Consider the following 55334-nt stretch of genomic DNA (forward strand, 5'->3'; position numbering starts at 1 on the left):
GGTGTGGAAGCGCTGCAAGGCGTTGAGCTAACGTGTACTAATGGCCCGTGAGGCTTGACCCTATAACACCCAAGGGGTCTGGTCGCCGTGATAACGATGAGTGTGAAAACACTCGGATAACCGGATACGTGTACTGAGCCGATCAAACGGCTTGGTAAGAGACGCACACAAAACACAGCATGGTATGCATTTACAGTTACGCCTGACGACCATAGCAAGCGTGAACCACCTGATCCCATGCCGAACTCAGCAGTGAAACCGCTTAGCGCCGATGGTAGTGTGGGGTCTCCCCATGCGAGAGTAGGTCATCGTCAGGCACTTATACCGCAAAAAACCCAGCCAATAGGCTGGGTTTTTTGTTGCGCGCTCGATAAGCGTGCCATGACCCAAGCCCCGAGCACAACAGCGTGCACGGGGCTTTTTGCTTTCTCTAATGTATACAGCGATATGCACAAAGCTTCCTTGAAACGATCGTTTTAAGAAATTAAATAACAAGGAGTTACTAGGCTGTGGTGGCGGTAGGCGTGGTGAGCAACTAGTATGAGTGGGTACCTATTATTGAAGCACCATCTCAGGAGGAGAGGCGATATGAGTACCCCACTAATGAAGAAGCTTGCACTCGCATTACTAATGGCCATGATGATGGGCGGTTTGGCCGCTTGTGATAATCAAGGCCCAGCGGAAGAAGCTGGTGAGAATATCGATGAGAGCATGGAAGACGCTGGCGATAGCCTAGAAGAGATGGGTGAGAATATTGAAGAGTTCGCCGAGGACTAAGCGAGCCTGTCGCTTATCATGAGCTATCGAGTAGCTTGAAATTATATCGATACAAAAACAGCCGCTAAGAAGCGGCTGTTTTGTGTTTTAGGGCTTATTAACCTATGTAGCTAGGTTTATGCGCCTGGGTTTTGCTCAATACCTTGCAAATACCAAGGTGCTTGATCGCGCATGGCACGGGTCAAATGCCACGTTTCGTTAAACTCAGTTTGCTCACCATTCTCTTCCAAAATGCCGTGGAAAATGACGGTGGCTTCGGCGTGGCCGTCGTACTCATTAATATCGCCAAGCTCCGCAAACAGACGCACTACCTCTGTACGGTTATTGGCAGGCTGCTCGGCACGCTCTTGACGCAGCAGGTTGTAAAGCTCTGGCGTAACGTACTCTTGAATTTGGCTGAAATCGTTATTATCCCAAGCGCGCTGAAGCGTCATAAAATGCTCTTTTGCACCGCCGAGAAAACGCTCTTTATCAAACCAGTCCGGCGTGCTCTGCAAACCGCTTGCAAGGCTGCCAGGCGCTGCTGTGAAGTTACTGGCAGGTGTGTGCTGTGTCTCCTGGCGTTCACGCTGATAGCCAGCAGCGTTGGCAGGTGCAGGACGTCGCTGCCGAATAAAGGCCCGGAAAGCGAAGATGGCAAGCGCTGCGATGCCAGCCATCAGCAGGAGATCCATTATGCGCAGTTCATCGAACGCGCCTCCAAAGAAAAGCGCCGCTAGCAGGCCGCCTGCCAGTAATCCACCCATCATACCGCCCATACCACCACGGCGAGCGGTGGCAGCACCTGCTCCCTGTTGCTGAGTGCCCTGAGCCTGTTGCTGTGCGGGTGTACTGGCCGGGCGGTCAGCGGAGCGCGAGACGCTGCCCATACTGCTACCGCCGCCTAAACGGCGTGCTTCAGCGTGCTCAATTGCGGCGCTAAAGCCCATGACGCTCACCAGTAGCATGACAAAGAATTGCCTTAACATGTTGATTCTCCAATAAGGATGCAGGTAATGCCCAACGCCTCTGAATGAAGCGCATAGAAAATAGTCAATCGCCAGTTTACCGTGTAACGCACCGCGTGGGTTATGGTGGGATTCACTATAAAGACAAAAGTAGGAGCAAAAAGTGCGTTTAGATCAGACTCAAAGTGTATTGCTCATGGTCGATTTTCAGGCTGGATTGCTACCGGTGATAGAAGGAGGTAACAACGCTATCCAAGAGGCGGCTTGGCTGGCAGGCATTGCCAACCATTTGCAGGTACCGGTATGGCTTACCGAACAGTATCCCGAGCGTCTGGGCGGAACCGATGCCCGACTATTGAGTTGTTTAGGGGCGTACCAGACGTGGCAAAAGCTACACTTTAGTGTGACCGAGGAGCCTGCGTTTACACAGGCGCTGGCAGCCCTTGGCCGCAAACAAGTGGTGATATGCGGAACCGAAGCGCACATTTGTGTGCTGCAGAGCGCGCTTGGCCTATTAGAAGCGGGATATAAAGTGTTCTGGCTCAGTGAGGCGGCCGCCAGCCGCCGCCCAGAAGAGGCGCGCCTTGCAAGAGAGCGTGCCTGTGCAAATGGCGCGACGGCGGTCTCCGCCGATATGGTGGCCTATGAGTGGCTCTACCGCTGCGATACAGCCACTTTTAAAGATGTGCACAGGCGGTTTCTTAAGCCGCGAGCCGCCCAAAAAGTAAGGCTTTTCTGACCTTACCGATCGGTTTCCCGGCGTGTGAAGACGAGGGTATCGCCTTCCGAGGCCGCAGCATCAAAACGGTAACCCGCTACATCGAAGCCCGTGAGCGCTTCGGGCTCGTTGATTTGCTGGCGGATTATCCAGGCGCTCATTAAGCCGCGGGCTTTTTTGGCGTAGAAACTGATGATTTTGAAGGTACCGTTCTTTTCATCCTTAAAGACTGGCGTTATTACTTGAGCATCCAGCTTTTTTACATCTACGGCTTTGAAGTACTCGTTGGAGGCTAAGTTCACCAGCACTTTCGAGCCGCTCTCAGCGATGGCGCTGTTCAGTGCATGCGTGAGCGTCGGCTTCCAGTAAGCGTAGAGGTCCTTACCTGCGTCATTAGGCAGTTTGGTGCCCATCTCCAGCCGGTAGGCCTGGATGAGATCCAGAGGCCGTAGTAAGCCATATAGGCCCGATAAAATACGTAAATGCTGCTGGGCGAACTGGTTATCCGCTTCGCTAAAGGTGTCGGCTTTAAGGCCGGTGTACACGTCCCCCTGAAAAGCCTGCACGGCGGGTTTCGCGTTGTCGAGAGAAAAAGGGGGCTGCCAATCAGCAAAGCGAGCCGCATTCAGTCCGGCCAGCTTATCGCTAATCCCCATGAGATCGCTTAGCTGCTGTGGTGAGTAGTCGCGCAAGATGTCGATCAACGGCTGGCTATAGTCGAGGAAGTCCGGTTGGGTGACGTTCTGAGTGGTGGAGGGTGTTTCAAAGTCCAGCGTTTTGGCGGGGGAAATAACGCTCAGCATGGCGTGCTCCTTGTGCCGTGGCAAAAGAGAGTCGCTACCCGAAATGAGTAACGAAAAAAGAGTAAGTCGAAAGATTATACCAAGCCTCGGCGGTGGCCGAGGCTATCGGCACGATAGGAGCCGTTAAGGGCAAGGATTGGGCATACGACGATGGATGTCGTCGATGGCGGTTAACACTTCCTCATCCAGCTTCAAGCTCTCGCTGGCCAAGTTGCTTTCCAACTGATCCATGGTGGTAGCACCAATAATATTGCTGGTAAGAAAGCTGCGCGAGTTAATAAACGCCAGTGCCATCTGCGCTGGATCGAGCCCGTGCTCTTTGGCTAGGTTGACGTAAGCCTGCGTAGCGGCCTCTGCCTCGGGCGAGGTATAGCGTTTAAAGCGCTCATAGAGAGTCAAACGGCCTTTTGGCGGCTGGGCACCATTAAGATACTTGCCTGACAGCACGCCGAACCCCAGCGGTGAGTAAGCCAGCAGGCCCACATCTTCACGATGTACAACTTCTGCTAAGCCCACTTCAAATGAACGGTTCAGCAGATTGTAGGGGTTTTGGATGGAGGCAACACGAGGCAGTCCTAGTTGATCAGAGAGCTGTAACATCCGCATGACGCCCCAAGGGGTATCATTTGAGAGCCCTACAGCGCGAATTTTACCTGCATCGACCAGCTCTTTAAGTGCGGAGAGCGTCTCTTCCAACGGAGTGGCGTCTTCCTGCTCAGCGTGGGTGTAGCCAAGTTTGCCGAAAAAGTTGGTGTTACGATCAGGCCAGTGCAACTGATACAGATCGACGTAATCCGTTTGCAGACGCTCAAGGCTGGTATCAATGGCTTGATGAAGGTGGTCCCGGCTCATTTTGGGGCCGCCGCGGATATGCTCCAAACCTGGGCCTGCCGCTTTGGTAGCGATGATGACATCGTCGCGAGCGCCTCGTGCTTTTAGCCAACTACCGATATAAATCTCTGTTAACCCTTGTGTCTCTGCTTTTGGGGGAACTGGATACATCTCCGCCGTGTCGATAAAGTTAATACCGAACGCCACCGCGCGGTCGAGCTGTTCATGAGCCTCAGTTTCGCTGTTTTGCTCACCAAAGGTCATGGTGCCTAGACAGAGTCGGCTGACCTCAATTCCGGTTCTACCCAGTGGGCGCGTTTGCATGATTGTCTCCTCGCTAAGGCGAAAATGTGTCTGGAAAGGTGGCGATCCATATCGCCGATACCAGCCTGTGGGAGGCATGTTAGCGAGGGTCTACAAAAGCAGCAAATCAATAGGGTTGAGTCATGGCGAAGGCAGGCGTATGCTTGCCAGCCCATCGACCGGCCAAGCGCCGGTTTATCGTATGGTTAGCCGTCGCGGAAGGTGAGATGGTTAGCCGAAGATCTCAACAGATAGGCAGGGTGGTTGGCCATGCCGCAGGCATCATCGTTGTTTACCCGGTTGGAATTTCGTCTAGCCGAGCAGCTCTTTCATACTCGTTGGTTACTACCGCGCTCACCGCGTACGCAGCGTCTCACTATGCGACTGTTTAAACGGTGTGCAGAAGCGGGGCACCCAGATGCACAATCCATTTATGGCCATATGCTGTTCCACCGCAGCCTGTCTCCCCAAGACAAAGCCCGTGGAGCACGTTATGTACTGGAAGCTGCCCAAGCGGGCGATGTAAAGTCGCAGTACCAGCTCGCGCAAATTCACGAGCACGGCTGCGTGCAGTATCCGCGTCGTGAAGATTATGCAGTCACCTGGTATGCCCGTGCTGCGCAGGCGGGGCACTATTTAGCCGCTGAGCGCTTAGCGCGTGCCTACCGCTTAGGTGAGCTAGGCTTAGCGGTAGATACTGAGCAGGCCGATTACTGGCAGCGTGTAGCAGAGCGCCAGCCTGCAGTGGAAATGGCGGTTGCTTAAAGCGCATGCCAGGTTGCGATTCATAAAAGAGGAAGTCAGTGTCCGAGACGCTACCCACAGTGCTAGATATTGAAGCGTCCGGATTCGGGCGCGGCAGCTACCCGATTGAAGTTGGCATTGCGCGTGCTGACGGTAGCTGCTGCGCGTTTCTTATTCAGCCATTAGATGAGTGGACCCATTGGGATCCAAAAGCCGAGCTACTGCACGGTATTTCTCGTGATCGGCTGATGAAAGAGGGCTACCCGGTGCGCCAAGTTGCCCAGTGGCTTAATGATGAACTGCGGGAGCTAGGTAAGGCTTATAGCGATAGTTGGGGCTACGATAATACCTGGCTGTCGTTACTGTTCCACCATGCTGGTATGCTGCCGCGCTTTCGCCTGGAAGCGCTACGCATCCTGCTCAGCGAAGAGCAACAGGCGCTGTGGAGCGATACCAAAGAGGCGGTAGTGGCTGAGCGTGGCATCCACCGCCACCGTGCTGGGGAAGATGCTCGCTTGCTCCAGCTCACCTATCAGCGTACGCGCACGCTGACTGCCAACGTATAAATTTCCGCTCTACTCTGCTCGTACTCAGCTTAGTTCTGCTTCTAAAGCGTCTAATAGCTGGCTGGGCGTCGGTGCATCGAGCAGCATGTCTCGTGTAGCTTGCGCCAGAAAACCGTGGCTGACCGTGCTGTCTAAAAACGCCAGCAGTGGGGCGTAAAATCCATCGGTATCTAGCAGGCCCATCGGCTTGTCGTGTAGCCCCAAATAGCCCCAGGTCCAGATCTCAAACAACTCCTCAAACGTGCCAATGCCACCGGGCAAGGCGATAAAGGCGTCAGCGTTCGCCGCCATGGTGGCTTTACGTTCATGCATATTAGGCACGCGAATCAGCTCGGTTAAGCCGAAATGAGCCTGTTCACGCTCAACGAGATGGTCGGGCATAACGCCGATGACGCTGCCGCCCGCGTTTAGTGCCGCATTGGCCAGTTCCCCCATCAGCCCGACGCGTGCGCCGCCGTATACCAAGGTGTGCCCGCGTTGCCCAAGAGCCGTGCCAAGCGTATGGGCGGCTTGGCGGAATGCTGGGCTGTTGCCCTCTCTTGAGCCGAGGTAAACACAGATGCGTGACATAGTCGGGGCGTCCTTATCGCAGAGGAGTTAAGGGTGAATCAGTGGGAGGCATTGCAGGACATCTAGCCTAGGCAGCGCTGTACGTCGTAGTGTTCGTCCATCCACTGTCCAATCACATTGTTACCGCACAGATGATGGGCGTATTGAGTATGTAGGCAGCGCACCTGCTGCCAGTTGCTGATGCCGCCTACACCGCGTTCGGTGAGAACATCGGTGTAGCCCAGGCGTGCCACTTCTTCGCGCTGAGCCTCGCTCATAAAGCGCCAGCGGGCATCAACGTAATCGCGATGGCTCTGTTGGTAAGCGGCTAAGAAGTCAGGTTCGTCCTGCAGACGCTGTTCTAGCGACTTGATCACGCCGACGGCTTCAATGCGCGAAATCTCGATTTTAAGCAGGTCGGAGCAGAGCCAGTAAAGCGTGGGGAAAGGCTTGCCATCCACAATCGGCGACATGCGCAGCACTAAAGGGGTGCCCTGTGTATCCGTGGCTGCAACGGCTTCGATACCGCGAGGCGCTCGCCCGAGCTGTTGGGTAATAATCGCCAGCTGGCGCTCGTCGGGTGCTTGGTCGGTACGAATTACCATTGCGTAGAACTCTCACTTTCGGTCGTCTTGAACAAATTTATTTGAGCGGCCAACGGCACGGAAAAAGCAGCGGTTAAGCTGCTCTGGAGAAGCGACATAGCGCCATTTCTCCTCGCAATACTCAGCTGCGCGGGCCATTAGCACGTCGTAAAGTCGATTGAATGGGGCATCATAATCGTAGGGGTCTGCGCCGAACAAGCGGATATGCGGGTAATCAGCGAAGCGCTCCATGAAGTAGCGTTCAAGGTCGGCTTCCACGGCGCGATGCTGCGCCGTGTTGTCAGGATCAATCCAGAGATTATAGCGAATAGCCATGGTGACTCCTGGAAGGCCCCACCATACATGGCAGGGGGAATTAAGCGGAGGCGGGCGCGGTATCCAAATGTGCTGTCAGCGCCTCGCGCAGCTCACCCTCAATAGGAACGGCGCGCTTCTCTTGATGGTCGTACTGCACCATTACCGTATGCCCTAAGTTGGTCAGCGTACCATGCTGCCGCGCTTCCTGGGTGACGGTAAACGAGCTGTTGCCCAAACGGGTTAGATAGGTACGGATTTCGATGTCATGGCCGTAAAACAGTTCAGCGCGGTAATCCACTTCCATGCGCGCCATGATTAATCGCCACTGTTTAGGGTTCAGGTCGGGCGTAAACAGTTTGAACAGGTCGTTGCGTGCCAGCTCAAACCAAGCGGGGAGCCGCGTGTTATTAATATGGCCGAGGGCATCCGTATCGTAAAAAGCGGGCTCAATGGTGCGAGTGAACATAGCGCTATCCTTATTATTAGAGGGAACGAGGGAGGTAAGAACCCTCCCAGAATTAACCCAAGCGAGCGCTTGGTCAAGCGTTACGGCGCTGTTGCCAAGCAGTGAACTGCATCCAGCCAAGCAGCCATAGGGTCGCGGCGAGAAATCCTGCCAGCGTTCCCCAGAAAAGCCCCAGCGTGCTGTAAGTGTACGAAACGCATAGGGTATAGCTCAGCAGCGAGCCAAGGCCCATGGGATAATGCTTAATGACTGTGGCGACGGGGGCATACCCATGCCCCACGTGCAGGATCAGCAAAAATGGCAGCATGGTGACGGGAAATGCAGCCAGCGTGCCTGCCCACTCTGGGGGGAGCCAGTGGGCGATACGGGTGATAGCAAAAATAATAACAGTGGCAAGCCCCGCGCGTGCCGCTAGCGCGGGCCAAGAAAAGGCGCTGCTCGCGGTACTCTTCACATCGGGAATGGAGCGGAACAGCCAACTGAAGACGCCAATGGCACAAAGCGTCACCAGCGTGCCGCTGAAGCGGGTGAAGCTGAACTGCGCGAGCAGGGTACTCATGACCAGCCACGCGGCAAAGCCTCCCAGCACACCGCTAATAACGCCCTTGATGCCAGGCTGGCGGCCTGTGATCACATAACCTGCCCCCAATGCCATTGTCGCGGTAAACCCGGCCAGCGTATGCACGGCGCTCTGGGTAGCGAAGGTGGGCGAGATCTCTAAACCGATAAAAAACAGCGCTAGTGCGGTGCCTAAAGGATAACCTGAGAGTAGCCCTGCAATGCGTGGGCTTGCACGGACAGCGATAGCGCTTAAGCCCAAAACCATGCTGACGGAGAGCCCCAGCTTTGCTAACTGCCAAGTGAGTGGTACTTCTAGCATGCGGCGTTTTCCTTACGTTTATTATGTGGTTGCTATTATTATGTCGCTGATTTTTAGCACATTAGGTGTTATTAACCGTTAAGACGTTGCTAGCGTGCGAGGCTGTTTACCGTGCCCCTTTCACCGGATTCCGGCACCCACGTGCTCTCTCCGCCGCCTAAACCCAGTGGCTGCGAACTGTGCCAGCGTGCATCGCCGCTCACCAAGCACCATCTCATTCCAAGGACGCTGCATAACAAGCCGCGTTATCAAAAGCGCCATAGCCGTGAAGAGCGGCTAACGGCCATTGTGTGGCTGTGTCATCCCTGCCATAAGCACATTCTCCGTCTCTACAGCGAGCGCGAACTGGCCGACCGCTTGGCTAGTTTGGAAGCGTTGATGAACGATGCCGATATTCGCGCTTTTGTCGATTGGCTTGCCACCAAGCCTGCGGGCTTTAAACCGAAATCACCGGGGCGCAAACGGCACTAAGCTATACCAGCCTCAGCCCCTGTTGGTCGCTCCAGGCAGCTGCCAGAGCCTCGTCCAGCGGTTCGGCTAAGTGGGCAGGCAGGGCGGCGCGGGCTGCATCCAGCGAATCAAACGAGCGGTTACGCAGCCAGCAGTACGCCCAGGCGCAGGCTTCTTCATCGCTTTGCGGGGTGGGCCGAGCGGGCATCTGGTTGAGCAGAAACACCGCCGTGCGTGGCGCCCACAGCGGTATCTCGCCCTGCTGGTCTTGGCTCCACTGCTCTAGCGTGGCGCCACTTGGCGTAGCATCGGGGGTGCCTAGTTTAGCGACCCTAGCGGTTTCCGCCAGGATGAGTGCCAGCTGGTCGGCATCTGCCTGACCCAGCGAGCGCCACTGCCGCAACAGCGCCGATAGGCCAGCGCGCATCTTGGTATAAAAGTCATCTTGCGGCATGCTCAGTGTTTACTCCCGTGGAAATAAGTGAGATTTGTTATGGCGTTCGATTTTGCCACGCCCGTCGAGCGACGCGCTCCCGAAGGAAATTACGCCTCGCAGAAATGGCACCGCTATGCGCAGGATGTGCTGCCGCTATGGGTCGCCGATATGGACTTTCATTCGCCGCCTGCGGTAATCGACGCGCTCCAACGGCGGGTGGCCCACGGCGTTTACGGCTATGGCGAAGTGCCCGCCACGCTCACCGCGGCCCTTTGCCAGTGGAGCGCTCACCACTATGCGTGGACCATTGAGCCCGAATGGCAGCAGTGGCTACCTGGTGTAGTGCCCGCGCTGCACTTTGCTGCCATGGCATTGACCCAGCCAGGGGAGGGCGTGCTGACCATTGCACCTATTTACCCGCCCTTCCTGGCCGTGGCTGAACGCACTGGGCGGCTAGCGCAACAGGCGATGTTAGCGGAGCCAGCCGCCCCTGGCGAGCCTTGGCAGCTGGATATCGCAGCGCTGGAAGCGGCCATTACCCCGCAAACCCGACTACTGCTCTGGTGCCACCCTCATAACCCGACCGGGCGCGTATGGATGCTGAGCGAGCTTGAGCAGTTAGCCGCCTTGGTCGAGCGCCATGATTTCTGGGTAGTCTCCGATGAGCTGCACTGTGATTTGCTGCTGGATGAAGGAGCACGCCATCGCCCTCTGGCGGCGCTGTTCCCTTAGCTGGCCAAACGCACGATTACTCTATGGGCGCCCTCAAAAACATTCAACGTGGCCGGGTTAACCAGCGCCTGCGCGGTCATTCCCGACGCCACGCTACGAAAGCACTTTGCCGCGGCCACAAAAGGTTTTTTACCGGATGGTAACGTGCTGGGCTTGGTGGCCGCCGAGGCAGCGTATCGAGAGGGCGAGCCTTGGCGACAAGCACTGCTGGACGTTCTACGCAGCCATCGAGCTGCGTTGGAAGCACGTGTGGCAACGTGGTCTGGGGTGTCGCTGAGCGCGCCAGAATCGACTTATTTGGCGTGGCTAGATATGCGTGAAACGGGCCTGGGGGCATCTCCCGCACAAGCGCTGTTGGAGCAGGCGGGTGTGGCGCTGTCAGACGGCGCGGCTTTTGGCTGCCCAGGGTTTGTACGGCTTAACTTTGGAACCACCGCTTCCCAATTGGAAGCGGCGTTATCGCGGATGGATACGCTGTTAAAAGCGTAACGTTGCCTTCGTCAGGCGCTATCAATAGAGCAGGGCGAACAGCTTGCGGCGGTAGGTGACCGTTAGAGGGTGGTCGGCTCCCAGCGCGTCAAAGACCTGTAGCAGCGTTTTGCGGGCCGCGTCGTCGTTATAGGCGCGGTCCTGCTTCATCAGCGCCAGCAGAGCTTCCAGGCCTGCGTCGTACTGGCCATCGGCCACTTGGCGTAGCGCCCGCTGGTACTGCGCTTCGCTGTCAGTGCGATCACCCAGCGCGGCGATCTCTTCTGTTGAGAGTGCCTGTTCGCTGAACTCGATGCTGGCGCGAACGCCACGGGCGGGTGCTGCATCGCGCTCCTCTGGCGGCAGGTTATCCAGCACGCTACGGGCTTCTTCACCACGCCCTTCCGCCACCAGCGCTTTGGCAAGGCCAATTTGGTAGGCGTAATGTTCCGGGTATTGGCCAATCAGCGTTTGGTAAATCTCCCGCGCGCCTGCGGCATCGCCAGCGCTCAAGGCTTCTTCCGCCTGCTCTTCGGGGCTGGGCGGTGCGTCGCCGGGGGCAGGGAAGTAGCGGTTCAACCACTCGCGCACTTCTTTTTCAGGCAGTGCCCCTTGGAAGCTGTCTACTAAGCCGCCTTGGCTAATGAGCTTCACGTCAGGCACCGAGCGCACGCCCAATTGCCCAGCGATCTCTGGATTGGCTTCCACATCCAGCGTTGCCAGCAAGAAGGCACCGGCGTACTCCACCGCCAGTTTCTCAAGCACCGGCATCAGGTTCTTGCACGGCTCGCACCAAGGAGCCCAGCAGTCCATCAGCACCGGCACCTGCATAGAGGCTTCCAGTACCTGCTGAATGTTGCCTGCGTTGAGCTCAATGATGACCTCTTCGCGAGTCACGCTAGGGCGCTCGCCACTGGTGGGCGCATTATTGCTCGCGACAGGGTCGGCAGTCATCGGGTTGCCGGTACGGGGATCAATAATCGACATGGGTAAACTCTGCATCGCATAAAAAAGGTTACTTCATGATATGCAGGCAGCCGCCCAGGGATTCAAGGAAGTGAAGGGAAATAAAGCGCTGAGCCGGAAGAGCGCACACAAAAAAGCCGATCCCCTAAAGAATCGGCTTTTTCTATGTTTGGTAGCGGGGACGGTTATGAGCCGGATTGATTTGATTTTCTTAGCGCTGCTTTATTTGTTGTTATTTGTCTAAATAGCCTGCTATATAAGGGTTTCCGTCGGTTTTTGAAATGCTGTCTAGGTAATTTAAGGTCAATCTAGCACGCTAAAGAGTGTCACAAAATAAAATGTAAAATTTACAGCATAAATGACCGTTAGGCTGCTGCTGAGGTCGGCAGCGGGTTAGCCGGACTCTGAAACCGGCGAGACTGGCATCATAGGTTTTGTCAGAACGGATTGTTTGGTATGCCAGTTCCCGTGAGATGGCGCTGGGCGGATGTTCCAATTGTCGGGCGATGGTTCGGATTTAGTAGTGAACCCGCATCTGCATGATGGCGGCTCGGTCTTCAGTAGAGAGGTCGCAATAGCAATGAGTCGTGGCAAAACCATACCGGAGGGTCAGATATTGCATTTGGTCATTGAGACCGCCAACCCAAGTGCGAATAGTCAACGGCATCTTATTGGTGATACGGCTACAGTGGAAGCCGCTTGAAGCATTCGATTGATGAGTTTATTATATCTGAACTGATATAAATTTATGGCAGTCAAGGAGCCAGCGTGGCGCGCAAGAAACCTGTTGCATTCGTTGGAGACTCGAAGGATCGGCTGCGCGACTTCTCTCTGGACGCCAAGCGAGAAGCGGGGTTTCAGATAGACAAGATTCAGGCTGGAGGCCAGCCGGACGATTTCCGCCCAATGCCAAGCGTTGGCCCTGGTGTCATGGAAATCCGCATTCGGGAACACAACGGCGCCTTTCGGGTCTTCTACGTGGCCAACCGGGGCGACGCGGTATTTGTGCTCCACTGCTTCCAGAAGAAAACCCAGCAGACCGCCAAAAAAGACATCGACTTGGGCAAGCAGCGATACAAGGAGCTGCCCTGAGCCCAACCACCAAGCGAGGTTAGAAAATGGCCATCGAGTATTACGACAGTGTGTGGGACGCCATCGAGGACACTCCTGAAGAGGCGCTGAACATGCGGCTGCGCTCCGAGCTCATGGCGAGGATTGCTGGCCGTGTAAGGGAGTGGGATATTACTCAGAAAGAGGCTGCACATCGTCTGGGAATCACCCAACCCCGCCTCAACGACTTGCTGAACGGCCAGATTAATAAGTTCAGTCTCGATGCTTTGGTCAACCTGACGGGGCCAGCTAACTTCCATCTCGAACTGGAGATTGAAGACGAGAAGGAAGTAGCCGCCTGAGAGTGACCAGATAAACTGGGTTCAGCTAGACAAGTGAAGAAATTCTTGGCCTCAGTTCACTTGATGAGCTTTTAACGACTGACTGCCTCTCAAAGGCTAAAGCAATCTGGTTTGCCCGGAAGCGATAAACTTATACCCCATAGCCTTATAGCCTTTCTCACGCTTTCGGAACATTCGCTCAAGCATAGGCAGGCCAGTATCCAAGTAATCATAGACAGTGACTTCTAGTTTGCCTTCGGTGTCTCGATGGAGTCTGCCTGCATACTGTGACAGCGTTCCTTTCCATGCGATGGGCAGAGCTAAAAACAGGGTGTCCAGTCGAGGCAAGTCAAAGCCTTCTCCAATGTATTTCCCAGTTGCAACGATGACTTGAACCCTATGCAACTCTTTTTCTGCCAACTGGCGCTCTTTGACGCGCATCCCACCACGTAAGATAACTGACGATATGGATTCAGCATCCAGCAGTGTCGCCAAGGTCTCGGCATGTTCTCGTCGTTCCGTCAGCACAAGGCAATTTGCTTGGTTGTGCGCACAGCTTGCAACATCCTGAACAATGGCCTCATTTCGGGCGCTGCTCTGGGCAAGCCAATGGTAAACCGATGCGATATGGGGCCGCACGCTAGGCTGGCAGATGTGGGTGGGTGGCGTTTCGTGATGCTCTCGAACAATGACGTGTTGAATAAATCGGTTACTGTGGTGCGCCTGGGCTTTGTGACGAATGGGCCCTGCAACCATCAACATGATTTTTTGGTGGCCATCCTGACGATCAGGCGTTGCTGTCAAACCAATGACGTATCGGGCGCTGACCTCATTAAGCAACATCTCGTAACGTGGCGCTGAGATATGATGGCATTCATCGATGATGACTTGCCCGTACTCCTTGACCTGCTTCGAGACTGTATTGTCTTTCTTATTGATCAAGCTTTGGTAAGTGGCAACGTCGACCTGCCCAGTAGGTTTCTTTTTACCGCCGCCAATTACACCGATGAGCGCACCCTCAAGGAAGGTGTCGAGTCGCTCCTTCCATTGATCAAGTAGCTGACGACTGTGCGTGAGGATCAGTGTGTTGACTTGCCGCCTGGTTATCACGCCAATAGCCGTTACGGTTTTACCGAAAGCGGTCGGTGCATGAAGTATTCCGGTATCGTGTTGGACAAGTGCCTGCACCGCCTTGTCCTGGTCGCCACGCAGCGTTGCTTTTAGGCTGACTCCAGGTAAAAACTGGCCTGATATTCTACGGTCATCAATGTCCACCGTGATTCCCTGTTTCAGCAGCAGATCTTGAAGCTCATCCAAGCAGCCTCTGGGAATAGAAAGATAACCTTGCTCAATATGGGCGCATGATATGTAGCGAGGGATGCCATGCGTCGAGAAACGAAGCGACTGTGTTTTGAAAAATACAGGATTAGCAAAGCTGGCCATTCGCTTTATTCGTGTCGCCAATGTTCCTGGAATGCCTGATAACTTTATATAAATGTGACTGGTCAGGATGAGCGTGATGCTTTCAGGACATCCAGAAATCTTCCCTGTATCAACCGGTAACGTTGACTCCCACGGCAACACAGTATCTACAGTCACACCGGAATTAGCCTCCTTGCCGATCAGCTCTTCAAGCTGAGCTGATGAAAGTGTCTGTTGCTGACTGAGCAGTGCCCATTGATCCGGGTATGGCGTAAAGTTGTCGTCGACGAAGACGGTGCATCCGCGACTTCGCGCCTCGTGTTGAAGCGGCAGGGCAATCAGATTGCCAAACCCACCATCAGGCATGGTGTCTTGGTTAGGAAATAGCCGGTCATAGGAGTCGAAGGATAAGCCTGGATGAAGCTCCATGGCCTTATCCAACAATTTGAATCCCAACCTCCTCGCTGACGAAGCTTGAACTGCTTCTGAAAAGAAAACCCATAGATGGGCACCCGCACCGGACCGAGAAACCTCCACAAGATAGGGTACGCCTTCACCACGACAGACCTGGGCTAGTGCACGAACATCCGCTTTCCAGTCCCCCTTATCAAAATCCGCCGCCAGCAAGTAACAAGAGCTATCCGGCAGTAAAGGGTAAAGGCCGGTCACATGTTTGCCAGACAGGTGGTCATAAACTGCATCAAAATCGAGGGGCTTGAAATTTTTGTGTCGACATTCTCCGCACTTGATCCGTGGTTTCTGACAGATGACCGGCATCCACTCGTTCGCACAAGCGACAGCATAGCCGGAACGACCGCCGGAACTCTGCCAGCGAACCGCATAAACATCCTGCCTGCCTCGAAAGAGTTTTCGGTATACTTCAACTTTCTGGCCAGGGGTGAGTAGCGGTAAATCATGTCGGTTTGCAGAGCGATACAGCTCTTGCTTTCGAGAAAGGAGAGCAGCCTTTTCTTGTTCAAGCTCTGATAGTCTCAGCTCAATAGTGACGAGTTCTTGATCTGTGCGGATACCTACCTCGTGCCCAGTAAAGCTATAGGGGTCTACGGTTTAACAGGTTAGAGACGCTTATTTGTAGTCTAGCTTATCGTCAGCACTCGGCTGACAGACCACACTCGTCACCATAAAAATTTACGGCGATCTATTTTGATATAATAGTAATGCATTGGACTGACAACACTGAGGCATGGTGTGACAAAGTTGGTAATATCGAAGATCAAACCCCCTTCCGGAGCGCTCGCTGAGATCGAGCGAGTCAACATTAACATTGCCAATCAATTGCCAGTATATAAACGATGTCGTATGAAATCATGTTAAAGCGTATATATGCGCCGATAGAGGATCACGACGGCACGCGCGTGCTGGTTGATCGGGTACGTCCTAGCGGGCTGTTTCCCAATTTATTGGCACTGAATGAGTGGTATCCAGAGATAGCGCCTGCCTCTCAATTATGCAGTCAGTATCGACAGAAAAAAATCAGTCAATCACTCTTTCTTGAGCGCTACAAGCGTGAGCTGAAGGCATGTCCTGACAAGCTACTGCCTTTAATGAGATTCGCACGAGCGGGGCGGGTTACCCTACTAACCGCCGCTCGTGAAATTGAAGATTCCCACCTTCCAGTAATCAAAGAGCTGGTGCTATCAGCGCTCGAAGAGGAAGACGCCAGTGATCGTGAATTTTGCTCATCGCCCTGCCTGGCGCACACATTACCCACTTCTCAACGTTAGACCGTTTGCTTCACGCGTCATCATTGGGCTTGACGATGAATGGGTTGGTGCCAGTGCGCCTAATATTCATGGCTTAATAAGCCCAGATAACAGCAAACAAAATACCCCACCCCAGAGCACTGGCAGCCATGATTGTGTAAGTGGCTGAGATCGTAGCAACATCAAATTCTTGATGGGTACAGAGTGCTTGTAAGCCGTGGTAAATCAAGCTGCAAGAGATGCCCAGCCCGCTAAGTATAACCACTACGTTGAAAAGTAAGCTGGGTACCAATAGTGCCAATGAAGCGACGAATAACGGTAGTGGTGCAAGTGTGGCAAGTAAATAGGCATCTTGATAGCTGATAGATAGCTCTTCAGTTCCATTGACTACAGCGTAGATTACCCAGCCAATAACGAAAAAACTCAATATCTCTGCTAGGAAAATAATTGTCGTGATAAAACGCCACTCTCGGTCAGCAAAGCCCGCCATAAATGCATCGCCGTAATGGGTGCCCGCATAATAGAGCATTACTGGCGGCAAGAGGGACATGGGTAACACCACCAGCCAAGCTAGTAAAGGAATGGAGGGGGAGGAAGCCTGTAGCTCTTTCCAGCCTTCACGATGGTTGAATGGTAATTTGAGAAAAGTGAGTGCTCTCATTTCAGATACCCCCTGCAGGTGTAATCTCAATGGTTATTTGTATCATAGTGTGATATTGTATTTTTCTAAAGCGCTCTAAATTGGCGAGTCAGCAATAGCCGAGTATGTGGTAAAGAGAATTGGAAAAATGAATAACCCTCAGACACTTGATAAAAGCGACTTTGAGCGGCTGTCGCAATTTCGTTACCGGTTGCGTTGCTTTCTTCGCCATAGTGAAGATATCTGTCGCCGCTATGGGCTGACGCCCTTGCAGTATCAACTATTGCTACATCTTCGTGGTTTCCATGGAAGAGACTGGGCGACGGTGGGGGAGCTAGCGGAACGGCTTCAATCAAAACATCATGGGGTGGTGGCGCTAGTTGATCGCTGTGAGCAGCTATCATTGGTTGTGCGGCGGCAAGGGCGTGAGGATCGCCGCCAAATAGAAGTGCATTTATTGGAAGAGGGCGTGAATCGGGTAACGCAAATCGCTGAAGCTCATCAACCTGAGTTGCGTCATTTGCAGGAAGAGACGCCATTTCCGGGTTGGCATAAGTCCACTTAATGCAGAGCTTAAGACGTTGGATATAGCCAATATACATCGAATGTCCTCATTAATAATGCTTGGTTCGATTGCTGTGTTTAGCTCTTAAGTGTGGTGTGTGGCATTTAGTTGCTGTACTTCTATACTGTGAACTTCAATTTATCGTTAAGGTATTGCACTATGACAAAGCATGATTTGCCTTCTGGAGCTGGAGATGTCGCAAACCAGTATCCTGAGATATGGGAAGCTTATGCCGCTTTGGGCAAAGCCTGTGCTAAAGCTGGGCCGCTTGATGAACGTAGCCGACGCTTGATAAAACTCTCGCTGGCCATAGGGGCACGCTCCGAAGGGGCCGTTCACTCCCATGTGCGTCGTGCCTTGGAGGAGGGAGTGAGTGCCGAGGAACTGAAACAAGTAGCCATGTTAGCGATTCCTACCACCGGATTTCCGACTGCTGTGGCGGCCTTAACCTGGATTGAGGACATCACGGATCCTGATTAAGAGCGCTCTGAGGGCGCTCTTTTTATTCTAGAGGCACTGTCCGGATCCAATCGACGCGAACAGTGCCGTGACGCTACAGATGTGCCGACCGTTCAGTGCTTGGCACTCTGTAGTGCCTGCTCTTCGATATCTCTATCGACCGAAGAAACATAGTACTCGTCGTCAAAAGCGCCCTCTGGCTCCTTGAGCCACACTAGGCAGATAACCCAACTGATGAAGGCGCCGGTCGCGATGATGTAGAAGAACTGCGACGGTGTGACAAACGTGAAGATGGTGAGGTAAACCACCGCGCCAACATTACCGTAGGCGCCGGCCATGCCCGAGATTTGCCCAGTGATGCGGCGCTTGATGGAGGGAATGATGCCGAAAGTCGCTCCCTCAGCCCCTTGTACGAAAATCGAGGTGCCGATGGTCACCGCAATGGCCAGAATGAGTGGCCAACTCGAATTGAGCATGGCCATTAGCAAGAACCCAACGCTAATGCCAAACATGTAGCACAGCATCACAAAGCGCCGGTTACCCATGCGGTCGGAAACCATGCCGCCCATGGGGCGCGCCACCAGATTGACGAACGCGAATGACGCAGCGATCAGGCCGGCCGTAGCGGCATTCAGGCCCCAGGTCTCCTCAAAGAACATGGGCAGCATCGATACCACTGCGAGTTCAGCGCCGAAGTTGGCAAAGTAAGTACTGTTAAGCGCAGCCACACTGTTGAACGAGTACTTGTCATCCTCAGGCACCCCCTTGCGCAGAATCGGCAGGTTGACCCGCAGGATCTGTATGATCTGATAAATAACGATCGCCACGATGGTGAGATAAGCGATGACCGCCCCGGTGATGGATAAATAGCCCATGTACTGGATGCGCCAGACCAGGATGGCGAGTACGCCGACCAGCGGGATCGTCCAGATGATCAGCTTGATCATATCGCCCCAGGAGCTCACTTCCATGGCGGCGGTCTTACGTGGTTTGCGGTGGGCCTGGGCATCTGGGCCATCAGTGATCGCGAACCAGTAGTAAACACCGTAAGCGGCCATAACAAGGGCACTCTGCGCGATGGCCCAGCGCCATCCATCCGGGCCGCCATACATGCTCAGGGCGATAGTCGGCAGCGACATGGCCGCTACGGCGGAACCGAAGTTACCCCAGCCAGCGTAAAAGCCTTCGGCGAAGCCGATGTCCTTGGGCTTGAACCACAGCGCCGTCATGTGAATACCCACCACGAAGCTGGCACCAATCGAACTCAGTACTAAGCGCGCCACCAACAGCTGCGTCATGCTGTTACCGAAAGCAAACGCCAGTGCCGGTAGTGACATAGTTACCATAAGCACCGAGAACACCCGTCGCGGGCCGAATCGATCCAGCGCCATGCCAACGATGATGCGCGCGGGAATGGTCAAGGCGACGTTGCAGATGGCGAATAGTTTGAGATCATCCGTGGTCAGCCAGTCGACGCTCTTGAGCATGCTCGACGCGAGCGGTGCCATGTTGAACCACACGTAAAAGGTAATAAAGAAAGCAATCCAGGTCAGGTGCAAGGCCCGGATTTCAGGGCTGCGAAACTTGAATACAGCGGAAACTTTCATGGTCGTATCGTCCCGTGTCCCAAATGTGGTTAGAGGCTGCTTAAGGGCTGGGTAGGATCAACAAGGGACACTCGGCGCGTCGGGCCAGGAATGAGCTGACGCTGCCGAAAGTCATGTAGTCGAGTTCATCAACAAAATAAGTCAACGATTTGGCGATGATGCCGCCGTCCGGTTGATGGCTATGGCGAGCAATCACCAGTAGGTCTGGCGAGAGTTTGCGAGTGGCCTGAAGCAGCATCTTGCGCGCGTCTCCCTCGGCGAGAAGCTGCTCGGCCTGGAAGCCCTCGCCGATAGCGAATGCCACACCCTCTTGAAGGTGCTGCTTAACCTCATCGTGTTCCTGCTGAAAAAGCGCCTCGTTGTTATCGGTAGCGTCGAGTGGGTTCTCCACCACGCCAACCAGTACCAGCAGGGGTTGGTTACAGCGGAACATATTGACGACCTGAGCGAGTGCCAGCTTGGCGTTTCGCGAACCGTCATAGGCGATCATGATTTTCATGGTGTCCTCCCGCATTGGGGTAGGGGGTGAAGACCCGGAGCTTGGCTCCGGGCGTAAAGACGCAAGCCCTATTTAGGGGTTCTTAACGTAGGCACCTTTGCGTAGGTAGAACCACCAGTTGATGACCAGACAGATGGCGTAGAAGACCGCAAAGCCGTACATGGCAAGCTCCGGTGTGCCGGCCTGGATTTGCTCGCCCATTACCCGCGGGGCGATGAAGGCGCCATAGGCCGCGACGGCTGAGGTCCAGCCAAGAACAGGGCCTTTCTGCTGCTGGTCGAAAATCACGCCGATGCTGCGGAAGGTAGAGCCGTTGCCGATACCACTGGCAGCGAATAACACGATGAAAAGCAACAGGAATAGCCAAAAGAATTGATTAGGATCAGTGGTGTTATAGGCCTGCATCATTACGTAGCCAGTGGCGACAGAGGCGACCACCATGATCGCAGAGATTATTTGGGTAACGATGGAGCCGCCCACTTTGTCGGAGATCCATCCGCCCAGCGGACGGATCAGAGCGCCCACGAAGGGGCCTATCCAGGCCCAGGTTAAAGCGCTGGGCGCCTCTGGGTTGGCCACGCGAATCAGCGTGCCATCGGCAGTGGCTTCCATCATATTGCCGAAGATGACGTTGATAGAGAGCGGCAGGGCCGCAGAGAAGCCGATAAAGGAGCCGAAGGTCAGAATATAGAGGATGGTCATTGACCAGGTGTGCTTATTGGAAAATATCGCGAATTGCTTCTGGATATTGGGCTTGATATCGCCAGGAATCAGGCGCAACAACACCAGGGTTAGAACAATGGTTAGCGGCAGGGCAATCCACATATTAAGCCAGCTGAGAGCCAACATGCCGATAATCGCGGTCACCATGCCGACGCCGTAGAGGCCTAATATTTTGCTGAAAGCCGCCAGCGGCGAACCAGGGTTGGGCGTAATAGTGCGGAGATTGTTCATGCCGAACCAACCGGCGAACGCTAATGGGATCAGGAATACGAGCCAGATAAAGCCAGCATTCTGGATCCAGGTGTCGGTCCCTGCTTCGATCCGACCAATCAACGTACCGCTAGCGCTTTGCAATTCCATTGGCGAACCGGCCATAGCGCCAAAAATGCCGACGGTCATTACCAGTGGGATGACAATCTGCATGGTAGTGACGCCGAAATTACCAAGGCCTGCATTCATGCCCAGGGCGTAACCTTGCTGTTTGCTGGGATAAAAAGTGGAAATGTTGCTCATTGAACAAGCGAAGTTACCGCCACCGATACCGGAAAGTAGCGCCAACGCCTGGAATACCCAAAACGGCGTGCCTGGGTTCATCAAGGCGATACCAGTGCCGGCAGCGGGGATCATCAATAGCGCGGTGGTCAGGAAGATAGTGTTACGCCCGCCAGCGATGCGGATCATGAACGATGCTGGGATGCGCAGTGTGGCACCTGCTAGACCGGCAAGCGCTGTTAGTGAAAATAGCTGGTTAACCGTGAACGAAAAACCCAGGTTCTGCATCTGGGTGGTAATCATTCCCCACATCATCCAGACAGCGAATCCCATCAGCAGGCTGGGAATGGATATCCATAGGTTGCGGTTGGCAATGTGCTTGCCTTCCTGTTCCCAGAATTGGGCGTCTTCGACATTCCATTTCTCAATGTCGGCATTTCTCTTGCTCATGGCGATTTCCCCTTGGCATCGAACCTTTCTGCATCTAGCAGTTAGAAAGCAAGATACGCTGGAGGAAGACATTGGGAAATGGGTGAAAATGACATGAAAAACAGCGACATACCTCTTGAGAGGTAGTCGCTGAAAAGCCTGGATTCGTTGATTTTAAAGAGAAAAAATCGACAGGGGGTAAAGGCGGGTCAGGGCAGAAGTACTCTGTGAGTCTTTGGAGGTAACCACACAGAATCGACTAGTGATCGATACCTTCCTGGACTGCCCAGACGGCGGCTTCGACACGGGACCGTAAGTTGAGCTTTTTGAGCAGATGCTTGACGTGAACCTTGACCGTGCCTTCGGTAATATCCAGCTTGCGCGCGATGAGCTTGTTGGAGAGTCCGCTAGCAAGCTGTTGTAGAATTTCGCGTTCACGCTGCGTCAGACTATGAATATCCGGAGTGGTGGGGGCATTGCGCTGATTACGCAGCGCTTCAGCGAGTAGGGCGGTTAGACTTTCGCTGATGACCATGCGTCCCAAAGCAGCTTGACGCAGCTGGCGCACCATGTCTTCAGGCTCCATATCCTTTAGCAGATAACCGTCGGCACCGTTGCGTAGCGCCGCGACCACATCATCCTCATGGTCGGAAACAGTGAACATCACCACACGGCCGCTATAGTTGGCTTCCCGTAGGCGGCGCAAGGCTTCTAAACCATTGACGCCTGGCATGTTTAAATCCAGTAAAACCAAGTCAGGCTCCAGTTTGAGAGCCAGTGCAATGCCCTCTTCAGGGTCGCCCGTCTCGCCAACCAGTTCAAGATCGTCCTCTAGTTCAAGCAACTGGGCGACGCCACGCCTCAGTAGCGGGTGGTCATCAATAATCATTAGAGTGGCGGGTGTATCGTTGGCAGTGGTCAGCGTCATTAAGAAGCCCCTGTACCTAAGTGAGAGTCTGAGGCAGCCGTAACAGGCTGCTGCTGAATTAAGCGAGCGGTCAACGGGGTGAAGACTATCTCAATGCTGGCTCCCCCTGCGGGGCGATTGGTGATACTTAGCTCCCCGTTCAGGGTAGTGGTTCGGTCGCGAATAATCACCAAACCGTAGTGCATAGGCGGCGAGCTATCGTCTTCCAGGCCGATACCATCATCCTCAATACGCACTAACAGGCGAGCATCGGCGAAATGCACAGTGACCCCAGCCCAGTGGGCTTGGGCGTGCTTGTGGGTATTAGCCAGCGCCTCGCGAATGATCTGCAGCACGTGAATTTCTTCATTGGGATTAAGTAGGTAAGGCGGCACATCGTAGTCAAGCTCGACCGTTATCTCCATGCGCTGGCTAAACTCTTCGATGGTTTGGCGTAAGGCAAATTGCAGCCCAGGCCCCTCTAGTTTGAGCCGGAAGGTAGTAAGCAGTTCACGCAGTTGACGATAGGCGCTGTTTAAACCGGTACGCAGCTCGTCGAATACCGCAGACTGCATCTCTCGAGAGGCTTCTTTTTGCTGCATACGTTCGAGTCGCGCCACCTGCATCTTTAGATAAGAGAGCGATTGGGCTAGCGAGTCGTGAAGTTCGCGGGCAATGATGGTCCGCTCGTTGATCAGCGTGACGTGCTGCTGCTCCTCGATACGCCGCTGCAGGTACACCGCCGTGGCCAACTGGTCGGCTAACATGGTGAGCAACCGACGGGTGCTATCGTTGAGCCGCTCCTGGTGATACCACACTTCCAGGGTGCCAAGCAGCGTGTCGCCGACGCTGATAGGTAGCAGTAAACATTGGGACTGGTTATTGGACACCATCTCCAAGGGGCGGGGATCAATCAGGCAGGCGTGGCACTCCTGGTCACGGCAATACTCTGGCCGGGTACGTGAGTGGGTTTCCAAAACCGGCATTTCCCGTTGGTCGAAAGGATCGTTGAGGGAAAGCCGAATCGGCCCGATATCCAGCAGGTTTTCCAGTTCGCGCAGCATAGGTGCTGCGCTAGAGCAAAGGTCGTTACCGCCGCCATACAGTGAACGGCTGGCATCATGCATTACTCGCAGCGCCTGATTGCTGCGCTCAAGCTCCTGTTTCTTGCGCGATATCTTGTCTTCCAATGCGGCGTAGCTGGTTGCCAGCTCGGCAGACATCTTATTAAAGGTGTGGCCCAGCAAAGCCAGCTCATCACTGCCGCGTAGCTCTGAGCGTGGCTTGAAATTACGTTGCGCCGCCTCGCGGGCAAGCACCATCAGCTGGCGCAGCGGCACTACCAGGTTATGGCGAACATCGTAAAGGGCTATCGAAACCACGATAGCGATCAGCACCAGAAAAAGCAGTTGCATCATCCCCAGTAGCCGCACCTTAGCCTCGGTGCTCTGCTCCAGATAGGTCACTAGCACTTCAATGTCACTGACCATCTCAACGATCATCATTTCTAGCGTAGCGAGGTCTAGCGCCGTGGCAGCGGCCGGAGCCTCTAGTGCCGGGCGAAGCGAGTGTTGCCAGTAGCTCTGAAGTTTTTCCAGTTGACGGCGGCGCTCATGACGATCATCAATGGGGATCGTTTGTTGAAGCGTTGTGCCATACAAGCGTTGATCGAAGCTCGAAATCAGTCCTTCGAGCTGTTCTGCGCTTGTCTCCTCTGGAGCATACTCCAGGCGTTGCAAGGCTCCCATAATCTGATAGGCATTCATGCGTAATGAGCCAGCGACATTAATCGCGGCAGCATCGCCACGGCTGCTGTTAGACATTGTCATGGTCAGGGTGATACTGATGAGCGCCATCCCGCTAATGGCAAGCAAGGACGCAATGATGCGAGCAACCAGGGAGCGCTGAAGTAATTTCATGGCATTTCCGATAGCGCGAAAGAGGTAAGCGAGTGTGGCACTGTCTGCATTTCGATACGAGGGCTATTCCTTTGGGGTTAGCCAGCCTACCTCCGATGCCTTTTTGACCTAAGCCCAGTATTTACCGACAATTCTGGCATGTCTTCCGATGTCTTTATACCCTCGCTGGGAAACGCCATGCCATCATCTGTGCCGCCTCCCACGTTGGAGACATCAATAAAGCCAGTGAATGGTTATCAGTTGCTGGTAGCCATGCTGCTAATGCCGCTAGCAAGCGCTTTAGCGGTGGCTAGCTGGACACTTTATGCCCTGCTTGCAAAGCAGCCTGTCTATGTGTTGGTACCATTGATGAGTGGTGTACTGTTGGCGTGGCCGGCCTGGTATATCGCCAAACTGGGCGACACCTGCCGCTTGATGCAATGGCTATTACTGGGGCTAGCGTTGGCGCTGGGAGGATTTGGGATGGCTAGCCAGCCGTGGGATTTTTTGTTGGTAGGGGCTGGGCTTGGGCTGGGAGGAGCGGTGATTACCACCGGCATCGCCCACGCCAAAGGCTGGATGCCTGGCCGTTGGGTGTGTCTTTGTATCGCCCTTTGTGTGGCTTTAGCGGCAGGTGTCGGGCTTTCCCTGCGAATAGCACCGCTGGTCGTCCAAGCCTATGGTTGGCGCGCGGCGCCACTTAGCCTGTTGATCCCTCTGTTCATGGTAATGCTGCTGCTGTGGCTTTTCGTAGAGTCACCCGAGTAACGCCGTCTATGAGTCTCACCTGTTCATTCTTAACTACTCTCTCTCACCTTCTGATTCTTAACTACTAGCGATAAGGCTCACTTTATGACCACAGTTGTTATGACCACCGATTTTATGAATATAGCGACGTTTGCCGATTTACTGCAGGAAGCACGTAAACAACCTAATCCCCAGCGCCTGCTGTTTGTGTTCGTTCGCGCAGAGCTGCCCGATTTCCCCGATGCTGAACAGCGCCGTCGCTTCGAACAGGGTGAAGGGGGTGTGTTGGTGCCGGTGGTCTGCGTAGATAAGTCGACGGAGGAATTGACCAGTATGGCGGCGTTGGTCGAGGAGTCACGCCGCACCGAGATCGAATGGGATCTAGTTTTCACCGCTGCCATGGACGACCCACAAGATGACGCCGAGGTTGAACGCCAGCTTCAGCGTATGATGGAGTCGCTGCAAATGGGTAATATCACCACCTATCTTGCCTTCGATCATCACGGCAATGCGCTTAACGTCGGCTAGGGACGGTTACCATGGAGCACTATTTCCTCATCAAGCATTTGCACATGACGGCCGCTGCGCTGAGCATCACGTTATTCGTAGTGCGCGCCTGGTGGTCGGTGCAGGAAAGCCCGCGACTCAACGCCCGTTGGGTCAAGGTATTGCCTCATCTTATTGATACGGCTCTGTTGGGGCTGGGGGTGACTTTGATGGTATTGCTTTCCGTATGGCCCTGGCAGCTTCCCTGGCTTGGCGCCAAGCTATTAGCACTGCTGGCCTATATCGGTATTGGTACCATTGCGATTAAACGTGGGGCCACGCCAGCGGTGCGAGCCCTAGCCGCGGTAGTGGCAGTGTCCATCTTTGCCTATATGGTGGGGGCCGCTGTTCATCACAGCCCTCTCTCCTGGCTGGCCTGAGGGGTGATTGCCTTCAGCACTTACTCCATACTTTAGAGCAAGTTGATGTGCCATTGATTGAGACGATTATTTTAGCATTTTCAAGTACTGGCGCAGCACTTCGGCATTGTTATGTCGCTCTTCTTTAGAGGCAAATACTAAAGTGACACGCTCTTTCCTGGCACGTTGTGCAAGGCCACGAAGGGCCTCGCGATAGGGAGTTAACTCTTTGAGATAGCGTCGGCGGAAGTCATTCCAGCCGAGTGAGCCGTTATGAAATGCTTTGCGAAGTTCGCTGCTCGGTGCGACTTCCTTACGCCACTCATCAATTTTGGCTGCTTCCTTGGATACCCCACGCGGCCAGATTCCGTCGACTAAGACACGATAACCATCCTTATTGTGAGGAGAGTCGTAGGCACGTTTCAATTCGATACTCATCGTTACCTCGTTTGCACTGGGTTGCCCTATAAACTTAGCGAGTGATTAGCTCCCATCACTACCTAAACTTTAGTAAGCCCAAACAATAGCCATCAACAAGCCCCATGCCAGCAACCCTGCGGCCATAACGGTGTAAGTAACAGACATCGTTGTTACGTCATTCGTTGAGCGCTCACATAGAGCCTGAAGGCCGTGATAGACCAAGCTACAAGAGGTACCCAATGCCACCATAACAACCATGGCATTGAAGAGCAGGCTGGGTACCAGCAGAGCGATCGTAGCAAACCATAATGGCAGTGGTGCTAAGGCCGCCACCAGATAAGCGTCGTGGTAGCTCATTGAGAGTTCGCGATTGCTATTGACTACTGCATGAATCAGCCAGCCCATCAAGAAGAAGGTAAGCAGCTCGGCCAAGAACAAGATAGTAGTGATGAAGCGCCACTGGCGGTCAGCGAAGCCCGGAGCGAAGCTATCTCCGTAGTGGGTAGCCGCGTAATAGAGCAGTACAGGAGGTAGCAACGACATGGGCAGCACGACGCACCAGGCCAGAGTGGCGATTGAAGGGTGGCGTTGTTGGATGTGTTTCCATCTCTTCAAGTGGGAAAAGGGTAGCTGAATAATACTGAGGAGAGTCATTATCTAGCCTCGAGGTTAGTGGAGGTCGTGGTTTATTTTTTAAATATCATACTATGATATTATGTTTAAGATTTAGGACTTAATGAAGGTTCTGTCAAGCGAGCCTGGCTCTCATATGGCTAAAGGAGCACAGCAAACTGGGTAGCTCTGCAAACGTCACTAGCCGGAATTAAGTTATCTACTGAAAGAGTCCGGTCTTATTGGATCGTCGAAAATGACCTGAAGGATGGGTTTTTCTTAACGTGCAGGGTGGTTTGGTTTGGTTTGGTTTGGCTTGCTGACGCTTCTAGCTTCTTAACTGCTTCATTGAGCTAATACAAGGCGGCCCCAGTTATACTACTGGGGCCATCCATTATCAGGTTGCGTTGAGGGGGCGCGAGGGGCCAAAGTGCTCAAAGTGTCGGCGATCCTCATCAACACCCAGCTCCGACAGGGCTCTGTTAATCGCTGTCATGAATCCTTGAGGTCCGACGAAATAGCAGCGTGTCTTAAGGTCTGACAGGTAGTGAGCTAATAAGCTGCGGTCGATACGGCCAATATGTTCGGCTTCGTTACCGCGCTCATGAATACGGACAGCTTTAAGATGTTGAGGATACTCGCTCTTCAGCTCCTCTAATTCGCCTTTAAAGGCCTGGTGGTCGGCATCCAGGGCAGCGTGTAGATAGATGACTTGCCGCCCAAGAGATAAGGCATGGCGCGCCATGGGGAGCAAGGGAGTTTGACCAACGCCGCCGCTGGCAAGCAGTAGAGGCTCATCACCTTCAATCAGCGTCAGATCACCTGCTGGCGGTAACAGCTCCAAGATATCGCCTGGTTTTAAAACATCGTGGAAATGACAGCTGACTTGGCCCTGTTCTTCGCGCTTGATCGAAATACGGTAGCTTCGACCGTTCGGTGTGTCCGAAAGGCTGTAATGCCGATAGACCAATTCGTCGTTAATAGTCAAACGTACGCCGATATACTGCCCGGGCTCGTGGTTAGCCACGCGGCCCCCATCTTCGGGCTCAAGGATAAACGAGCGAATTAAAGTACTTTCCTGCTGGGTACTGGCAATCTTGAAACGGCGTGTGCCGCGCCATCCGCCCGGGCGCTGCTCAAACTCACGATAGCGCTGGTCTTCGAGGTCAATTAACAGGGCGGCAAGCTCGTTATATAGAGCGCCCCATGCATCGGCGATTTCCGGGGTGACAGCTTCACCCAGCACTTCGCCAATCGCTGCCAGCAGGCATTCGCCAACAATAGGGTACTGCTCGGGAAGAATGCCTAGAGAGACGTGTTTGCTGACCACAACATCCAGAGTAGCCCGCGCCTGAGCTGGATTACTGCGTAGTTGCACATAGGCCAACACGGCGTTGGCCAGGGCACGGGGCTGACCACCGCTTTGCTGATGAACCTCATTAAAGAGGGGCTTGACCTCTGGGTAACGGGTAAACATCAGCGGATAGAAGCGCTGTGTAATCGCATTCAGGTGTTCGGCCACGACGGGAGCTGTCGCGTTGATCAGCTTTTCCTGCTCATGTGTTAGCACTGTTAATCCCTCGGTATATTAAGAAGTATTTAAAATGAATCTTAATGCGACGAGTCTGTAAATGCTAGCCATAAGATGTATTTTTGATGCATGTCATGGTCTTTGTTGATAGCTAGGCGCACAATCATATTTCCAAGTAATTTAGTCGGGATTAAACCATGCCAACGACCACCTCATCCCAGCCTGCTTCTAAGCTTGAGAATCTGCCATTAATGCGCCTGGCTTTTCGGCCCTTCTTTCTATTGGCCGCGCTGTTTAGTGTGGCCTCCCTATTGGTGTGGTTGGGCTTCTGGCATGGCAGTATTTTGCTGCGCCCTTATGGCGGCCTGGTGTTCTGGCATCAGCATGAAATGTTGTTTGGTTTTGCTGCGTCTGTGGTAGCGGGATTTTTACTGACTGCTGTGCGCAACTGGACCGGATTGCCGAGCTTAAGCGGCGCGCCGCTAATGGGTCTGGTGGTGTTATGGCTATTGGGCAGGGTGCTGATGGCTTTCCCCTTGGATTTGCCGGGGTGGCTGCTGCTGGCGGTTGATCTTGCGTTTCTGCCGGTGGTCGCCATTGTGATGGCGCGTCTGGTCATCACTGCAAAGCGGTGGCGCAACTTGATCTTTATACCCGTGCTGCTGCTGTTTGCCACGGCTAATCTGGCGATGCACTTAGGGGTGATTCAGGGTGACGCCGAGCTTATCCGCCAAGCCGCCTACTTAGCCGTGCTGTTAATCACACTGATGATGACAGTCGTTGGCGGACGCGTGATTGGCATGTTTACTGCGAACCGTTTGGGACGCACCAAACCTGAACCTATTGCTTTACTTGAAGGAGTGACGCTGGCTAGCACGGCTGGGGTTGTCGTGCTGCAGTTGATTATCATGCTGGATGTTGCCATTCCTGCGTCATTAATCGGCGGGGTGATGCTCTTAGCGGCGTTGGCCAATACTGTTCGCATGGCGCGCTGGGGTGGGCTGCACAGCTGGCGCGAACCTTTACTTTGGGGACTCCACGGTAGCTACGTCTGCATCCCGTTAGGGCTAATCATGTGGGTCTTGGCACTAATGGGGCTGATACGCACAGAACTAGCTATACATGCCCTGACCATTGGTGGCATGGGTGCCATGATGCTGGCCATGATGGCCAGGGTTTCGCTAGGTCATACAGGCCGCCCCATACGCACCTTGCCCGGTATGGGTGTGGCGCTGGGCTTAATGCTAATAGCCGCCCTGGTGCGCTCACCCGTCTTGGCGATATTTCCCCAGATTACCCACTGGACCTACACGCTAAGCATTATCTTCTGGTGTGTAGCCTACGCAATATTCCTAGTGCATTACACTTGGCCGTTAATGCAGGCGCGAGTCGACGGACAGGATGGCTAGTGAGTGCTAAGCGCTGACAGTAGGAATGCGCATAAGTTGCGCCAGTTGAGAGCGTTGATTGCCCAGGAGGTCGGCCAACGTATAGTGGTCGAGCACACCTAGAAATGCTGACAGTGCATCATTAAGAATCGGTTGAAGGCGACATGCCGGTGTAATGATGCAGGCGTTGTCGCTATGAAAGCACTCCACTAACGCCATGTCGTTTTCCATCTCGCGTACCAGCTCGCCTAACCCAATGGTTGCAGGATCACGTGTCAGCAGTAAGCCGCCATTCTTGCCACGAATAGCGGTAACGTAGTTCTTTTGACTCAGCTCCTGCACGATTTTCATCAAATGATTGCGTGAGATATTAAACGTCTCGGCAATTTCATTAATCGTAGAGCGCTCCTCCCCCTTGGTAGCAAGAAATATCAATACGCGTATCGAATAATCGGTGAATCGGGTGAGATGCATGGAGTGCGTTTTGCTCCGAGAGTAATTCAGCTATAAAAAGTATGTTGTATGAATGTTCAGTGAGTTGCAATGTAAACGTGATTGAAGGCCTGCGAGCCTATCCAGCCTTGCTACAGCAAGCATTCGCGCACGGTGTAATTTCAACAGTGCCAACCGTCTATTCCTTTACGTTGGCCGCTCTATCACCTTGGGGGTAGATAGGGTGTATATGGAGGTAATCACGCAGTAATTCGCTTGTCGATCACGCAGAATCCACTCCATGGAACCCGCACTGTCGGGTATGCAAATTTCCGAGGAGCCTGGAGATCGACCATGAGTCACTTCATAGATCGGCTGAATTTCTTCCGCAAGTCCCGCGAGCCTTTTGCCAACGAACACGGTGAACTACGCAGCGAATCCCGCCAGTGGGAAGATAGTTATCGTGCCCGCTGGCAGCACGACAAAGTGGTACGCAGCACCCACGGGGTGAACTGCACCGGTTCATGTAGCTGGAAAATCTACGTTAAGAACGGTTTGGTTACCTGGGAAACCCAGCAGACCGACTATCCGCGCACCCGTCCTGATCTGCCTAACCATGAACCGCGTGGCTGCCCACGCGGTGCCAGCTACTCCTGGTATCTGTACAGCGCCAACCGACTCAAGTACCCCTTAGTGCGCAAGCCGCTGCTGGCGCTATGGCGCGAAGCACTCAAGGCGAATCCCGACCCGGTGGATGCCTGGGCGTCGATTGTCGAAGACCCCGCCAAGACCAAGCAGTACAAGCGTGCCCGCGGTATGGGCGGCTTCGTGCGCGGTAATTGGGACGAGCTCAATGAGCTGGTCGCGGCCTCGAACGTCTACACCGCCAAGCAGTATGGCCCCGACCGGATCATTGGCTTTTCGCCGATTCCCGCCATGTCGATGGTCAGCTACGCGGCGGGTAGCCGTTATTTGTCGCTGATTGGCGGCGTCTGCATGAGCTTCTACGACTGGTACTGCGACTTGCCGCCAGCCTCACCAATGACCTGGGGCGAGCAGACCGACGTACCTGAGTCCGCTGACTGGTACAACTCCGGCTACATTATCGCCTGGGGCTCCAACGTGCCCCAGACGCGTACCCCGGACGCCCACTTCTTTACCGAAGTGCGCTACAAGGGCACCAAGACGGTCTCGATCACCCCGGATTACGCCGAAGTCTCCAAACTCACCGACGAGTGGCTGTCCGCCAAACAGGGCACCGATGCCGCCCTGGCCATGGCCATGGGCCATGTCATCCTCAAAGAGTTCCACCTTGAGAACCCCAGTGCTTACTTCACCGACTATGTGCGCCGCTATACCGACATGCCATTCCTGGTGGAGCTGGAAGTGCGTGAAGATGGCAGCTTCGCACCAGGCCGCCAACTGCGTGCCAGTGATTTTGATGCTGCCCTGGGCCAGGAAAACAATCCCGAGTGGAAAACCGTTGCCTGGGACGAAACCCGTGACCAGCTGGTGGTACCACGCGGTTCCATCGGTTTCCGTTGGGGGGAAACCGGTGACGAAGTGGGCAAGTGGAACCTGGAATCGCTGGACGCCGCTGGCACTGAAATCAAGCCGTTGCTAAGCCTGGCCAACCACCACGATAGCGTTGCGCGCGTGGCGTTCCCTTACTTCGGCGGTATCGAGCACGAGCACTTTGAGCACGTTAAAGGGGCGGGTGTCGGCGCGGCTGACGACCTACTGTTCCACAATTTGCCCGCCAAACGCTTAAAGAGAGCCGATGGCAGCGAAATGCTGGCGGTCACCGTTTTTGATCTGATGTGTGCCAACTACGGTATCGACCGTGGCTTTGCCGGCGACGGCGAAGATGATGGCGCGACCTCGTTTGATCAGATTCGCCCCTATACCCCCGCGTGGCAGGAGAAAATCACCGGTGTCCCAGCAGAGCAGTGCACCCGCATTGCCCGTGAATTTGCCGACAACGCCCATAAAACCAACGGTCGTAGCATGATCATCGTCGGTGCCGGTATGAACCACTGGTACCACATGGACATGAACTACCGCGGCCTGATCAACATGCTGGTCATGTGCGGCTGCATCGGTCAGAGCGGTGGCGGCTGGGCTCACTATGTGGGTCAGGAAAAACTGCGCCCGCAGACGGGCTGGACGCCGTTAGCCTTTGGCCTTGATTGGCAGCGTCCGCCGCGTCATATGAACTCCACCTCGTTCTTCTATAACCACTCCTCCCAGTGGCGCTACGAGAAGCTTGAGATTAAAGAAATTCTTTCGCCGTTGGCCAAGGCCGAGGATTACCCCGGTAGCCTGATCGACTTTAACGTGCGCGCTGAGCGTATGGGCTGGCTGCCGTCAGCACCTCAACTGGACGCTAACCCGCTGCGCCTGGCGAAAAAAGCTGAAGCCGCGGGTATGTCTACCGCCGACTATGCGGTTCAGCAGCTCAAGAGCGGCGAACTGCGCTTTGCCGCAGAAGACCCGGACGCGCCAGAGAACTTCCCGCGCAATATGTTCATCTGGCGCTCCAACCTGCTGGGCAGTTCCGGTAAGGGCCATGAGTATATGCTCAAGTACCTGCTGGGTACTCGTCACGGTATTCAGGGTAAAGACCTGGGCGACTTCGGTGGCCAGAAGCCCGAAGAAGTGGTATGGCGTGACGAGGCGCCGGAAGGCAAGATCGACCTGCTGGTGACGCTGGATTTCCGCATGTCCACCACCTGCCTCTACTCGGATATCGTGCTGCCCACGGCGACCTGGTATGAGAAGGACGACCTTAACACTTCTGACATGCACCCCTTTATTCACCCCTTGACTGCCGCCACCGACCCGGCCTGGGAATCGCGCAGCGACTGGGATATTTACAAGGGTATTGCCAAGGCGTTTTCCAAGGTGTGTGTAGGCCACCTGGGCGAAGAGACCGACCTGGTCACGCTACCGATGCAGCACGACTCGCCAGGAGAGTTGGCCCAGCCGGCGGTGATGGATTGGAAGAAGGGCGAATGCGCGCCGATTCCCGGCAAGACCATGCCGTCGCTGATTGAAGTCAAGCGTAACTATCCCGAAACCTATGAGCGCTTCACCTCAGTAGGGCCGTTGCTGGAAAGCATCGGTAACGGTGGCAAGGGCATCGCCTGGAATACCGATGCTGAAGTCGAGCTGCTGGGCAAACTCAACCATCGCAAGTTGGATGGCCCACATAAAGGCCGCCCATTGATCGACAGCGCTATCGATGCCGCTGAGATGATTCTGACCCTGGCACCGGAAACCAACGGCGCCGTGGCAGTAAAAGCGTGGGATGCACTCTCCAAAATTACCGGGCGTGATCACACGCATTTGGCTAGGCCCAAACACGAAGAGAAAATTCGCTTTCGCGATATCGTCGCTCAGCCGCGCAAGATCATTTCCAGCCCGACCTGGTCCGGCCTAGAGGATGAGCACGTCTCCTATAACGCCGGTTACACCAATGTTCACGAGCTGATTCCCTGGCGCACCGTGAGTGGACGTCAGCAGTTCTATCAGGATCATGCCTGGATGCGCGCTTTCGGCGAAAGCCTGCTGGTCTATCGCCCGCCCATCGATACCAAGGCAGCCAAAGGCTTCACGCTGCCCGCCGACAATGGTTTCAAGAGCAAGGCGCTGAACTTCCTCACGCCGCACCAGAAGTGGGGCATTCACTCCACTTACTCCGACAATCTGCTGATGTTGACGCTCAACCGCGGCGGCCCGGTGGTGTGGCTCTCCGAGGCGGATGCAGCCGAGATCGATATCGAGGACAACGACTGGATCGAGGTCTACAACGCCAACGGCTCGATTGCCGCGCGGGCAGTGGTCAGCCAGCGGGTCAAGGCGGGTATGGTGATGATGTACCATGCCCAGGAACGCAACGTAAACGTTCCTGGCTCTGAGATAACCGGTACACGGGGCGGTATCCACAACTCGGTCACCCGTGTTTGCCCCAAGCCCACCCATATGATCGGCGGCTACGCGCAGCTCTCTTACAGTTTTAATTACTACGGCACCGTCGGCTCAAACCGCGATGAGTTCGTGTTAGTGCGCAAGATGAAACACGTTGACTGGCTGGATGGTGAAGGCAATGACAGCGTTCAGGAGGCCGTGAAATGAAAATTCGTTCTCAGGTAGGCATGGTTCTCAACCTTGATAAGTGTATCGGTTGCCACACCTGTTCGGTGACCTGCAAAAATGTCTGGACCAGTCGCGAAGGTATGGAGTACGCCTGGTTCAACAATGTCGAGACTAAGCCCGGTATCGGCTATCCCAAAGAGTGGGAGAACCAGGCCAAGTGGAAGGGCGGCTGGATGCGCCGTACCGATGGCCGGATTGAACCGCGTATTGGTGGCAAATGGCGGGTGCTGGCGAATATCTTCGCCAACCCCGACCTGCCCGAAATGGACGACTACTATGAGCCGTTCACTTTCGACTACCAACACCTGCATACCGCCAAGATCGGCGAGCACCAGCCGGTGGCACGCCCACGCTCGCTGATTTCCGGTCAGCGCATGAAAAAGATCGAATGGGGCCCGAACTGGGAAGAGATCCTGGGCACCGAGTTCGCCAAGCGGCGCAAAGACGCCAACTTCGACAAGGTGCAGGCAGATATCTATGGCCAGTTTGAAAACACCTTCATGATGTACCTGCCGCGACTGTGCGAGCACTGCTTGAACCCCACCTGCGTAGCCAGCTGCCCGAGCGGTGCCATCTACAAGCGGGAAGAGGACGGCATCGTTCTAATTGACCAGGACAAGTGCCGTGGCTGGCGGATGTGTATCTCCGGCTGCCCCTACAAAAAGATCTACTACAACTGGAAAAGCGGTAAGTCCGAAAAATGCATCTTCTGCTACCCGCGTATCGAGGCCGGTCAGCCGACTATTTGCTCCGAGACCTGTGTGGGCCGCATTCGCTATCTCGGTGTTCTGCTCTATGACGCTGACCGCATTGAAGAAGTGGCAAGCTCGCCGGATGAGCGTGATCTCTACCATCGCCAGTGCGAGATCTTCCTTGATCCCAATGATCCGGAAGTGATTGCCCAGGCCCGGCGGGATGGTATCCAGGAGAACGTCATCAAGGCGGCCCAAGCCTCACCGGTCTATAAGATGGCCATCGACTGGGGATTGGCGCTGCCGCTGCACCCGGAATACCGCACGCTGCCGATGGTGTGGTACGTGCCGCCGCTGTCGCCGATTCAGTCCGCCGCCGAGGCAGGCCATGTGGAGTTCGACGGCATCCTGCCCAAGATCGAATCACTGCGTATCCCGGTGAAGTACCTGGCTAACCTGTTGACAGCCGGCGAGGAAGAGCCTGTGGTGTTGGCGCTCAAGCGCTTAATGGCGATGCGTGTCTACATGCGCGGCAAGCACGTGGAGGGTACCCCCAACGCCGAAGTGCTCGATGCCGTGGGGCTGAGCGTGGCCCAAGTAGAGGAGATGTACCGCTACCTGGCCATTGCCAACTACGAGGATCGTTTCGTGATCCCCACCAGCCATCGGGAAATGGCCACCGAAGCCTTCCCTGAACGGGGAGGATGCGGCTTTACCTTTGGTGATGGTTGCCACGGTGAGAGCCAGCCCAGCCTGTTCAATGGCCGTAAGCAGACCAGCGTTTTGGTAAAACCGGTAGAGGTCTTCGACCCGCAGCCACAATTTGAGGAGTCTCGTCATGACTGAAGCCGCTACCCAATCGCCCACCCCGGTAGAGCCGTCGTTCGAGCCGCTACAGGGTATGCGAAGCCTGCGCGTACTGGCCCGCCTGCTCGATTACCCGACCCAGGAACTGCAGGATGCCAGCGGTGAGCTCATCGAAATCCTCAATGCCGAGCGCCGCCTGGGGGCGGCTCTCAAGTCGTCGCTAATGGAGTGGTGTCAGCGTCTCCAAGAGGGTGACTTGCTTGAGCTGCAGGCCGAGTACGTCGCCATGTTCGATAAGGGACGGGCTACCTCGCTGCTGCTATTCGAACACGTTCACGGCGAGTCCCGTGATCGTGGTCAGGCCATGGTGGATCTTATGGCTGAGTACAGCGCGGCCGGGTTCGAGTTGGATGCCCGTGAACTGCCCGATCATCTACCGGTATTTCTTGAATACCTTTCGATGTGCGACGAAGCCGAGATCGGCCGCTGGCTGGGCGAAATACGCCATATCCTGGCGCTGCTGACCGCACGACTGGAGGAGCGGGGAGCGGATCACGCGCTAGTACCGCTGTCACTTTTGGCGTTAATTGGGGCCGAGGGCGAGGTCGAAGAGCATCGGCCCCAGGTCAAAAAAGAAGCGCCTGACAACACGCCCGAAGCATTGGACGCCGTATGGGAAGAAGAGGCAGTACGCTTCTCGGCCACTTCTGACGAAGACTGCGCGCTGCAGTCTGCGGAAGGGCGGCGGCTTGCTGAACGCAAGAATGCGGTGCACAGCGACCCCGTCAAAATCATGCCGTCCGCCTGGAGCGCTTCCCCTCCCTCAACCGTGGCCGATCGCTAAAAGGAGAAACGCCATGTTCATAGAATATCTGCAACATCTTATCTACGGCTATTACCCCTACCTGGCCGGTACGGTGTTCTTGGTCGGCAGTCTCATGCGTTACGACCAAGGCCAGTTCACCTGGAAGACCGGCTCCAGCCAAATGCTGTCCTCAAAAAACATGCGACTGGCCAGCAACCTGTTCCATATCGGGATTATCGTCATCTTCTTCGGTCATTTGGTGGGCATGCTCACGCCACACTGGGTCTATGCGCCTTTCCTGCATGCCGGTACCAAACAGCTGATTGCCATCGTGGTCGGCGGTATCGCCGGTGCCATGTGCGTGGTGGGCGGCGCCATGTTGCTCTATCGGCGAGTGGTCAATCCTCGCGTAAAGGCGTCGTCGAGCATGATGGATACCTTGATCCTGGGTTTGATCGTCTTACAGGCATGTCTTGGCATGGTGACCATCATTTTCTCGCTAGGCCATATGGACGGCGAGATGATGTTGACACTCTCCAGCTGGGCGCAATCCATCGTCTTCTTTAGCGGCGGCGCAGCGGACTATATGCAGGAAGTGTCATGGATCTACAAACTGCATATCTTTATCGGTCTGACCATCATCCTGCTGTTCCCCTTCTCGCGCTTGGTGCATGTGTGGAGCGTACCGTTTGGCTATGTGACCCGGCGCTATCAGCTTGTCCGCCGTCGCGCCTAAACACTTGCTGTGCTTGCCCAGGCCTAGAGGAGAAATAACATGCAGATGATTGATATCGAACAACTACCAGGGGGTGTCGCCCCGCCTCCGGTGCGCGTCGGCGACGCTAGTATCGATGAAGCAACGATTGCGTTAGAGATGCAGTATCACCCCGCCGAAACGGCGGGGGAGGCCCAGCTTCAGGCGGCTCGTGCCTTAGTGGTTAGAGAGCTGCTGCGCCAGCGAGCTAACGTCCTGGGTCTACTATCGACACAGGAAGCCAGCGAAGCGCAGGAGGATGCGGCGATTGCTGCCTTGCTTGAGCTGGAACTTGAGGTGCCCGAGCCGGGAGAAGCCGATTGCCAACGCTTTTTTGATACCCACCGTGAGCGCTTCAGCGAGCCGACCCAGCTACGTGTAAGGCATATTCTGCTAGCAGCGGCGCCAGATGACTCCCAGGGCCGCGATGACGCGTACCAGCTTGGCGAAAAACTGCTTAAAGAACTTAATTCCATACCCGAGCGGTTTGCCGAATTTGCGCAATACCACTCCGCGTGCCCTTCAAAAGAGATGGATGGTGATTTGGGCTGGCTAGTGTCAGGCCAGACCGTTCCTGAGCTGGATCGCGCTTTGCAGCACCTGCCCGAAGGCCTTCACGAGCGCCCCTTGGCGTCTCGCTATGGCTGGCATGTAGTAATCATTGACGAACGGCGTGAAGGGCGGGCGTTACCTTTCGATCAGGTGGCCGACCGAGTGCGCCACAGCCTCCGGGAGCAGGCGACGCGACGTGCGTTGCGCCACTATTTGCTGGCGTTAGAGAGCGAAATAGGCGTCGAGGGGATTGTTCTGGATGACGATGCTGGCGGCAGCTTGATGCAGTAGGAAAGCTAATAGGAGAGGCTTGATGTCCCATGTTCCTGTAAATGCTCTTTTCACCCCGCTTGGCATCGCAGTACTAACGGTTTCCGATACGCGTGGCTTCGACGAGGATGGCAGCGGTGACCTGCTGGTTAAGCATCTGAACGAAAGCGGCCATATTCTGGTAGAGAGACGCATCGTACCTGATGATATCTACCAGGTTCGCGCCGTGGTCTCGGGATGGATTGCACGAACAGATATCCACGCGATCCTGGTTAATGGTGGCACCGGTTTTACTGCCCGGGATACCACTCCCGAGGCGTTGATACCGCTGTTCGACAAAGCGATTGAGGGGTATGGCGAGCTGTTCCGCCACTACTCCCTGAAGACCATTGGCACAGCGACGATCCAGTCTCGCGCCGTCGCGGGGGTGGCCAACCGAACGATGATATTCGCGATGCCCGGCTCGCCCAAAGCGTGTGCGTTGGCGTGGGACAGAATTATCGCTTTGCAGCTGGACGCCCGCACTCGGCCCTGCAACTTCGCCGCCATGGTCCTGCCTTCAGCGACCCTGTGTAACGGGCGTCACACAACGACCTCTGCCAATGATGGGGTGCGTTTATGAACTGTCACTGCGCAGAAATAGTCACGCCCGGCTTGTTAGATCTGTTTGATGCACGCCAACGGCTTATCGACGCCGCCACGCCCATTAATGCAGTAGAAAACATCACCCTAGAACAATCGGCGGGGCGAGTGCTGGCAGAAACGCTGGTCGCACCTCTCGATATGCCGGGTGTGGATAATAGCGCTATGGATGGTTACGCGCTGTGCCTGGCTGATTACCAAGCGGCACCTCCCGGCGCAGGCTTACCCATTCTTCAACGCGTACCGGCGGGCGCAGGCGTCATGCTACTACCGAAAGGAGGCTGCGCGCGTATTTTTACCGGCGCGCCGGTGCCCGTGGGGGCAGATATTGTGGTGCCTCAAGAGCGGGTCACCCTTGATCAGCACGGGCATATACACCTTGAGGGTAACGTGGTGGTAGGCGCTAATATTCGCCGTCAAGGCGAGGAGACCCGCATGGGAACCCCGCTACTCGCCGCGGGTAAGTTTCTTGATGCCGCGTCGATTGCGTTGTTGGCAAGCCATGGAATCAATGCCGTGACCGTCAAACGGCGCCTGCGGGTGGCACTGCTCTCAACCGGAGATGAACTGATTGCCCCTGGCATGTCGCGGTCTCCGGGGCAGGTGTACGACAGCAATCGCGCCATGCTTAGCGTACTGCTAGCGCAAGCTCAGTGCGACGTGCTGGATTTGGGCGTCATCGCTGATTCGCCGGCGTCATTGCATCAGGCCTTTGAACACGCACAAACCGTTGCAGATGTGGTGATGTGCACTGGGGGCGTTTCGGTAGGCGAAGAGGATCATGTTCGTCCGGTGATCGAGCAGCGCGGTGGACTACATTTTCATGGTGTCGCGATGAAGCCAGGGAAGCCCTTTGCTTTCGGTTATCTAGGCGCGGAGTCTTCCTCTTCCACCCCGTTAATGGCGCTGCCGGGTAACCCCGTGGCGTCCCTTGTGGGCTGGCAACTGCTGGCGCTGCCGTTTATCCATGCCATGCAAGGTAGAAGTGTCGCTGCGTTGCAGAGTTATCCCGTTATGGCAGGCTTTTCTCAGCGCGGCCCCAGGGGGCGTTGTGAGCTGTTAAGGGTGGTGCTGGACTGGGCAAGAGAGTTGCCGGTGGCGCAGTTAGCGGGTGGACAGGGCTCGCATATGCTCAGCGCGGCTAGCCAAGCCGATGGCTATTTAATGATCAATCCCGAAACAGACGTAGCAGAAGGGAGCACCTACCACTACTACCCCATTAATCAGTTCGCCGCTTGAATTTTTATACTCACTGTGGCTGCTGATGCTGTTTTCTTTTTATAGGAGAGGGTATGTCTTCACATCACAAACCCCGCACACTGATTTATGCCTGCTCCGGCTGCTCTGATGTGGCGCAACTTGCCAATAGCGTTGCCCTGCGTCTTGACCATGCAGGAGAGGCAGAAATGTCCTGCATTGCCGGTGTGGGCGGTGGTGTGCCCGGTCTGGTGCGCATTGCCCGCTCCGGGCGCCCTATCGTAGCCATTGACGGGTGCCAGATGCACTGCGCCAGCCACTGTCTCGCCAAAGCGGATGTGATACCCACAGAGCACGTAAAGCTATATGAAAACGGCCTGCGCAAGCGACGGGGTCAGTTTTATGATGAGCAAACAATTACCGAGGTTACCGCAGAGGTAAAAGGACTCATTGCCCGGCTGCCCGTTAATGCCAGTACCCAAGAGGAGCCCGTAGAATGAGTGCACTAGTAGATGGGTTTGGCCGCACGGTGCGTTACCTGCGTATATCGGTGACTGATCGTTGTGATTTTCGCTGTGTGTACTGCATGGCTGAGGAAATGACCTTTCTGCCACGCGCCCAGCTGCTGACCCTTGAAGAGATAGCCGCGCTTTCGCAGGCGTTTGTCGAGCTGGGCGTAGAGAAAATCCGCCTAACCGGCGGGGAGCCGCTGGTACGCCAGGGCGTACTCACGCTAGTGCAAAAACTCGGTGCATTGGAAGGTCTGCGCGAGCTGGCGATGACCACCAACGGCTCAGGCTTGGTCAAGCATGCCGATGCTTTGCGGCAAGGCGGGCTACATCGGCTCAATATTAGCCTCGACTCGCTCAAGCCCGAACGCTTTAAAGCATTAACCCGAACGGGGGATCTTGATCAGGTGGTCGCGGGTATCCGTGCAGCGCGCCGCGCTGGCTTTCAGTCGATTAAGCTCAACGCCGTACTGCTCAAGGGGCGCAATGACGACGAAATTCTCGACTTGGTAAACTTTGCCCGGAATGAGCAAGCCGATATCAGCTTTATCGAGGAGATGCCGCTGGGCGCTATCAGCGAACATAATCGTGGTGAAACCTTTCTTTCCACTGATGCGGTACGCGAGACCATAGAAAACCATTATCAACTCCTGCCCACCACCGAGACTACCCTAGGGCCATCCCGTTATTACCGCATGGTAGACAGCCAGTCGCGCATTGGCTTCATCTCTCCCCATAGCCATAATTTCTGTGGTGCCTGTAATCGTGTTCGGGTGACGGCAGAAGGGCGACTACTCCTTTGCTTGGGCAATGAGCACTCGGTAGATTTACGCGCTGTAATGCGGCGTTATCCGGGTGATACCCAGCGGCTTAAAGCGAGCATTGTGGCGGCCATGAAGAAAAAACCTGAGCGTCATCACTTCACCACGGATGGTGAGGTTCAAATAGTGAGGTTTATGAATGCAACAGGTGGCTAGGTAGTGCAGTTCCTATAGGAAACCTTACCCATGGCTATAGCCTCCATTTGCCATCGGAATGGAAATAGTGCCATGAGCGGCTTTAAGTATTTCTTTTCCAACGGCTTCCCACAAGAACAAAATTTTCCGTCGTCCAAATGGCTTGATGTAGTGGGTGCCCTCGATAAGGACGCTGTCTTTTAGCTGCTGTCGGATAGTACGGCAGTCGTACTTGATGCGCTGGGCAAGCTCTTCGGTCGTGAGATAGGTATAAGATGATTCCATCGAAAACCTCCAAAAGGAGTGGTATTCTGCGTGACTAAAAGGCATCTCAAATATCAGAATGCGATCCTGGATGACATTTTAGACAGCAAAAAACCATTCGCAATCGTTTTTTGACATTCAGGATAGCAAAAAAAGCATTTTCAGGAGGTTTTGATGGTTCGTTGTCATCTCGCGCGCTTGATGGGTGAGCACAAAATGAAGATTGTGGATGTTGCGCGTGAAACAGGGCTTAACCGCAATACTGTTACGCTTCTTTATAAAGAAACTGCTCAGCGAATCGAGCTGGATGCACTGGATAAGCTATGCAAGCTTTTCAATTGTGAGGTGGGCGATCTGCTAGAAATTCAAAAAAATCATGAGGAAATTAGAGATGATTAATACTGCCAGCCGTTGACTGAAGGTCGTAAGAATAAATTACTGACGCAAGCAACGGAGCGAATGTGTCACATATACGTCACAGATGTGTCACAGGAAGTTTGCAGACAAACAAAAACAAAAAAGGCAGATCAGTAAGTAACTGATCTGCCTTTCAAAATATTGGTAGCGGGGACCGGATTTGAACCGATGACCTTCGGGTTATGAGCCCGACGAGCTACCAGACTGCTCCACCCCGCATCAACGTGTGGCGTATTCTACGCATTTTTGACGCTAAGTCAACCCCTCATATAAATCGCTTTCTTGCTGGCAGTCATCTTCATCGTGCTGCAACATTGAGAGAGTAAAGCTATGCTTTCAATCAGCATAACAAAAAGCTTACTGTCGGTGTGTCGCCCAATAGAACAAGCGGCGTGCTGTGAGTGAAAGAAGCGCGAATGCGCTTATTCAGAGTGGCTTGCGACGCCATAACAGTGATTAAGGTCCAAGCCATTTGTCTTATCAGGGAGGTAGTCAATGGCCAATCAAGCCCCCGTCGCCTGGGTAACTGGTGGAACTGGTGGAATCGGAACGGCAATTTGTCGTTCGTTGGCAGATGCGGGTTATCTGGTGGTGGCGGGGTACCATAACCCCGACAAAGCCAAAACCTGGCTGGAAACCCAGCAAGCCGACGGCTATAACAACATCGCATTATCGGGTGTTGATTTGTCCGACCATAACGCCTGTCTCGAAGGCGCCCGCGAAATCCATGAAAAACATGGGCCGATCAGCGTGCTGGTCAACTGCGCAGGCATTACCCGCGATGGCACCATGAAAAAGATGTCCTATGAGCAGTGGTATCAAGTGATTGATACTAACCTTAATAGCGTCTTCAACACTTGCCGTAGCGTCATTGAGGGAATGCTGGAGAATGGCTATGGGCGCATTATTAACATCTCATCCATCAACGGTCGTAAAGGCCAGTTTGGTCAGGTGAACTACGCAGCGGCCAAAGCGGGAATGCACGGGTTAACCATGTCGTTGGCGCAGGAAACGGCCACGAAGGGTATTACCGTGAATACCGTCTCCCCCGGCTATATCGCCACCGACATGATTATGAAAATTCCGGAGCAGGTTCGTGAAGCGATTCGTGAGACGATTCCGGTAAAGCGCTACGGCACCCCAGAAGAGATTGGTCGTTTGGTGACGTTCCTGGCCGACAAAGAGTCCGGCTTTATCACAGGTGCCAACATTGATATTAACGGCGGCCAGTTTATGGGCTAAGCCCTACCATTAAGCACCGGCGATCTTTTCACAAGAAAGAAAGCGAAAAACGGGGGGCGATGCGCCTCCCGTTTGCTTTGTGTGCTAGCGCTATGTGTAAGCGAGTTATGGCTGGGGCGGGCGGGCCAAACGGCTCAGTAGGTTATCCAGCTCATTGACTTCTTGCAGCCATAAGTTGTGGGGCATTGGCCCTAGCGCCAACAGCGCCACCAGTACCTCGTCCAGCTCATCCGCTTTACTGCGCTCAGTATGAATGCCGCTGTTTAAGCGCTCAACTTGAATGGCGAGTCGCAGTGGTTCATCACGCTGTTTGACGCTGCCTAAGGCGAGCAATGAAAGATGGACTCTTAGGCGTGCCAACTGCTCTTCTAACGCACTCTGTTGCTCACTTGAAAGTGGCAGTGGGGTAGAGAGGCGAGCGTGATTGCGCTGCTGGTGTGCTTCGCTGAGGGCCTCTGTTAGCTCAATGGATATCTCGCTGGTAGCCTCCACGGCCTGTGTGCCCTCACCATTGAGCGCTTGCTGGTCAGCATGTAAGTGCGCATTCACTAGCGGTAGTAAGGCATGCCACTGCTGCACCTTGCCAACAATTTCTAGGCGGCTTAAACGCTCTCGTTTGGCTCGCACAATGCCGCTGAGGCGGCGCTGCATCCCTTCGCTACGGCGATTGCGGGGCATCGGCTCTAGCTGGCTGATACTGGCAAGGTAGGTGTCTAGCCGCTCCGATTCATCTGCCTGGGTAGGTTGCCAGCCATCCATTTCATCAATAATGGCCTGCAGTTGGTCAAGCGTTTGCTGCTGGCGGTTGGCTTGTTCGTGTTTATGCGCGTCGCGCTGAGCAAACAGCTGGTCGCAGGCGCTGCGGAAGGTCTTCCATAGTGCTTGCTCCTCCCCTTTGGGCGCGCGGCCTAACGAGCGCCATTGCTGCTGTAGCTGCTTGGTGCGCGTAATGCGCGTTGCCAGTGGCTGTTCACTATCGTTTTGCAGTGCTTGCACTTGCTCAATCAGCTCACGCTTTTGTGCGGCGATCTGCTCAGCACGCTGGTCAATGAGCGCCTGCAGGCGGTGACGGATTGCCCCAAAACGGCGGCCAATGGCCTCGGAGTGCTCCCGTGGCACGGGGGAGTAATGGCGCCATTGGTGGCGCGCTTTATCACGAATCTCCCGCAGCATATCGGGGTCGGCATCTTCAGCGGGTTGAGCAAGCAGCGTTTCCAGCTGCTCGCACAGCGCTTCGCGGCCGTGCAGGTTGGCCTCTCGTTCCTGGTCAAGCTGTGCACGCCATGGCGCTAGGCGCTCATGGATCCGGTCAGAGGCCGCTCGAAAGCGGGCTGACTGCTCACGGTTCGCTGCCGCATCACCAAGCGCTTTCCACTCTTTCACCAGTTGGCGGTGGTGCCGGTCAAGCGCAGACTCCGCCATATGCGGATCGTCTGCCAATGCCTCAATGCTGGCGCAGAGCTGCTCACGTTTAGGGCCTGCTACAAAGCCGCGCCAGTCGCGCAGTTCGGCAAGCCGCGCACCCAGGTGCTTTAAGCGGCTTTTTAGCGGTTTGGCATCGCCGCTTGTCAGCGCTTCAATGGCGGGCTTTAAACGCTGATGTAAACGGCTGGCACTTTTAAATGCTCCACGCTCTAACAGGTGTTCAAAGTTATCCAGCTCAGCGCTAAGCGCATTAAGGGAGAGGTCTGGCTGCTGGGGCGGAGCATGTTGTGTGGCAAGCTGCTTTTGCGCCTGAGCGAGCAACGATGGGGCCGTCAGCGTCGCTGGCCAGCGGCACTGGGCGACGTGCTCTGCTAGCCCGTCGTGATCGCTGTTGGCCAAGGCTTGCTCTACTGCAAGGCTCACTGTTTGCCAACGCTGCCAGGCTTCCATGCTCTGCTCATACTGCTTGAGCGCTTGGCTGTAGCGCTGCTGGGTGGCCTCATTCGGCGGGTGAAGGTCCGAGAGCGACTGCCAGCGCTGGCCCAAGAGCTGGCGCTGAGCGCGTAGGCTGTCAATGTCCTGAGCGGTCAGCTCGTTGGCGTGGGTGAGCCCCTCTAGCGTCTCTTCTAGCCCTTCTAGCAGCTGATCGCGGGTGTTTTCTGCTTCAGCGCGGCGGGCAAGGCTTTGCTGGTGGGCCTGCTCTTGAGTTTCATGGTCGTGGAGCGTTTTGCGGCAGCTCAGCACCGCTTGATGAAAGCGCTGCTCCTGGCTAACGCTGGGCGGATGACTGAGGTGTTGCCACTCTCTTTCTAAATGGCGGAAGCGGCCACCGTAAAGCGGTTCCCAGGGGGCGCGGGCATGCTGCTCTAACTGGGTGAGCAGGTGCTCCCGTTGGGCCTGCTGTTCTGCAAGCCATTCAGCATCGTTACGCAGCTGGGTGAGTTTCTCTTTAGCGAAGCGAACCACCTGGCGGTCACGGCGCGCCTCTTTCAGCAGCCTCTTTAGGTTCTCTTCGTCGTTGACCCGCTCTGCTGCTTGATGACGTACCGCCGCGACGCTGTTATGGCACGCCTGCTGCACCCAGTCTTCTTCACTCGTCAGCTGCTTTAGTGCGGTGAGACGTAGCCCCAGGTTATCGCCCTGCATGGCAATCGTATTCAGCAGACGTTGATCGGTCAGGCTCTCCACGTGAGCTTGGCGTTGCTGCAAGTCTACATGGCCCTCAGCCCCGGTGAGCCGCTGGCAAACGGCGTTGAACCATGCTTCGTCCTGGCTGTGCTGCTCATAGGCGACAAGCAGGCCATTGAGATCGTCAAGCGCGAGCAGCGCCGCTAACTGAATAGTGCTGTCGCTATCGTTGGCGAGAGTGTGTAGGGCCTCCCGCTGCTCTGTTTGCTGAGGGTCAAGCTGATGGAGTGCCTTGCGGCGCACCTCGGGATCGGGGTGTTGCCACCGAGGAGCGAACAGGCGTCGTAACAGTCCGTGCATGGATCATCCTGCTAAGAGGTGCGTAACGTGAAAAAAATAAGACATCGATGAGCAGGCGGTTGCAGTCCTCGTCGCTGTCGCTTAGCTTTGTCGTAGCGCTGTGGGTTTTCCAGCGATTCACAACGCAAAGCGCGAGATTGCGCTACCCTTATCTTACCTGAACATGACATGGAGTTCGGCCATGAGCCTCAACGCCAACAGCGCCGACGTAGCCTTTACCTTCAAGGGCGGCATGCTGCCGATGACCGTCATGGAGTTAACGAGCGCTGACCCGGAGCGTATCCGGCGGCAGCTTGCTGGCAAACTGTCGCAATCTCCCGCTTTCTTTCAGCATACACCCGTTGTGCTTAGCGTGGAAAAACTCGATGAGCCCCACCTTGCGTTAGAGCGGATTTGCGCCGTATGCCGCGACCACAAGCTGTTACCCGTGGCCGTACGTGGTGGTGCTGAGCCGATTCGCCAATCGGCATGGGCGCTGGGGCTTGGCTGGTTCGCGCCAGTTGAAGAGGGGCGCGCACGAGCGTTGGAAACTGTCGCTCCGTTGAACGAGCCAGAAGATGATGACATTAAACCCGCTACTGCCGTTTCCGTAACCACTCGGCTTTACCGGGGGACAGTGCGTTCCGGCCAGCAGGTCAGCGCTGCAGGTAGTGACCTGATTGTAATCGGTGCGGTTAATGCCGGTGCTGAAGTGCTCGCCGCTGGCAGTATTCATGTTTATGGTGCCCTGCGCGGGCGCGCGCTGGCGGGTATTCATGGCAATACCCAGGCGGGCATTTACTGCCGCGAACTGGAAGCAGAGCTTTTATCTGTAGCGGGTAACTATAAGCGGCTGGAAGATATCGACTCGCAGCTTTTAGGGCGCGCTGCAGAAGTCCATTTCATAAAAGAGCAGCTGGAAATTAAGCCGTTGGGGTAAGCCGCTTGGCTGAGAGGCGGTTAATGCTTCATGCCTAGCGACGCCACGGCCGCTATCCGTTACAGTGTGCTGTTTTGATGACATTGATGTTCCCGTTATGCGCGTAGCGCAACGTAATCGTGCTCGCAATGAACGACTTCAAGAAGGAAGTGACTCTTGGCCAAAATTATTGTTGTGACCTCAGGTAAAGGGGGGGTCGGTAAAACCACTAGCGCCGCAGCGATTTCGACGGGGCTTGCGCTACGTGGCAAAAAGACGGTCGTCATTGATTTCGACGTAGGCCTGCGCAACCTAGATTTGATTATGGGCTGCGAACGCCGGGTGGTGTACGACCTCGTCAACGTGATTCAAGGAGAGGCCGGGCTAAACCAGGCGCTGATCCGTGATAAGCGTGTCGAAAATCTGTTTATTCTCCCCGCCTCGCAAACCCGGGATAAAGACGCCTTAACCCAAGAGGGCGTCGAGAAAGTTCTTGAACAGCTTAAAGGTGATTTTGACTATATTTTATGCGATTCGCCCGCGGGGATTGAGCGTGGCGCGCAGCTGGCTATGTACTACGCCGACGAGGCGATTGTCGTGACTAACCCGGAAGTCTCTTCCGTGCGTGACTCTGATCGTATTCTGGGGCTGCTAGGCTCGAAAACCCAGCGTGCTGAGCAGAGCTTAGATCCGGTGAAAGAGCACCTGCTGATTACCCGCTATAACCCAGCCCGCGTGACGTCAGGCGATATGCTGACCCTGGACGATATCCGTGAGATTCTCGCAATTGATCTGCTCGGCCTGATCCCCGAATCAGAAGCGGTGTTGCGTGCGTCTAACCAGGGTGTTCCGGTCACTCACGATGCTTCAAGTGACGCGGGCCAAGCCTACACTGATACCGTTTCGCGCCTGCTAGGTGAGGAGATGCCGCTGCGCTTCCATGAAATGCAGCGTAAAAGTCTACTGAGCAGGATGTTTGGGGGTAGTCGTCGATGAAACTGTTGGAGTTCTTGAAGCGTGAGCGCAAGAAATCCGCCTCGGTGGCCAAAGAACGATTACAAATCATCGTGGCGCATCAGCGTAGCCAACGTGGTCAGCCTGACTACATGCCGCTGCTTGAGCGCGAACTGCTCGAAGTGATCCGTCGTTATGTGCATGTGGATGACGACGCCATTCAAATTTCGCTGGATAGCGAAGATAACTGTTCGGTGCTTGAGCTTAACGTCACGCTGCCTAAAAGCTAAACGTTAAGGAGCGCTTAGAGGGGCGGCGGGAAGCGTCGCGGGTGTGCTAGGCTTGGGCTTTTGTTCCCATCCAGCGAATGATGCCTCGGCGCATGGGTGGGCTGTCACGCTCAAGGGAGTTTGCATCCATGGCGCCACCGAATGCCGCCCCTGCCAGTTTTCTCTGGCACGATTATGAGACCTTTGGTGCCGATCCGCGTCGCGATCGGCCCGCTCAGTTTGCTGCATTACGCACCGATGCCGACCTCAACGAAATCGGCGACCCTATCGAGCTGTACTGTAAGCCCGCCGATGATTATTTGCCGCACCCCGCCGCTTGCCTGATTACCGGCATCACGCCTCAAAAAGCGCAGCGTCGTGGGCTTCCCGAAGCCGAGTTCGCCCGTCAGGTGCAGAGCGCCATGAGCGAGCCCGGCACCTGCGTGGCAGGCTACAACAGCCTGCGTTTTGATGATGAAGTCTCCCGCCATCTGTTTTATCGCAACCTGCTTGATCCCTATGCCCGCGAGTGGCAAAACGGCAACTCCCGATGGGATTTAATCGACGTGGTGCGGGCGTTCTATGCGCTGCGCCCAGAGGGTATTGAGTGGCCGCTGCGGGAAGATGGCGCTCCCAGCTTTAAACTGGAGCACCTCACCGCTGCGAATGGCATTGCCCATGAGGGCGCCCACGACGCGGTGGCAGATGTGCGCGCCACCATCGCGCTGGCGCGGCTGTTGAAAGCGCGTAACCCTAAACTGTTCGATTACCTGCTTGGCCTGCGCGGCAAGCGCGCGGTGGCCAAGCAGCTGGACCTGCCCAGTGCCAAGCCGCTGCTGCATATTTCCCGCCGCTATCCTGCCAGCCGAGGCTGTAGCGCGCTGGTGATGCCGCTGGCGGAGCACCCCACGAACCCCAACGGGGTGATCGTTTACGATTTAAGCGTCGACCCCGGCGATTTACTGTCGCTCAGCGCCGAGCAGATTCGTGAACGGGTATTTGTCAGCCAGCAGGATCTTTCTGAAGGGGAAGCGCGCATTCCGCTCAAAGTCATTCATATCAACCGCTGCCCGGTAATCTTTCCAGCCAAGGTGTTGAAAGATGTTGAGGGCGAGCAGAAAGGTGAGTACGGCGCGATTGTCGCGCGTCTAGGCATCGATATTGCCGCCTGCCGAGGGCACTGGAAAACCCTACGTGAGGCTAGCGGTGTAGCGCAGAAGGTGGCCGAGGTGTTCAGTGGCGGCTACGAAGAGTCGCCTCAAGACCCTGACTTAATGCTCTACTCCGGCAGTTTTTTCTCTGCCGCTGACCGTCAGCAGATGGAGCGAGTGCTGGCCATGGACCCCTGGGACTTAGTGGGGCAGCGCTTCGCCTTTCAAGACCCACGCCTGGAAGAGATGCTGTTTCGCTTTCGCGCCCGCAGCTACCCCGACACCTTAGAGGGCGAGGAGCGCGAGCAGTGGGAGGCGTTTCGCTGGATGCGCATGAACGATCCCGCGCTATCGGGTTTTACGCTTAAAGCATTTGCCCGGGAAATCGAGCGTTATAATCAGCAAGCGCTAACAGACCGAGAGCGCCAGATACTCGAAGAGTTGGTGATGTTTGTTGAGGCCATGATGCCAGCCCAGGCATTTGATGCCTGAGCTGGCGGTGGGGTTAGCGCGCGTCGAACGGCGTGCGCGCTTCACGGTAGGTCGCGATGTCGCTGGGCGAGTCGCCGGGATTGAAGCGAATATCCAGCTGGCGTGATAGAAGTTCTGGCCATAGCGATTGGAGCTCCTCAACGCTTACGTCCAAAGCAAGGGCTGCTAACTGCTCGCGGCGGTCAAAGCGCACCTCATCGAGCGCGGTGGCCTGCCAATAGCGGTTGGTCATGCTTGGCAGGCTAGTGTCCCGTTGGTTCAGGCGGTCGTGAACCGCTTGACGGTGGGCAGCCAGTTCGCCATTGCTTAGTGTGTTAAGACGCGCTTCTGCGGCTTCCATAAAAGCATCCATGCGCTCGGCAATGGTGCTGCTATCCACATCCGGCGACTGTACGATCAGACTAATGCCCGGGGCTTCCAGCATCGGTGAATAGCCCGCATTGACGATATAACCTAGTTGCTCTTCAGTGCGTAACTGCTGGTAGAACGGCGTGTCTAGCCACTGGGCTAGCACGCTCAAGCGCGCCTGCTCCTCAACGCTGGTATCGCGCCCCTGCAGATAGCGTAGCACCAGCGACTCTTCGCGAGTGCTGTGAGGATGCAGTATTTCCGACTCACTACTGACTTCTAGCGGTGTCAGCGGAGGAATGTCGTCGCGTGTCAAACGTGGCGTAAGCGCACCGCGAATCAGGTTAGCCTGTTCCTGCGCCTGCTCGGCGTTCAGGTTGCCCACCGCCATGGCGTCGATGTACAAATCATCCAAGAAGCGCCGACGGAAATTCTCCAAATGGCGCTTCTCTAGCCGCTGGCTCGCTTCCAGTAGTTCAGCAGTGGACCACTGCGGCGTCAGTAGTGCTTCACCTAGTGCGCGGCTTGCCTGGCCGGTGAGCGATGCTTGAGGGGCGTTACGCCACTCCCGCTGTAGCTGATAGCGCACCCGCTCAAACGCACCGGTAGAGATATCCGCCTGCTGAAGCTGTTCAAGGGCTTGCTCGATCAGCGGAGTTTGGCCATCGCGCCAGCCGGAAAACGACAGCGTCATACCGCGCGCGTGGGCGTAAGCACTAAATGACTGCCCAGCGATCCAAGCGGGGTAGAGCGACTCATTAAGGCTGTCGTTCAGCCAGCCTGCCAGCAAGCGCGTGAGTACCGCTTCTTCCGCCGAGTAGCTGGCGCTGGGGTGCTGCAAGCTCACCCGCCACTCGACGCTGGGCGTATTAAAACGGCTGTCCTGCATGTGCCAAGCGGTAAACGTAGGCGTCTCAATCAAGGCAGTAGGCTGCTCATCCTGGCCCCCCTGAAGGGTGAGGTCGCTGGCAATAAAGGGGTTAGGTTCTGGCAAGGCTAAGCCGCTCAGCGCCTGACCGATGGCGGTCGGCGGCTGCTCTTTCCACTGGGTGTTAAACCACGGCGATATGGTGTCGCTTTCGACATCCGGGGCAGAGTAAAAACGTAGCATGTTGTCCTGAGTCAGCGCGTCCAAGTAACGCTGCTGGCGCTCACTGTCCATGCCGTCCATCCGGTACGCGGCGTACTGCACGTCCTCGACCGGGTAGCGGGAGAGGCTCATGGCTAGGCGGGTGGCCTCTTGCTGAGGAGCGCCGTGCTGCTGAAAGCGAAACGCCTGCTCGCTCAGGCTTTTTTGCTCGTCATAGCGCCATTCGGCCAGCCCGTCGGCGCGAATCTGCTCGATCGCGGCAAACAGCGTGGCTTCGATGTCGTCAAGGCGTTCGGCACCTGCGGGCGTCAGGCTAATGGAGACGGTAAATAGTGCTTCATTGCCATCACCGCGGCCCACACCCGCTGAGAGCCCGTCGGCCAAGCCTGCCTCGCGCAGCACGGCCAGTAGGCTGCCGTCGCCCTCATCGCCCAGTAAATGCGCGATGAGCTGAGTTGGCTTGGTGCGATACTCGTCGGTAGGGTCGGGAATCGGGAAATAGAAACGCAGTTGGCGACGATCCTGCAGCGATTGTCGCTCTACGTAGCGCGGCAGCGTGTCGGGGTCGATCAGCGGTGCATCAATGGTGGGGGCGCTCAAATCATGATCGGGAATATCGGCAAACCGCTCCACCACTAGGGCTTCCAGCTCGTCCAGCGGTTGGGGGGCTACCACCGCCAAGTTCATCACGTTGGCATCGTAGTAGCGGTGGTAGAAGTCGATCACTCGCTCGCGCAGCGTTGCCTCGCCTTCTGGGTCGGCTAGCGTGTCTCGGCTGCCCACCGCAAACCCTGTAGTGGGATTGTCAGGGTTGAGTAACTGGTTTAGCACATCGTTCTCGCGGCGTGATTCATCGCGAATACGCGCCATGTACTCGGAGTGAACGATATTGCGCTCGCTCTCCAAGTGGTCAGCATTAAACAGCGGAGAGAGGAAAAACTCGCTAAAGCGGTCTAGTGCGCCGGGCAGTGCTGAAGGCTCAATATCGAAAAAGTAGTTGGTGTCCTGCTGGGCCGTGAAGGCGTTATGAGAGCCTGCGTTGTCGGAAATATATTGCTGGTAGGCATCCGATTGCGGGTAGGGTTCGGTGCCCAAGAACAGCATATGTTCCAAAAAGTGCGCCAGCCCCTGCAGGTCGTCTGGGTCCTGGGCGCTGCCGACCCGCACGTTCATGGAGGCGGCGGCTTTATCAGCCTCCGGGTCGCTCACTAATAGCGCCTGCAGGCCGTTTTCGAGCGTTAAAACGCGGTAGTCGCGGTCATCAAACGGGCTCACCTTGGGGATGGTCACATCTGCCACCGGGCTCTCTTCCGCCCATGCGCTGGGGGCGGCTATCCAGAGCAGGCTGATGGTCAGGCCGAGAACGGCACGCCGCGCCTTGAGGCGGGGCGGAATAGCGTAAGTAGGTCGTAACATTACGGCTCCTGTGACACGGTCCAGCGCAGCATCGGCCCTGTGGGGTGTGCGCAAGAGGGTGACTGGTAGGCAGGGTTATTAACATGCTTTGATACCGGAAAAGCGCCCAACAGTTCCAGCGGTGCCGGTATCAATAGTGGTGTTAGCGACGATAAATCAGTGCTGGGGTCTAACCATTGTGTCAGCGCTTCCGGTGGAATGATCACCGGTAGACGGTCGGTGAGCGACGATAAGCAAGCGTTGGCGGGCACACTGATCAGCGCCGTTGAGTCGGCAAACGTAGTTAACGTGGTGTGATAACGGCACCATAGCGCGCCTAGCAGCAGCGGCGCGCGATTCACCTGGGTGACCAGAAACGGCTGTTTGCTGCGGGCCTGGGGCTTCCAGACGTAAAAGCCGCTGACCGGAATTACGCAGCGCCGGGCGCTAAAGGCCTCGTGAAACATGGCCCGCTTGCTCAGTGTTTCCGCCCGCGCGCAGTGGGGGGCGTGGTCGAGCACTTTGAGCCACGGCGGCGTCAGCCCCCAAAACAGTGGCGTGTGTGTTAAGCGCCCCTGCTCAAGGCGGAAGGCCGACACAGGTTGACGCGGGGCTAGATTGGGCGACTCAATGAGTGGCTCGGTGCTCTTCAGGTCTGGCGCAAGGCGGGCGAGCGATAGGCGCTGTACGTGTAGGCGTCCCGTCATGCCGATCTCCTTAATGCGCGATGCCTGCGGCGCTGGTACAAAATGGCGAGGGGGAGTAGCAATACGTTAAATGTCGCGTTTTAGTGTCGAAAACAGTGTTCGATGTAAGGTATCCTATCGTATACCTTGCTCACGCTAAAGCGCGATGAGGCTTCTTCCCTGTTTGCCGTTGACCTGAAGAGATCGCCATGGCCCGTCCTAGACAGCATGCGCCCGATGCCCTCCATGCGCAGGTCATGCACGCTTGTGATGAGTGGTTGGCTAAGCAGCCAGTCCATGGTTTATCACTACGTGCCCTGGCCAGAGAGGTGGGCTGTGCGCCCAGTACGCTGCTAAAACTATACGGCAGCTTTAATAATTTATTGCAGCATGTCAACGTCGAAACCCTCGCGCGTTTGCAGCATACCATTACCAGCCTGGCCGAAGACGACCCCGAGCCGTGGTTGCGCGCCTTAGCGGATGCCTATTGGCGGTTTGCGGAGCAAGACTGCTACCGCTGGCAGCTGCTGTTTGACTACCCGCTCGCCCAGGAAGGGGAGTTGGGCCAGCGCCAGAGCGACCTGATTGAAGCCCTGTTTACCCAGGTGGAGACATCGTTAAAGCAGTATCAACCTGCGCTGGATGACCTGGAAGCACGCTGCCTTGGCCGTACCTTGTGGGGCAGCGTTCACGGCTTGGTGCAGCTTGGCTTGAACGAGCGGCTAGGCTACTGGCAAGGGCAGCAACTCAAAGTCGATGAACTATTGGATCAACTCATGAGCACCGTGCTGGCCGGGTTGCGACACCGGGAGGCGGTGACGTGACATGGGGAATCAAAACCACCCGCTGCTTGCTGCGCCGCGTGATCTACGTGGCCATGCGCGTTTGCTACCGGCTGTCGGTGCATGGCCAAGGGCACGTACCCAAACGGGGCGCTGCGTTGGTCGTCTGTAACCACGTTAGCTTTATGGACGCGTTGGTGCTGGGCGGTGGAAGCCCTAGGTCGCTACGGTTTGTGATGGATCAGCCCATCTTCGAATCCCGCTGGCTGAAGTGGTGGTTTCAACTGGTCGGAGCGATTCCGGTCGAATCGGAACGCCATAGCCCGGGAGCGCTGCGGCGCACCCTGGATGAAGTGAGCAAGGCGCTGCGTGAGGGCGATGTCGTGATGGTGTTTCCGGAAGGGCGCTTAACCCCAGATGGCGACATTCATACCTTTCGCCGTGGGCTCGAAACCATTCTCGCCCGAGACAACGTGCCAGTAATTCCGGCAGGCTTGGCGGGGCTCTGGGGGTCGTGGACCTCCCACTACGGCGGCAAAGCACTAAAGAAGTGGCCTTCGCGGTTTAGAGCGCCAGTGAGCCTGCACTTTGGTCCGCCCATTTTAGTGCATGAAGTCGAGGGTGTGGCGTTAAGGCGCTTCTTGGAGCAGCGGGTTAGGGCATTGAAGGCCGCGGGCGATAGCGAGATCGCCCGTTGCCAGTCGCGACAGCAGGATTAGCGGCGGGGCAAGCGCAGCTTTTGCCAGCAGCGCGCTGAGGTGA

At 55.5% G+C, this 55334-nt stretch carries 58 protein-coding genes, 1 tRNA gene, 1 rRNA gene and 1 pseudogene (1 of these 61 running past the window's edge); 34 read left to right on the plus strand and 27 right to left on the minus strand.

Annotation, left to right across the window (positions count from 1 at the left end):
* Positions 1 to 201: 201 nt before the first annotated feature.
* Together rrf and BMY49_RS01655 are read left to right on the plus strand one after the other, a co-directional pair.
* Positions 202 to 317, plus strand: a 5S ribosomal RNA gene (gene rrf, locus BMY49_RS01650).
* 271 nt (positions 318 to 588) lie between these two features.
* A complete protein-coding gene (locus BMY49_RS01655; RefSeq protein ID WP_058579726.1) occupies positions 589 to 777 on the plus strand; it encodes a hypothetical protein in 189 nt (62 codons plus the stop codon).
* A gap of 116 nt (positions 778 to 893) precedes the next feature.
* Here the strand turns inward: BMY49_RS01655 and BMY49_RS01660 are convergent, their stop codons facing one another.
* Positions 894 to 1745 carry a Tim44 domain-containing protein gene (locus BMY49_RS01660; RefSeq protein ID WP_062375309.1) on the minus strand — a complete coding sequence of 284 codons (852 nt, stop codon included), beginning with the start codon at positions 1743 to 1745 and terminating at the stop codon, positions 894 to 896.
* 142 nt (positions 1746 to 1887) lie between these two features.
* Between BMY49_RS01660 and BMY49_RS01665 the strand changes: the two genes are divergently transcribed.
* A complete protein-coding gene (locus BMY49_RS01665; protein ID WP_044630708.1) occupies positions 1888 to 2463 on the plus strand; it encodes an isochorismatase family protein in 576 nt (191 codons plus the stop codon).
* Between the two features lie 2 nt (positions 2464 to 2465).
* Here the strand turns inward: BMY49_RS01665 and yaaA are convergent, their stop codons facing one another.
* Together yaaA and BMY49_RS01675 are read right to left on the minus strand one after the other, a co-directional pair.
* On the minus strand, positions 2466 to 3245 hold the full coding sequence (gene yaaA, locus BMY49_RS01670) for a peroxide stress protein YaaA (RefSeq protein WP_074211078.1): 780 nt from the start codon (positions 3243 to 3245) through the stop codon (positions 2466 to 2468).
* A 123-nt stretch (positions 3246 to 3368) separates the two neighbouring features.
* A complete protein-coding gene (locus tag BMY49_RS01675; protein WP_062363190.1) occupies positions 3369 to 4400 on the minus strand; it encodes an NADP(H)-dependent aldo-keto reductase in 1032 nt (343 codons plus the stop codon).
* A gap of 249 nt (positions 4401 to 4649) precedes the next feature.
* Between BMY49_RS01675 and BMY49_RS01680 the strand changes: the two genes are divergently transcribed.
* The gene (locus tag BMY49_RS01680) at positions 4650 to 5144 is read left to right on the plus strand and encodes a tetratricopeptide repeat protein (protein WP_062363187.1); all 495 of its coding nucleotides are present in this window, start codon (positions 4650 to 4652) and stop codon (positions 5142 to 5144) included.
* A gap of 38 nt (positions 5145 to 5182) precedes the next feature.
* Positions 5183 to 5689: a hypothetical protein gene (locus tag BMY49_RS01685; RefSeq protein ID WP_089674606.1), complete on the plus strand. Its 507-nt coding sequence runs from the start codon at positions 5183 to 5185 to the stop codon at positions 5687 to 5689.
* Between the two features lie 24 nt (positions 5690 to 5713).
* Here BMY49_RS01685 and BMY49_RS01690 read toward each other — a convergent pair whose 3' ends face one another.
* The 5 genes from BMY49_RS01690 to BMY49_RS01710 all read right to left on the minus strand — a co-directional run bounded on the left by BMY49_RS01690 (position 5714) and on the right by BMY49_RS01710 (position 8486).
* Entirely contained in the window at positions 5714 to 6259 is a 546-nt protein-coding gene (locus BMY49_RS01690; RefSeq protein WP_058579720.1) for an LOG family protein, read from the minus strand.
* 62 nt (positions 6260 to 6321) lie between these two features.
* Positions 6322 to 6843: a DUF501 domain-containing protein gene (locus BMY49_RS01695; RefSeq protein ID WP_044630714.1), complete on the minus strand. Its 522-nt coding sequence runs from the start codon at positions 6841 to 6843 to the stop codon at positions 6322 to 6324.
* A gap of 12 nt (positions 6844 to 6855) precedes the next feature.
* On the minus strand, positions 6856 to 7158 hold the full coding sequence (locus tag BMY49_RS01700) for a hypothetical protein (protein WP_044630715.1): 303 nt from the start codon (positions 7156 to 7158) through the stop codon (positions 6856 to 6858).
* A gap of 40 nt (positions 7159 to 7198) precedes the next feature.
* Positions 7199 to 7606 (minus strand): acyl-CoA thioesterase, encoded by a 408-nt coding sequence (locus tag BMY49_RS01705; RefSeq protein ID WP_044630716.1) that lies wholly within the window; start codon positions 7604 to 7606, stop codon positions 7199 to 7201.
* A gap of 73 nt (positions 7607 to 7679) precedes the next feature.
* Positions 7680 to 8486, minus strand: a complete 807-nt coding sequence (locus BMY49_RS01710; RefSeq protein WP_089674608.1) for a hypothetical protein — start codon at positions 8484 to 8486, stop codon at positions 7680 to 7682.
* A 111-nt stretch (positions 8487 to 8597) separates the two neighbouring features.
* Here BMY49_RS01710 and BMY49_RS01715 point away from each other — a divergent pair, with 111 nt between their 5' ends.
* Positions 8598 to 8957 (plus strand): hypothetical protein, encoded by a 360-nt coding sequence (locus BMY49_RS01715; RefSeq protein ID WP_228219931.1) that lies wholly within the window; start codon positions 8598 to 8600, stop codon positions 8955 to 8957.
* Between the two features lies 1 nt (position 8958).
* Here the strand turns inward: BMY49_RS01715 and BMY49_RS01720 are convergent, their stop codons facing one another.
* The gene (locus BMY49_RS01720; protein WP_062375304.1) at positions 8959 to 9390 is read right to left on the minus strand and encodes a hypothetical protein; all 432 of its coding nucleotides are present in this window, start codon (positions 9388 to 9390) and stop codon (positions 8959 to 8961) included.
* A 39-nt stretch (positions 9391 to 9429) separates the two neighbouring features.
* Between BMY49_RS01720 and BMY49_RS01725 the strand changes: the two are divergent.
* Positions 9430 to 10593, plus strand: a pseudogene (locus BMY49_RS01725) (MalY/PatB family protein).
* A gap of 21 nt (positions 10594 to 10614) precedes the next feature.
* On the opposite strand, the gene BMY49_RS01730 reads toward BMY49_RS01725, so the two are convergent.
* A complete protein-coding gene (locus tag BMY49_RS01730) occupies positions 10615 to 11559 on the minus strand; it encodes a thioredoxin family protein (protein WP_089674610.1) in 945 nt (314 codons plus the stop codon).
* Between the two features lie 40 nt (positions 11560 to 11599).
* Between BMY49_RS01730 and BMY49_RS01735 the strand changes: the two genes are divergently transcribed.
* The 3 genes from BMY49_RS01735 (at position 11600) to BMY49_RS01750 (ending at position 12950) form a co-directional block, all read left to right on the plus strand.
* Positions 11600 to 11782: a hypothetical protein gene (locus tag BMY49_RS01735; protein ID WP_089674612.1), complete on the plus strand. Its 183-nt coding sequence runs from the start codon at positions 11600 to 11602 to the stop codon at positions 11780 to 11782.
* 524 nt (positions 11783 to 12306) lie between these two features.
* On the plus strand, positions 12307 to 12630 hold the full coding sequence (locus BMY49_RS01745; RefSeq protein ID WP_035565904.1) for a type II toxin-antitoxin system RelE/ParE family toxin: 324 nt from the start codon (positions 12307 to 12309) through the stop codon (positions 12628 to 12630).
* A gap of 26 nt (positions 12631 to 12656) precedes the next feature.
* Complete coding sequence (locus BMY49_RS01750) at positions 12657 to 12950, plus strand: helix-turn-helix domain-containing protein (protein ID WP_039860777.1); 294 nt, start codon at positions 12657 to 12659, stop codon at positions 12948 to 12950.
* A gap of 96 nt (positions 12951 to 13046) precedes the next feature.
* On the opposite strand, the gene BMY49_RS01755 is transcribed toward BMY49_RS01750, so the two are convergent.
* Positions 13047 to 15380 (minus strand): TOTE conflict system archaeo-eukaryotic primase domain-containing protein, encoded by a 2334-nt coding sequence (locus tag BMY49_RS01755; protein WP_089674614.1) that lies wholly within the window; start codon positions 15378 to 15380, stop codon positions 13047 to 13049.
* Positions 15381 to 15664: 284 nt separating this feature from the next.
* Here BMY49_RS01755 and BMY49_RS01760 point away from each other — a divergent pair, with 284 nt between their 5' ends.
* Positions 15665 to 16096, plus strand: a complete 432-nt coding sequence (locus BMY49_RS01760) for a DUF488 domain-containing protein (RefSeq protein ID WP_084354696.1) — start codon at positions 15665 to 15667, stop codon at positions 16094 to 16096.
* Positions 16097 to 16169: 73 nt separating this feature from the next.
* On the opposite strand, the gene BMY49_RS01765 is transcribed toward BMY49_RS01760, so the two are convergent.
* The gene (locus BMY49_RS01765; protein ID WP_089674616.1) at positions 16170 to 16736 is read right to left on the minus strand and encodes a YIP1 family protein; all 567 of its coding nucleotides are present in this window, start codon (positions 16734 to 16736) and stop codon (positions 16170 to 16172) included.
* A gap of 127 nt (positions 16737 to 16863) precedes the next feature.
* Here BMY49_RS01765 and BMY49_RS01770 point away from each other — a divergent pair, with 127 nt between their 5' ends.
* On the plus strand, positions 16864 to 17280 hold the full coding sequence (locus BMY49_RS01770; RefSeq protein ID WP_039858438.1) for a MarR family winged helix-turn-helix transcriptional regulator: 417 nt from the start codon (positions 16864 to 16866) through the stop codon (positions 17278 to 17280).
* Between the two features lie 159 nt (positions 17281 to 17439).
* The gene (locus BMY49_RS01775; protein WP_062362547.1) at positions 17440 to 17760 is read left to right on the plus strand and encodes a carboxymuconolactone decarboxylase family protein; all 321 of its coding nucleotides are present in this window, start codon (positions 17440 to 17442) and stop codon (positions 17758 to 17760) included.
* A 92-nt stretch (positions 17761 to 17852) separates the two neighbouring features.
* On the opposite strand, the gene BMY49_RS01780 is transcribed toward BMY49_RS01775, so the two are convergent.
* From BMY49_RS01780 to BMY49_RS01800, 5 genes are all read right to left on the minus strand, one after another.
* The gene (locus BMY49_RS01780; protein WP_089674618.1) at positions 17853 to 19346 is read right to left on the minus strand and encodes an MFS transporter; all 1494 of its coding nucleotides are present in this window, start codon (positions 19344 to 19346) and stop codon (positions 17853 to 17855) included.
* A gap of 40 nt (positions 19347 to 19386) precedes the next feature.
* Positions 19387 to 19845: a universal stress protein gene (locus tag BMY49_RS01785; protein ID WP_035558455.1), complete on the minus strand. Its 459-nt coding sequence runs from the start codon at positions 19843 to 19845 to the stop codon at positions 19387 to 19389.
* 72 nt (positions 19846 to 19917) lie between these two features.
* Entirely contained in the window at positions 19918 to 21510 is a 1593-nt protein-coding gene (locus BMY49_RS01790) for an MFS transporter (protein ID WP_089674619.1), read from the minus strand.
* Between the two features lie 238 nt (positions 21511 to 21748).
* Complete coding sequence (gene narL, locus BMY49_RS01795) at positions 21749 to 22417, minus strand: two-component system response regulator NarL (RefSeq protein ID WP_089674621.1); 669 nt, start codon at positions 22415 to 22417, stop codon at positions 21749 to 21751.
* Positions 22417 to 24315 (minus strand): type IV pili methyl-accepting chemotaxis transducer N-terminal domain-containing protein, encoded by a 1899-nt coding sequence (locus tag BMY49_RS01800; protein ID WP_089674623.1) that lies wholly within the window; start codon positions 24313 to 24315, stop codon positions 22417 to 22419. Before BMY49_RS01800 ends, narL begins: the two co-directional genes overlap by 1 nt.
* Before the next feature lie 177 nt (positions 24316 to 24492).
* On the opposite strand from BMY49_RS01800, the gene BMY49_RS01805 reads away from it, so the two are divergent.
* From BMY49_RS01805 to BMY49_RS01815, 3 genes are all read left to right on the plus strand, one after another.
* The gene (locus BMY49_RS01805) at positions 24493 to 25062 is read left to right on the plus strand and encodes a hypothetical protein (protein ID WP_230835113.1); all 570 of its coding nucleotides are present in this window, start codon (positions 24493 to 24495) and stop codon (positions 25060 to 25062) included.
* An 84-nt stretch (positions 25063 to 25146) separates the two neighbouring features.
* Positions 25147 to 25569 carry a ribonucleotide reductase subunit alpha gene (locus BMY49_RS01810; protein ID WP_244154885.1) on the plus strand — a complete coding sequence of 141 codons (423 nt, stop codon included), beginning with the start codon at positions 25147 to 25149 and terminating at the stop codon, positions 25567 to 25569.
* 11 nt (positions 25570 to 25580) lie between these two features.
* Positions 25581 to 25967 carry a SirB2 family protein gene (locus BMY49_RS01815; protein ID WP_089674625.1) on the plus strand — a complete coding sequence of 129 codons (387 nt, stop codon included), beginning with the start codon at positions 25581 to 25583 and terminating at the stop codon, positions 25965 to 25967.
* Between the two features lie 66 nt (positions 25968 to 26033).
* On the opposite strand, the gene BMY49_RS01820 is transcribed toward BMY49_RS01815, so the two are convergent.
* From BMY49_RS01820 to hmpA, 3 genes are all read right to left on the minus strand, one after another.
* A complete protein-coding gene (locus BMY49_RS01820) occupies positions 26034 to 26384 on the minus strand; it encodes a DUF488 domain-containing protein (protein ID WP_062362517.1) in 351 nt (116 codons plus the stop codon).
* Between the two features lie 69 nt (positions 26385 to 26453).
* Positions 26454 to 27020 (minus strand): Yip1 family protein, encoded by a 567-nt coding sequence (locus tag BMY49_RS01825; RefSeq protein ID WP_062362514.1) that lies wholly within the window; start codon positions 27018 to 27020, stop codon positions 26454 to 26456.
* 355 nt (positions 27021 to 27375) lie between these two features.
* Positions 27376 to 28548 (minus strand): NO-inducible flavohemoprotein, encoded by a 1173-nt coding sequence (gene hmpA, locus BMY49_RS01830; RefSeq protein ID WP_089674626.1) that lies wholly within the window; start codon positions 28546 to 28548, stop codon positions 27376 to 27378.
* 158 nt (positions 28549 to 28706) lie between these two features.
* Between hmpA and BMY49_RS01835 the strand changes: the two genes are divergently transcribed.
* On the plus strand, positions 28707 to 29918 hold the full coding sequence (locus BMY49_RS01835; protein ID WP_062362507.1) for an NnrS family protein: 1212 nt from the start codon (positions 28707 to 28709) through the stop codon (positions 29916 to 29918).
* A 6-nt stretch (positions 29919 to 29924) separates the two neighbouring features.
* On the opposite strand, the gene BMY49_RS01840 is transcribed toward BMY49_RS01835, so the two are convergent.
* Positions 29925 to 30371 carry an Rrf2 family transcriptional regulator gene (locus tag BMY49_RS01840; RefSeq protein WP_062362504.1) on the minus strand — a complete coding sequence of 149 codons (447 nt, stop codon included), beginning with the start codon at positions 30369 to 30371 and terminating at the stop codon, positions 29925 to 29927.
* 312 nt (positions 30372 to 30683) lie between these two features.
* Between BMY49_RS01840 and BMY49_RS01845 the strand changes: the two genes are divergently transcribed.
* The 9 genes from BMY49_RS01845 to moaA are packed head-to-tail and all read left to right on the plus strand — an operon-like array spanning position 30684 to position 41692.
* Positions 30684 to 34466, plus strand: coding sequence for a nitrate reductase subunit alpha (locus tag BMY49_RS01845; protein ID WP_089674627.1), 3783 nt, complete (start codon positions 30684 to 30686; stop codon positions 34464 to 34466).
* Entirely contained in the window at positions 34463 to 36025 is a 1563-nt protein-coding gene (gene narH, locus BMY49_RS01850; protein WP_089674628.1) for a nitrate reductase subunit beta, read from the plus strand. Before BMY49_RS01845 ends, narH begins: the two co-directional genes overlap by 4 nt.
* Positions 36018 to 36830, plus strand: coding sequence for a nitrate reductase molybdenum cofactor assembly chaperone (gene narJ / locus BMY49_RS01855; RefSeq protein ID WP_062375260.1), 813 nt, complete (start codon positions 36018 to 36020; stop codon positions 36828 to 36830). The genes narH and narJ overlap by 8 nt, the downstream gene beginning before the upstream one ends.
* Positions 36831 to 36843: 13 nt before the next feature.
* Complete coding sequence (gene narI / locus BMY49_RS01860; RefSeq protein ID WP_062362493.1) at positions 36844 to 37527, plus strand: respiratory nitrate reductase subunit gamma; 684 nt, start codon at positions 36844 to 36846, stop codon at positions 37525 to 37527.
* A 39-nt stretch (positions 37528 to 37566) separates the two neighbouring features.
* Positions 37567 to 38388: a peptidylprolyl isomerase gene (locus BMY49_RS01865; protein WP_089674629.1), complete on the plus strand. Its 822-nt coding sequence runs from the start codon at positions 37567 to 37569 to the stop codon at positions 38386 to 38388.
* Between the two features lie 22 nt (positions 38389 to 38410).
* Positions 38411 to 38989: a molybdenum cofactor biosynthesis protein B gene (moaB, locus tag BMY49_RS01870; RefSeq protein ID WP_062375258.1), complete on the plus strand. Its 579-nt coding sequence runs from the start codon at positions 38411 to 38413 to the stop codon at positions 38987 to 38989.
* Entirely contained in the window at positions 38986 to 40248 is a 1263-nt protein-coding gene (locus BMY49_RS01875; RefSeq protein WP_062362484.1) for a molybdopterin molybdotransferase MoeA, read from the plus strand. Before moaB ends, BMY49_RS01875 begins: the two co-directional genes overlap by 4 nt.
* 53 nt (positions 40249 to 40301) lie before the next feature.
* Positions 40302 to 40706 (plus strand): putative zinc-binding protein, encoded by a 405-nt coding sequence (locus BMY49_RS01880; protein WP_062362481.1) that lies wholly within the window; start codon positions 40302 to 40304, stop codon positions 40704 to 40706.
* Entirely contained in the window at positions 40703 to 41692 is a 990-nt protein-coding gene (gene moaA / locus BMY49_RS01885) for a GTP 3',8-cyclase MoaA (RefSeq protein ID WP_062375254.1), read from the plus strand. The genes BMY49_RS01880 and moaA overlap by 4 nt, the downstream gene beginning before the upstream one ends.
* A 24-nt stretch (positions 41693 to 41716) precedes the next feature.
* Here moaA and BMY49_RS01890 read toward each other — a convergent pair whose 3' ends face one another.
* The gene (locus BMY49_RS01890) at positions 41717 to 41956 is read right to left on the minus strand and encodes a hypothetical protein (RefSeq protein WP_062375253.1); all 240 of its coding nucleotides are present in this window, start codon (positions 41954 to 41956) and stop codon (positions 41717 to 41719) included.
* A gap of 153 nt (positions 41957 to 42109) precedes the next feature.
* Between BMY49_RS01890 and BMY49_RS01895 the strand changes: the two genes are divergently transcribed.
* Positions 42110 to 42334, plus strand: a complete 225-nt coding sequence (locus BMY49_RS01895; protein WP_062375251.1) for a helix-turn-helix domain-containing protein — start codon at positions 42110 to 42112, stop codon at positions 42332 to 42334.
* Between the two features lie 160 nt (positions 42335 to 42494).
* Here BMY49_RS01895 and BMY49_RS01900 read toward each other — a convergent pair.
* Positions 42495 to 42571, minus strand: a tRNA-Met gene (locus tag BMY49_RS01900).
* Positions 42572 to 42847: 276 nt separating this feature from the next.
* On the opposite strand from BMY49_RS01900, the gene phbB reads away from it, so the two are divergent.
* The gene (gene phbB / locus BMY49_RS01905; RefSeq protein WP_058579713.1) at positions 42848 to 43594 is read left to right on the plus strand and encodes an acetoacetyl-CoA reductase; all 747 of its coding nucleotides are present in this window, start codon (positions 42848 to 42850) and stop codon (positions 43592 to 43594) included.
* A 105-nt stretch (positions 43595 to 43699) separates the two neighbouring features.
* Here phbB and BMY49_RS01910 read toward each other — a convergent pair whose 3' ends face one another.
* Entirely contained in the window at positions 43700 to 46507 is a 2808-nt protein-coding gene (locus tag BMY49_RS01910) for a DUF349 domain-containing protein (RefSeq protein ID WP_089674630.1), read from the minus strand.
* 181 nt (positions 46508 to 46688) lie between these two features.
* On the opposite strand from BMY49_RS01910, the gene minC reads away from it, so the two are divergent.
* The 4 genes from minC (at position 46689) to sbcB (ending at position 50271) form a co-directional block, all read left to right on the plus strand.
* Complete coding sequence (gene minC / locus BMY49_RS01915; RefSeq protein WP_054640813.1) at positions 46689 to 47426, plus strand: septum site-determining protein MinC; 738 nt, start codon at positions 46689 to 46691, stop codon at positions 47424 to 47426.
* A gap of 156 nt (positions 47427 to 47582) precedes the next feature.
* Positions 47583 to 48401 (plus strand): septum site-determining protein MinD, encoded by an 819-nt coding sequence (gene minD / locus BMY49_RS01920; protein WP_062359492.1) that lies wholly within the window; start codon positions 47583 to 47585, stop codon positions 48399 to 48401.
* A complete protein-coding gene (minE, locus tag BMY49_RS01925; RefSeq protein WP_016915987.1) occupies positions 48398 to 48649 on the plus strand; it encodes a cell division topological specificity factor MinE in 252 nt (83 codons plus the stop codon). Before minD ends, minE begins: the two co-directional genes overlap by 4 nt.
* 128 nt (positions 48650 to 48777) lie before the next feature.
* Positions 48778 to 50271, plus strand: coding sequence for an exodeoxyribonuclease I (sbcB, locus tag BMY49_RS01930; protein WP_089674631.1), 1494 nt, complete (start codon positions 48778 to 48780; stop codon positions 50269 to 50271).
* Positions 50272 to 50284: 13 nt separating this feature from the next.
* On the opposite strand, the gene BMY49_RS01935 is transcribed toward sbcB, so the two are convergent.
* Together BMY49_RS01935 and BMY49_RS01940 are read right to left on the minus strand one after the other, a co-directional pair.
* Complete coding sequence (locus BMY49_RS01935) at positions 50285 to 53125, minus strand: insulinase family protein (RefSeq protein WP_089674632.1); 2841 nt, start codon at positions 53123 to 53125, stop codon at positions 50285 to 50287.
* Complete coding sequence (locus BMY49_RS01940; protein ID WP_044629627.1) at positions 53125 to 53811, minus strand: SOS response-associated peptidase; 687 nt, start codon at positions 53809 to 53811, stop codon at positions 53125 to 53127. Before BMY49_RS01940 ends, BMY49_RS01935 begins: the two co-directional genes overlap by 1 nt.
* Positions 53812 to 53999: 188 nt before the next feature.
* Between BMY49_RS01940 and BMY49_RS01945 the strand changes: the two genes are divergently transcribed.
* Complete coding sequence (locus BMY49_RS01945) at positions 54000 to 54614, plus strand: TetR/AcrR family transcriptional regulator (RefSeq protein ID WP_044629626.1); 615 nt, start codon at positions 54000 to 54002, stop codon at positions 54612 to 54614.
* Positions 54611 to 55291, plus strand: a complete 681-nt coding sequence (locus tag BMY49_RS01950) for a 1-acyl-sn-glycerol-3-phosphate acyltransferase (protein ID WP_089674635.1) — start codon at positions 54611 to 54613, stop codon at positions 55289 to 55291. Before BMY49_RS01945 ends, BMY49_RS01950 begins: the two co-directional genes overlap by 4 nt.
* Here the strand turns inward: BMY49_RS01950 and BMY49_RS01955 are convergent.
* Positions 55288 to 55334 carry the 3' portion of an HlyC/CorC family transporter gene (locus BMY49_RS01955; protein WP_054644927.1) on the minus strand. 1228 nt of this gene lie beyond the right edge of the window, so only the last 47 of its 1275 coding nucleotides appear in the window; its start codon lies off the right edge, out of view — the gene reads right to left on this strand; it ends in the stop codon at positions 55288 to 55290. The two genes, BMY49_RS01950 and BMY49_RS01955, sit on opposite strands and share 4 nt — an antisense overlap.

This window comes from Vreelandella aquamarina (assembly GCF_900110265.1).
In the GTDB taxonomy this organism is placed as follows: domain Bacteria; phylum Pseudomonadota; class Gammaproteobacteria; order Pseudomonadales; family Halomonadaceae; genus Vreelandella; species Vreelandella aquamarina.

Coding starts and splice junctions, on each gene's coding strand:
- BMY49_RS01700 (WP_044630715.1), bottom strand. CDS start 7,158: ATGGCTATTCGCTATAATCTCTGGATTGATCCTGACAACACGGCGCAG.
- BMY49_RS01735 (WP_089674612.1), top strand. CDS start 11,600: ATGCAGGCAGCCGCCCAGGGATTCAAGGAAGTGAAGGGAAATAAAGCG.
- BMY49_RS01780 (WP_089674618.1), bottom strand. CDS start 19,346: ATGAAAGTTTCCGCTGTATTCAAGTTTCGCAGCCCTGAAATCCGGGCC.
- BMY49_RS01865 (WP_089674629.1), top strand. CDS start 37,567: ATGCAGATGATTGATATCGAACAACTACCAGGGGGTGTCGCCCCGCCT.
- BMY49_RS01760 (WP_084354696.1), top strand. CDS start 15,665: ATGTCGTATGAAATCATGTTAAAGCGTATATATGCGCCGATAGAGGAT.
- BMY49_RS01820 (WP_062362517.1), bottom strand. CDS start 26,384: ATGAGTATCGAATTGAAACGTGCCTACGACTCTCCTCACAATAAGGAT.
- narI (WP_062362493.1), top strand. CDS start 36,844: ATGTTCATAGAATATCTGCAACATCTTATCTACGGCTATTACCCCTAC.
- BMY49_RS01720 (WP_062375304.1), bottom strand. CDS start 9,390: ATGCCGCAAGATGACTTTTATACCAAGATGCGCGCTGGCCTATCGGCG.
- BMY49_RS01750 (WP_039860777.1), top strand. CDS start 12,657: ATGGCCATCGAGTATTACGACAGTGTGTGGGACGCCATCGAGGACACT.
- phbB (WP_058579713.1), top strand. CDS start 42,848: ATGGCCAATCAAGCCCCCGTCGCCTGGGTAACTGGTGGAACTGGTGGA.
- narH (WP_089674628.1), top strand. CDS start 34,463: ATGAAAATTCGTTCTCAGGTAGGCATGGTTCTCAACCTTGATAAGTGT.
- BMY49_RS01810 (WP_244154885.1), top strand. CDS start 25,147: ATGACCACAGTTGTTATGACCACCGATTTTATGAATATAGCGACGTTT.
- moaA (WP_062375254.1), top strand. CDS start 40,703: ATGAGTGCACTAGTAGATGGGTTTGGCCGCACGGTGCGTTACCTGCGT.
- BMY49_RS01710 (WP_089674608.1), bottom strand. CDS start 8,486: ATGCTAGAAGTACCACTCACTTGGCAGTTAGCAAAGCTGGGGCTCTCC.
- BMY49_RS01845 (WP_089674627.1), top strand. CDS start 30,684: ATGAGTCACTTCATAGATCGGCTGAATTTCTTCCGCAAGTCCCGCGAG.
- BMY49_RS01770 (WP_039858438.1), top strand. CDS start 16,864: ATGAATAACCCTCAGACACTTGATAAAAGCGACTTTGAGCGGCTGTCG.
- BMY49_RS01800 (WP_089674623.1), bottom strand. CDS start 24,315: ATGAAATTACTTCAGCGCTCCCTGGTTGCTCGCATCATTGCGTCCTTG.
- moaB (WP_062375258.1), top strand. CDS start 38,411: ATGTCCCATGTTCCTGTAAATGCTCTTTTCACCCCGCTTGGCATCGCA.
- BMY49_RS01805 (WP_230835113.1), top strand. CDS start 24,493: ATGCCATCATCTGTGCCGCCTCCCACGTTGGAGACATCAATAAAGCCA.
- BMY49_RS01785 (WP_035558455.1), bottom strand. CDS start 19,845: ATGAAAATCATGATCGCCTATGACGGTTCGCGAAACGCCAAGCTGGCA.
- BMY49_RS01880 (WP_062362481.1), top strand. CDS start 40,302: ATGTCTTCACATCACAAACCCCGCACACTGATTTATGCCTGCTCCGGC.
- BMY49_RS01680 (WP_062363187.1), top strand. CDS start 4,650: ATGCCGCAGGCATCATCGTTGTTTACCCGGTTGGAATTTCGTCTAGCC.
- sbcB (WP_089674631.1), top strand. CDS start 48,778: ATGGCGCCACCGAATGCCGCCCCTGCCAGTTTTCTCTGGCACGATTAT.
- BMY49_RS01945 (WP_044629626.1), top strand. CDS start 54,000: ATGGCCCGTCCTAGACAGCATGCGCCCGATGCCCTCCATGCGCAGGTC.
- BMY49_RS01895 (WP_062375251.1), top strand. CDS start 42,110: ATGGTTCGTTGTCATCTCGCGCGCTTGATGGGTGAGCACAAAATGAAG.
- BMY49_RS01690 (WP_058579720.1), bottom strand. CDS start 6,259: ATGTCACGCATCTGTGTTTACCTCGGCTCAAGAGAGGGCAACAGCCCA.
- BMY49_RS01655 (WP_058579726.1), top strand. CDS start 589: ATGAGTACCCCACTAATGAAGAAGCTTGCACTCGCATTACTAATGGCC.
- yaaA (WP_074211078.1), bottom strand. CDS start 3,245: ATGCTGAGCGTTATTTCCCCCGCCAAAACGCTGGACTTTGAAACACCC.
- BMY49_RS01765 (WP_089674616.1), bottom strand. CDS start 16,736: ATGAGAGCACTCACTTTTCTCAAATTACCATTCAACCATCGTGAAGGC.
- narJ (WP_062375260.1), top strand. CDS start 36,018: ATGACTGAAGCCGCTACCCAATCGCCCACCCCGGTAGAGCCGTCGTTC.
- minE (WP_016915987.1), top strand. CDS start 48,398: ATGAAACTGTTGGAGTTCTTGAAGCGTGAGCGCAAGAAATCCGCCTCG.
- BMY49_RS01815 (WP_089674625.1), top strand. CDS start 25,581: ATGGAGCACTATTTCCTCATCAAGCATTTGCACATGACGGCCGCTGCG.
- BMY49_RS01840 (WP_062362504.1), bottom strand. CDS start 30,371: ATGCATCTCACCCGATTCACCGATTATTCGATACGCGTATTGATATTT.
- BMY49_RS01675 (WP_062363190.1), bottom strand. CDS start 4,400: ATGCAAACGCGCCCACTGGGTAGAACCGGAATTGAGGTCAGCCGACTC.
- narL (WP_089674621.1), bottom strand. CDS start 22,417: ATGACGCTGACCACTGCCAACGATACACCCGCCACTCTAATGATTATT.
- minC (WP_054640813.1), top strand. CDS start 46,689: ATGAGCCTCAACGCCAACAGCGCCGACGTAGCCTTTACCTTCAAGGGC.
- BMY49_RS01890 (WP_062375253.1), bottom strand. CDS start 41,956: ATGGAATCATCTTATACCTATCTCACGACCGAAGAGCTTGCCCAGCGC.
- BMY49_RS01660 (WP_062375309.1), bottom strand. CDS start 1,745: ATGTTAAGGCAATTCTTTGTCATGCTACTGGTGAGCGTCATGGGCTTT.
- BMY49_RS01835 (WP_062362507.1), top strand. CDS start 28,707: ATGCCAACGACCACCTCATCCCAGCCTGCTTCTAAGCTTGAGAATCTG.
- BMY49_RS01695 (WP_044630714.1), bottom strand. CDS start 6,843: ATGGTAATTCGTACCGACCAAGCACCCGACGAGCGCCAGCTGGCGATT.
- BMY49_RS01775 (WP_062362547.1), top strand. CDS start 17,440: ATGACAAAGCATGATTTGCCTTCTGGAGCTGGAGATGTCGCAAACCAG.
- BMY49_RS01705 (WP_044630716.1), bottom strand. CDS start 7,606: ATGTTCACTCGCACCATTGAGCCCGCTTTTTACGATACGGATGCCCTC.
- BMY49_RS01730 (WP_089674610.1), bottom strand. CDS start 11,559: ATGTCGATTATTGATCCCCGTACCGGCAACCCGATGACTGCCGACCCT.
- BMY49_RS01790 (WP_089674619.1), bottom strand. CDS start 21,510: ATGAGCAAGAGAAATGCCGACATTGAGAAATGGAATGTCGAAGACGCC.
- BMY49_RS01935 (WP_089674632.1), bottom strand. CDS start 53,125: ATGTTACGACCTACTTACGCTATTCCGCCCCGCCTCAAGGCGCGGCGT.
- BMY49_RS01910 (WP_089674630.1), bottom strand. CDS start 46,507: ATGCACGGACTGTTACGACGCCTGTTCGCTCCTCGGTGGCAACACCCC.
- BMY49_RS01825 (WP_062362514.1), bottom strand. CDS start 27,020: ATGACTCTCCTCAGTATTATTCAGCTACCCTTTTCCCACTTGAAGAGA.
- BMY49_RS01940 (WP_044629627.1), bottom strand. CDS start 53,811: ATGACGGGACGCCTACACGTACAGCGCCTATCGCTCGCCCGCCTTGCG.
- BMY49_RS01875 (WP_062362484.1), top strand. CDS start 38,986: ATGAACTGTCACTGCGCAGAAATAGTCACGCCCGGCTTGTTAGATCTG.